Raw genomic sequence first — 57,671 nt, 5'->3', positions numbered from 1 at the left:
CTCGCCGTCGACTCACGCAACCGTCCAATGGTTGCGCGCGCACTCGACGCGCTGACGATGGAACCAGAAGGCTTCATCAACGACACAACCGTCTATCTCGGATTGCGCTCTGTCTTTCATCGCATCGAACGCCAAGGTTCGCGTGAAGCGATCGCTTCGTCCGTTGCGGAGTTGTGGCAGATCGCGCTCCGCGTGGAAGATGGCAACCTCTCGCAGGCCGAACGCAATCTGAAAGACGCGCAGGATCGTTTGTCTGATGCCCTTCAGAAAGGCGCCGACGACAAAGAGATTCAAGACGCGCTCGCTGATCTCAAAAAGAAGCTGAACGATTATCTGAGCGAGATGCAGAAGAACGCGGAGAAGGACAATCCGTCCGATCCGAACCAGCAGCAGCAGAACGAAGACATGCAGCAGCTGGGGCAGAACGACCTCGACCAGATGATGAAGGACCTGGAGAAGAACGCCCGCAACGGTTCGCGCGAAGAAGCCGAACGCATGCTGTCCGAGCTGCGCGAACTCATGGATCGCTTGCAGGCCGGGAACACGCCGGAAGCGCGCGAACAGCAGCAGCGCGCCCAGGAGATGATGAAGAAGCTCAATCAACTGAGCGACCTCACGGGCAAGCAACAGCAGCTGATGGACGATACATTCGGCAAGCAGCGCCAGCAGGACGGCCAGCGCGGCGGCTCGCAGGACGATCCCAACGGTGATGGCGAACAGCAGGGCGGCATGGAGCCCGGGCAGCAAGGCAACGAAGGACAAGGCCAGCAGGGTCAACAAGGCCAGGGACAGCAAGGGCAACAAGGACAGGACCGGCAGGGCCAAGGTCAGCAAGGCCAAGGCGGTCGTTCGGGCAGTCAGCAGCGCGGCAAGGGTAGTCTGCAGGACCGACAGGCTCAGCTTAAGAACGAGCTCGAAAAACTGAAGAAAGATCTCGAGCAGATGGGCGTTGGCGATCCGGAGAAACTCGGAAACGCGCAAGACGCCATGGGCAAAGCGGAAGAGGCGTTGCGCCAGGGCGACCTCGACGAGGCGTCCAACCAGCAGGCGCAAGCGCTCGACCAAATGCGCCAGAGCGCGCAGCAAATGGCCGAGCAGATGCAGCAGAACGCACAGCAGCGCCTCGGCCGCGGAGGCAACTCGCCGCGCGATCCGTTAGGACGGCCGCAACGTGCACAAGGCCCAGACCAAGGAACGTCTGTGAAAGTGCCAGACGCGATCGATGCACAGCGGGCACGCGAAATCCTTGAAGAACTGCGCAGGCGTTCCGGCGAGAGCCTCCGCCCACAAGATGAGCTCGACTACATCGATCGCTTGCTGAAGCGCTTCTGATCCAGACCGTCTTCTGATCCAGACCGTCTATCGTCGACGGAGCGCAAGAAGCGTCGCACACACCCGCGCGCTTCTCACCTCGGCAGTCATCGTCCAAAAAGACTTACGGTGCCGCCGTCTGCCCGGGCGTGAAGCGAACAAGGAACCCGCCGATAGCCTGATGGCTCGTCAGCTTTGCGCCCGCCCAACCGTCCTTCGGCTCTTCGCCAGACCACCAACGCGAGATCTGCCGCCACATATCGATCGGGAACCAGGTGCCGTCACGCCCGGTGAGCGGCCCCCAATAATCAGCCGTCGTAAATTTATACTCGATGAAAATCGATCCGGTCCGCAGGCGGAACTCCAACCCGAACAGAGCCTGTCCGATCGGGCCCGTGTACTGATATTCGTATGTTCGCGAGGGATCGCTCTTCAGATGAATTTCCGAATGCGGAAATGAAAGCCCCGCGCCCACTCCGGCGTAAGGCGAAATGACTCCGAGCGATGGCAGACGCACGAGACCGTTGAGCGTCAGCATGTTGTGCCCATGCGACCATTCGAGTTTGTTGAAATACGCGCCCGGCTTTGCGGTCGCGGGCACCGGCTTGCCATCGAGCGTGCCTTCGAACGGCTTGTCCTCGCCCATCGGCGCGTAGGCCTTCGAATGCGTAAAATCCAGCATCGAGCCGAACCTGCCGCCTTCGAACCAACGCTGCAGACGCGCGCCGTAATACAGCGGGTTCTCAAATGGCTTCGTATACCAATCAACGTTCTTGATCGTCAGATCGTGGACGCCGGGCTTCTTGAGATGGAAATCGCTGGGATAATGATAGGGCGCACCGAGATACGCACCGAACGTCGACTCGCGGCCAGGATGAAGGGCCGTCGAAGCTGGTGGTGGCGTAGACGCGGCAACTCCCGTGTCATCGCGATCATTCGGCATTGCGGCGGCGACAACCACCATACCCATCGTCAGAACCGTCGCGGCAACGTCCACACCACGCCGCCAGCGCGACCGGCCCGATGCCAAACCAATCGAACGTTCTGGCCAAAACCCGGTCTGCAAAATTGGGAAGTCGCGAATGAGCATCGGCCGTCTCCTCGATCGGTCACGGTGCCGCGAATTCAGATCAACCGTCACGCCGCTGCGCGTCAGGTCTCGGAAAAAAATCGCGACACGCGTTTATGCCGGTCCGCCGTCCGCGCGCAAGGCATCGAGCATCCGGTTCACTGCGTCAATCTGAGGCGCGGTGCGCGTTAGATACTCCGGGCCGGTATATCCCCACCAATCCCAGCACCCCTGCGGATTGATAGACGATGTTGCGACCTGGGGAAACAGGATGATCATCCGGTTCGTGTCGGCCCAACGGGCAAAACCCGATTCTTTGATGAACTGGTCGCCGACCATTTCCCGGTTCTGCGCACAACCATGGAAGGCGATGTGCACGCGGCACCCGGCTTGTTCGCGGCACGCCTTCGGAACATAGACGACACCCGTTTCGGCAAGTCCGCCGCTACTTCCGCTGGCGCCGAACGGACGCTGATCGAAATTGATGAAGTCCCCATCCAACCTGGCAACGCGCGGCGTCAAAGGACCGTATATTTGCGCCAACAGGCTTCCCGCCTGATCGTAATTGCAGTTGACGACATAAGGTGTACCGGACACTGAGCAGGAATTTCCCTCGCCGTCCGTCACGAAGGCATGGCCCGCCGGAAGATCGGATACGAGCTTGATGTTCTCCTCCGGCACGCCGAGCTTGGCATAGAAGAGGGCCGCATCTTTCACGATCGACGGCACGACCGTGTGATCCGCCTTGCCGGTGAAAAGATAAATCCGGTCGCGGCGAACATCATCGATAGGATCGATTTCGCCCCTGGCGGCACGCTCTTCGGCCTTGCGTGCAAGCTCGGTCGGATCGGCCACGCCCCAAACCCCGAGCAGATCCAGCATGCAGCCGTTGATAGCCTTGCTCAAGTTGAGCAGTGCCGTACCCGTTCCCGGAATAGCGCTGGCGAATATACTCTCTGAACAGCCATATGGCCCGCCCGCAATGATCGCCGCGCCGACGACGCGCTTCGCGTGCGCCATCTGAAACTGCCCGGCCATGTAGGCGCCGGACGAGATACCAGACACCGACGTCTCGTCGACATTCGCTCCAAGCTTCGGAAGCGTGCGCGCCGAATCCCCGTCGTGTTTGCCCTCGCTGCACGCCCCAAGGCTGAGCGCCAAGGCGGCGGATGCCGCAAGAGCGACCATCGATCGGCGGAAATATGAGGATGCGCGCAGCATGCGATCTCAGACGATTGTCATCGGGATAAAACCCTATCCCGGCACTCGTCGACGCGCCATCCTACACATCGTCACCGTAAACGTACGGAGACCCGGTCCGTCCGGCCGTTGGCGTCGATGACGGTCAATTTCGCGAACCCCGCGCCGCCCGGCTGCCAATCGGCCTCACGCGAATGCGCATCCGACGCAATCGGCACCCCGTCGATCAGCCACGTCAACGGCAGCGCGCCGCCGTCCGCCTTCAGCACGAGTGGATCTTCCGAATGCTCGGCCGCTTCGATTTCCGACTGATCCGGCGGGAAAGAAATCAGAACCGGCGGTTCGAGATACCGGCCTGACGCCGGATCGTCACCGGGATCGCGCCAGCGCTTCAGCGGCGCCGGAAGATCGGCGTTCTTCACCAGAAGAGCCGTAGCTGGCGCGCTGCGCAACGGCGATCGCTTTGCCGAAACACGCTGGAAGGCATCGAACAAAATCGGCGCGGCAGCCGTCCGCCCGAGAATACCCGGCACGCTCGAATTGTCCGGACGTCCCACCCACGCGGCAACGACATACCGGCCATCGTAGCCAATCGCCCATGCATCGCGATATCCGTAAGACGTGCCCGTCTTGTATGCGAAACGTCCACCTTTGGCGCTCTGCGGTGGTGGCGCATCTTTCAGAATGTCGGTCACATACCACGCAGCAAGCGGCGACATCAGGCGATGCGCATTCACGAGCGGTTTGACACGAGTGGCAGCCGCCACGCGAGCCCGCGCGTCAGTGCGATGGAAAAGCTCGATGCTGTCGCCACCGCGAGCCAGCGACGTGTAAAGCTGCGTCAGATCGAGCAGCGTCATACCTGTCCCGCCAAGCGCCATCGCGAGTGTCGGCTCGGATTTATCAGGAAAGCGTGCCGTCACACCCGCGCGGCGGAACCGCCCCGCAAGTTTCCCAGGGCCGACGCGCGACAACGCACGCACCGCCGGAATGTTCAACGACTGCGCCAGCGCCTCGCGCACCGACACCGTGCCATGATACGTCTCGTCAAAATTCTTGGGGCTATACGTGCCGAAGCGCACGGGCCTGTCGTCGATCAGCGTTTCCGGATGGGCAAGCCCGGATTCGAATGCAAGACCGAAGATAAACGGCTTCAACGTCGAACCCGGCGAACGCACCGCATTTGCCATATCGACGGCGCCTTGGCGGTCGCGATCCATGTAACCGGGAGAGCCGACCTGGGCGAGAATTTCGCCTGTCTGATGATCCGCAACGATGATCGCGGCCGATACCTTGTCGCCAATCAGCCGGGCCTGTTCACCCGCTAGCTTCTCGAGGCTCGCCTGCAAATTCCGATCGAGCGTCAGCTTGACGATGCTGTCTTGCGGACGCGCCTTCACTTCCGTTTCGGTCAGGTGCGGCGCAAACATCGGAAACGCGTACCGCGTCACCGGCATGCGCTCGGTCTTGGCCTTCGCGGCTTCCGCTTCCGTAATCGCATGAGCCGCAACCGCGCTCTCCAGAACGCGATCCCGCGCCCGCCGTGCAGCATCCGGATACCGGTCGAGACGGCGCAACTCCGGCGACTGCGGCAACGCCACCAGCAGCGCCGCTTCCCCGAACGACAATCGTCGCGGCTCCTTGCCGAAATACGCGAGCGACGCCGCACGCACGCCTTCCAGATTTCCGCCGAACGGCGCGAGGCGCAGATAGAGCTTCAAAATCTCAGTCTTCGAGAGCGTCCGTTCGAGTTCAATCGCACGCGCCATCTGCCGGAGCTTACCGAACGGCGTGCGCTCGTGCTTACCGTCGAGCAGCCGCGCAACCTGCATCGTCAACGTGGAACCACCCGACACGAGCCGAGCGTGCCGCACCATTTGCACAACCGCCCGCGCAACGGCTTTCGTATCAACGCCGTGATGCTCGTAGAAACGCCGGTCTTCGAACGCGAAAAGCAGCTTGAGATAGTTCGGATCGACATCTTTCGGATCGAGCGGCAGCCGCCACTTGCCCTCCGTCGTTGTGAAGGCGCGGAGCAACCGCTCATCGCGATCGACAACAGTCACCGAAACCGATTTCGCAGAGTCGAGCGGCAACGGTCCGGCGTCCGCAATCGCCGTTCGATACAGCGCGTACGCACCGCCGGCGGACGCAAGCATCGCCACCGCACAAGCAGCGGCCAACGCTTTCCACGCTTTCCACCCCTTCCCCCTCTCCCGTTGGGGAGAGGGTTGCGGTGAGGGGGCGGTCCCACGTCGCCGATCGAACACGCGCAGAATGCCTCGACGCACGCCGCTTACTCCTTCGCCGAAACGGTCAGCGTACCAGCAGCCGTGCGCGCGTACCGGTCAGGGCGGTACATATCTTCCACCGTCGCCGCCGGATGGACGAACGTGCCCGGATTAACGGCGCGAACGATGTAGGCCAGCGTCGTGCTGACGGGCTGCATCTTCTGCGCCGTACCGTCCGGCATCACGACGGCATCGTTCTCCGATCCGCCTTCGCCCTCCGCTTCCTCCGAAGCGTTCTCTGGATCACCACGTCCGGCGCGCACGTTCGAGAAGTTGAACGCGGCGACGAAGCGGTCATCGCGGAACTCGGTATGCTCGGGCTCCGACGTCGATTTCAGCCAATTCAATCCGGAGATCGAACCGCTATCGACAAGATGCGGGTTCTCGATCTCGAACCCGGCGGGCAGATGATCGACGACCATGACACGACCCGCTGCTTCATCCGACGTGACCTTGACGGTGATGACGAAGCGATCGTTCTGCTTCACATCGGATTTTCCGCCGCCAAGGCTCTTCAGATCGACCTTCTTTCCATCAAGCGTGTAGGCTTGACGTTCGATCTTGAAACCCTTCGATGCGGCGGGTTCCGGAGTTAGCGCTGCGCCAATGACCGAGATGACGGCATCGACCGCGGCGTCGCCGGAGTTGGTGATCGTCAACGCTCCGTCCTTCAATTCAGCAGGCTTCAGGCCTCTAAGAAGCGGACCCGTCACAGGCTTGCCGTCGACCGTCAGCTTCGTTCCCTTAACATCGTCGTTCAGCGCCTTCGCTGCGAGCAGCATCCACGCCTGTTCCTGCGTCGAGGTATAGCTGCGCGTTTCGTATGCCTTGGCGATGACATTCGCCAAACGCGGCTGCTGATCGCGGGCAATGCCGGATTCCGCAGCGAGCGCAACAAGCGCAGCGCCATCGCGCAGCGTCGAACCGTAGTCGCGGCGATAGCCCGTATCCGGCGTCGCATCGGGTAGAGCAGCCAACGCCGACTTGAAGGCACGTTCGGCCCGTTCTTTATCGCCCATCATCGCGAGAGCTGCACCCAGCTGCGCTTTGGCAAGCGGCGTAGAGAAACGTTCGATGCGCTCGTCCGCGTAATAACGCAGATCACCAACCGGCGCGCGGCCGTTACGGGCAAGAACGTAAAGCGCGTAAGCGCGATCCTCTCCGCCCTTCTCGAAGTCCGACGCATACGCAATGAAGTTCTGCAGTCGGTCCAGCGCGCGATTGAAGCCTTCACGCGGCACGGTGTAACTCGCTTCCTTCGCGCGGGTTAAAAAGTCCGTCACATACGCCGTGAGCCAGAGATCCGCATTCGACGGCCCCCAGACACCGAAGGCACCCGAAGAGTCCTGCATCTCGAAGACGCGTGCGACGGCAGTCTGCACACGCTCCTTGATTGCGCTGTCCGCCGCAATACCAACATCAGCAGCCACGGAATTCGCAACGATCAACGGCAACGCGCGCGACACCGTCTGCTCAGCGCATCCATACGGATAGCGATCGAGACGCGCGAGCAGCGTCGGCACATCAAGACGCGCCGCCGGACCAACCGAAACGTTGATGCGTGTCCGCGAGGGAATGAGATCCTGCGCCAGATCGGCCGATACGCTGAGCTTTCCACCGTTCGCCTTCAGAGACGAAACCGTGGTCCGCTTGATATCGCCCGCAGGCGGAAGAACTTCGAACGTCATTTCGCGTTTGACCGCGATGTCATTCGGACCCGTCACTGTCGCTCTGAGCGTAAGACGCCCGAGATCCTGCGGCTTGAACGGAATGCGCTTCATAGAGCGCGCACCCGCTTTGAGGTCGAGCGTCTGCTCCGAGATAGCGGTCAGCGTCTCGTTCTTGTCGTCACCATCCTTCCGGGCAAGCGACAGCTTGTAAGCCGCATCCGGTCCGTCGACGTTATGAATATCGAAGCCGAGGTTCATCTCGTCACCGAGCGTCATGAAGCGGGGAACGGCAACGGTCAGCGCCACCGCATCACGCACGATCAGATCACCCGAACCGTGACCAACCTTGTCCTTGCTCCATGCCACGGCCATCACGCGAACCGTCCCGTTGAAATCGGGAAGTTCGAAATCGACGCTCGCGGTTCCGTCCGCTTGCACGTCCACGATTCCGGAGTAGAGCGACACAACCGTCTCGACCGTCGGATTGCCCTGCATAACCGGCGCACCTGCGTCGCCGCCCGATTTCAGCTTGCCGCGATCGGCACGCATGCCATCGATCAACCGGCCGTAGAAATCGCGGATCTCGAATGCCAGTTTCTGCTGCTGATTGAACCAGGCTTCAGGCGCCGGCGTTTCGTAGCGCGTCAGATTCAGAATGCCGAGATCGACAGCCGCGACGACAACGTGCGCCGGTTCTCCCGGTGCAAGACCCTCAACCTTCAACGGCACCGTGACTTTCGCCGCTGACTTCACCTTCTCTAGCAGCGTGACGTCAACCTTGAGCTGGCGACCGCTTTGATCGACCGGCAGCCAACGAATACCGATAGCGCGGCTTGGCATACGCTTCTGCGCTTCGTCCATCGGACGATAGAGCAGCGCCGTCACATACGCGCCCGGACCCCACGCATCGGAAACCGGAACATCGACCTCGCCGCCGCCCTTCGGAATATCAACTTCCTTCGTCTCGTGCATGCCAGTGCCGAGCACTGTCACGAGCGCTCTGCCGCCAAGCTTCGAAGCAATACGCAGCTTCGCCGTGTCGCCCGACTTGTAGCTCTCCTTATCGAGCGCCACGTCAAGCTGCTCGGGACTATCGATGGCATCACCCGAAGTGTACCAGCCCGCATTGAAGATCACGCTCGACGCCGGACCGTTGGCGTCGTTCGATGCAACGTCGAGACGATACCGGCCCCAACCGATCGATTGCGAAATCTGCACCGGTCCGTCCGCAGTGGTCGAAAGCGATCCGCTGCCAACTTTGCGTTTCACCGTCACGGCATCGTACGTCCACGATCCATCGCGGCGATACCACTGCCAGTTCGTATCAAGACGCGTCAGCGTCCAGGTGAGATTGCTGGCCGCCTCCGGTTTGTTGTCCTTGTTCAGCATCACAACATCGAAGCCCGCGTTCTGGTCTTCGGGCGCCGTCATGTTTTCAAACAGCGGCTTGATGCCGATACGTTCGATTTTCAAATCCACTGGAAGCGTGAGGTTGCGCTCGATGGTACGCCCGCCAGCTTCGCGAAGCTTGACGCTAATCGCAGCTTCCAGCGGCTTCGGCGTACGCGCCATCTGCGGCAGCACGATCGGGATCGATGCTTTGCCGTCCTTGTCCATCGCGAGATTGGCTTCGAGCGGCTGGCGCGCCGGATTAACAAACTCATCCGCCTGCCCGAACACGTACCCGGCGTATCCAGGCACTTGCTTGTTCGACGCACGAACGACGACTTCACCTTCAAGGCCAAGTGCGGCAGCCGGTGGACCGTAAAGATACCGGCCATCCGCTTTGATCGAACGGCTTTCCTCCGGCGTGAGCGCCGGAACGTCGGCAGACAGCTTCATGTCGAGGCGTTCAGGCACGAAATCTTCGACCAGGAACGAACGCTGCGCGATAGCGGGCGCCTTGGGATCAGTATGCAGCCACAAGCGCCAGGTGCCGGTCATCGCCGTCTTTGCCAGCGGCAGGGTGAGCGAACGCCCGCCGAGCCCTTGGTCGTTCATGACGACGCGCGTCTGCTCGACGCCATCGGGCCGCGACACGATCAGCGTTGTCGGTACGGTTGAGGCCTTGCCAAACTGATCGCGAACGAGGCCAGTGATGTTCACCTCTTCGCCGCCACGATAGACACCGCGCTCGGTATAAACGAAAGCGTCAACAGGGCCCGCAGGATCGCGGCCACTGACGCCCCGATCCGACAGATCGAAAGCATTGAGCGTCAGATCGAGAAACGCAAATTCGCCTTCACCCTTTTCCGCAATGAGGATCGCAGGCGCCGCTCCGCCGTCGCCCTTGGTGATGGCCGCATCGAACTTCGCGTGCCCGTGCTCATCGGTTTTCGCCGTGGCGAGCAGCTCGTTATTCCGAGCGACCAGCTTGACGGTCGTGCCAGGCGTCGCGGTGGCATCGCTGAGCGAGCGAACGAAGGCATGCACGCCATCTCCGCCTGTGAACGCCGTCAGCCCGAGATCGGAAACGATGAACCACTGCGTCGCGCGCTCGTAGCTATCGGTCTTCGTTTTTTCGGTGGGCTTCGCAACGACAACATAAACGCCGGGTTCGAGCTTGCCGGTTGCCTCGGTGACAGGCACGGCCGTCGTCACGTCCTCATTGAGCTTCGAGGCAATGTCCATCTCGCCCGCGTAGACTTTGACGCCGGTGCGATCGCGAATGTTCTCGACGTCGTAGCTCGAAAGCTGCCGCTGCATGTCGCCAGACTGCAACGTCGTCGCAAGGCTGCGATCACCGATCCGATAAACTTCAACCTCGATCTTGGACGTATTGGTCGTAACGACCGGAATGCCCTGCTGGCCGCGCGACGGCAAAACGTAAGCCTTGCCCGAGAAGCGCACGAACGGCGAACGGTCCGGCACATAGACCGCCATGTCGGACGTCTTGAGCAGCGTCTCGCCAAGATCGGATGGCAATCCTGCGCGCACCTGAACGACATAACGATCGCCGTGCTTCAGCCCTTCCACGCAGAGCTGCTTGCCTTCCTGCACCAGGTTCTGCGGATCCTTGCCATTGACCGAAACGAACTTCGCGACATCCGACTGCGTGCGGCTCAAGTCTTCAGAAAATTGCAGGCAGAGACGCGGCGGTGTCGCCTCGTTGTCGGTCTTATAATCCGTAACGCGGAACCCGTATTCGGCACGGAGCTTATCGTAGGTCTCGCGGGTTTTCTGATTGTCGGCGAGTTCGAGGCTGAGCTTCAGCGCGTCGATCGCCGGACGCCAATAGGAACGGCCCTTCAGAGCGTCACCCAGTACAGACAATGCGTGTGCCTTATCGGCGGTATTCGCGGCCCGCTCGTAGCCACGATATGCAGCGCCCGACGCATAGATCTGCAAATCATAGCGCTCGCTGGTATTCTGCGGATCAGGCTTGATGGCAAGAAGGGCTTCAGCGAGACGCGTCCACGCTGCGCCATCCTGCCCGTTGAGGGCAACGGCATTTGCGAGATTGCGCGAAGCCGCGCGCGGATCGGTGACAAACGTCTTTTCAGCCTCGGCCTTGAGCGCCGCCGGCGTCCGGCCGTCAGATTTCCAATTGGCCTTCAAGAACGTTTCATAACGCTTCGCATCGGCAGCGATGCCTTGATGCGCGAACGTTTTATCGGCTGCACTGGCCGCGAATGTCGGCGCAATCAGCAGCAGCGACGTAGCGAGGACAAAGCGCGCGAGAAAGAGCATGAGAGCTATCCTGTTTGAGTGCGTAGGTAGCGGGCATGGCATCAGCCAAGAGGAGAGCAGTATTCCCCCGGGAACTGCCAAGCGATACCCAACAGAGGCGAACGGCCGAAGCGCGGCGATAACAAGGGATTTGCTGGTCGTTGCGCGTTCTTGCGCTCTTTTTCCCCAACGCCTTCAAGGACGCGAACTTTATCACGCCCTTAAAGGGCGGGGATAAGATCAGGGAAAAAATCGCTCCCAGTCCGACACCAAGGCCGTCGCGGCAGTCTCAGTCGCCTCACAGCGCACCCGGAAAGGCCCAGCCAAAAAGAAAAGAGACGGGTCGCATCCGCGCCCGCCTCTTCGAATGTCTCAATTGTTCAGCCTAGTCGCCGCTCAGTTGCGATGCGGCCGCGGCATCCCTTCGGCGTCGTCCGATTGTCCAGCCGCGATGATCTCAGGTGCAAGCCGGTCGCTCTTAAGCGCCTTCACGGGCGTCGCCATAGCCCACATGCGTTCGAACGAGATATTCGCCAACCGCTGCGTAGCGGGATCTGCGCGGTGATAGAGTTCGAAGGCATCGCGCTTGTTGGGGTCGCGGCGCAGGCAATCGCCCATCCAGACGTGCGCAGATCCGATAACAAGCTGCTCGTGAGCCGCACCAAAACGCGGATCCTTCAGAACGCGGCACGCGGCCAGCGGAAAATCGCGCAGCGACGGCGTATGCATATCTTCAACGTGAGTATCGCTGATAATAACGCGGACAAGGTGCGGATCGAGTGTGCCGTCCGCCATTGCAGCAGCAAGAACGTGAGCCACGGGGCTGTCACCATTGCGCACAATCAGCGTCGCGCCGCGGTGAGTACCCGGAAGTGCCGCAAGGCTCTCCGCCACAAAGTTCTTGAGCCGCGTTTCCTTATCCGTCCGAGCCATCGTCATGAGACTAGACGGCGAAGAAATGCGCATGTGATAAACCCCAATTCCTGCCGATCTCGTTCATTCATCGAACTACCCTCACGGGTCCGGCTTACTCATTAAGCCGGGAAGACGTTAAACAAGCGTTGCCGCTCGGTTCGTTTTATGGCGGACGCTCTTATCTCTTTTTCTGTCCAAGCGTTTTTCATTCGCCAGCGGGCGGAGCAATGCGCCGTATGAAGGCGCGATCGGCTGCCGAAAGCCGCGTATCCAGAGGCTTCGAAAGCTCCTCGTCGCCCGGAAAATCGGGGTTCTGAAACTCGGCATCTATCTCAACAGCCGCGTCCGCTTGCGTATGCAGTGCCCGGACATCCGCCTCGCCTGCTGCAGCCGCAAGCGCCGCCCTGAGACTGTCGGGAATCCGCGCCTCGCTCACCGGAACCGTGAACGTCGCGGTTTCCCGCTCAAGCACAACACGGCTCATACCTTCTTCGCGAACGGCGGCCCGAGGGATCGTGAACACGGTCGCCGGGCGGATCTCTGGAATGGGCGGCGGCACGCTGGCCGCGGGGGTCGCCGTATTGCTGTTTGCTGCGCGCACGGAAACGTCGGCCTCCGGTGCCGGAGGCGGCGGCGGTCGGCGCACACGTGGCGCTTGCGGCGGCGCGAACTCCCGCTCGGCGTCTCCCGGATGATAAACCGCCGCATACGGACCGAAGCGGGCGGCATGATCTGGATCAATCGTGAGGCTCTGTGCGGCGACATTGGCGGAAGCGGCCGCAGCAGGACGACGTTCAAAGCGCGGTTCCGGTCGGCCCGCGTTCGCAGGCGGCTCAGGAATAGAAAGCGGCTCCGTTCGCACGGACTTCGGCGCATCCGTTACGGCGCGTTCCGGAAGCATTGGTCCAGCGTCGTTCGCAGCCATATTGCGGCGGCTCGCTTCAGCCCGCCGGGCCGCCCCCATGACCGCACCAAGAATGATGTCCGACCACGCCCCGTTCGTGAACTTGTAGACGCGAAATGATTCCGATCCGGCAAATTTCGACCCCTGCCGCCGCAAGCGCTTCTGAATGCTCGCGGTGGTCGGCAAAAGCGTGCGTTTGAAGATTTTCTCTTTCTCAAAGCTCGCAAACAGATTGGCGAGTAGCTGCGCTTCAACGCGCAGATTTTCGCGTTCAGCCGGGTTGAGCCGCGGTGGCGCATCCAACGGCACGGCCACGTAGTAGTCGCCATTCATGTCGAACACGACATGGCGAAACAGTTCGAAATTCTCGCGAATTTCCGCGTCACGATGAATGTCGTTGAAGCGCGACAGGATCTCGATCACCGGTCCGCGCTCCGCCGACTGCATCTTTGGCATCAGCCCATCGAGGCGTCCGCCCGGCCGCTGCCCCATCGACACCAGAAACAGGCAAAGATCGACGAAGACCGCCACGGCCAATGGAATGTAATCGCGTTTCGAAAGCCCCGCGGCCTCGCGATCGTTCAACGCGCGAACGCTCTGTTGCGTCTTGTCGCCCGCATTCTCGACCGACTGAATTGCCTTCTTCTGCAGCTCGCGAAGCTCATCCGCAGACGGCGGCATTTGAAATGAGAGCAGACCATAGAACGTCGTCGTCAACCGACGGAAGGCTTCGATGGTCGCTTCCGAACCCTCAACCGCATCGATCGCGGGCTTCGTCAGTTCAGGAAGCTGATCGATCGCCTTAACGACACCACGCAACGCCATCTGTAGCTGCGGATCGGGGCACGAGACGTTTCCGGTCTTGCCATCGCCGAACATCGTCCGCTCTGCCCGGTCGCCAAGATCGGCTCGGATCTGGCGAAGCTGCGGATCGGTGCGGAACGCGTTGAACCCGGTCACTGTCAGATCCAGCTTACGGCCCAGCGCCCGCATGAAATCGTTACGCGTTCCCGTCTTTGCATCGAACGTCGAGGCATCGCCCGAAACGACTTTGGCCAGATCGCCGTTCAACGCCGCCATATCGCTTTTGACGGAACCGATGCGCCCTTTCACGAACTCGGACGCAAACGAAAAGCGCTGCGCGTCCTCTTCCCGCATCTTGCGGCGCGGACCGTCGCCCGGACGCGAATTCGGGCACGACGTTCCCTTCGTGCGTTCGAGCTCGGCCTTCTCCGTTGAAACCGCCGTGAGTTGCGTCAACGTCCCCTGAAGCTGCTCCAGCCGGGTCGACGCGCCATGAAGCGCATTTTCGACCTGCGAGACTGCGCTTTCGGCCGATCGCGAAGCCTCACCCCGGCTCTCCAGAACCTTCCAATAAAAACCGAAGCCAAAGCCGATCGAGATCAGCGACAGAAAGATGTATCCGAAAGCGTAGAAGACCTTGGTCGAGAACGGATGCGGGCGGAACAACTGGTCGAGCAGCCAGATGATCATCGTCATCAGCATGGCGACCGAGAACCCGGTGATCACGCGATGCACGAGCGGTAGGTCGCCCATGTTCGCTTCGATCAGCTCAAGCATACCGACGTACGTCGCGACCCACGACAACGCGCCCAACCCGACGATAAGAATGAGACGCTTGAAATCGCGCGGCGGCTTTTGAGGAGCCTCGTCGAAACGATCGCTCACCGCGCCCAGGGTGCGCCCTGTCCGGTCGCGATCGCGCCGAAAATCTGAAGCCTCGAAGGTCATCGCCGCCAACCCGCTCGTCGGTGAAGCGGCACACTCGTCTTTCAGTCTGCGTTTTTCATGTCGCAACTGCGGCTGACGGGTGTCGAATGCCCGGCGGGATTTGGCTCAGCACGCTGATCGAAACGCGACGGCCGCTGACAGTTGCACCTGCCGACGTCCGCAGCCGGCTCCCGCAGGGGAGTCGCCGGGCGCAAACCAACCGTCATCCTCGGCCAAGTGAGCGAAGCGATAGCTCTCTACTTAAAGTGCTTCGAGAGCTTCAGCCCCTGCCCCTGATAGTTTGACTTCAGCCCTTGGCCATAGATCGTCTCGGGCGTTTCCGTCATGCGCTCGTAGATCAGCCGGCCGATGATCTGCCCATCTTCGAGAATGAACGGCACCTTGTGCGATCGAACTTCGAGGACGACGCGCGAGCCGTTTCCGCCTGCGGGCGCGTGTCCGAAGCCGGGATCCATAAAGCCCGCATAGTGCACGCGAAATTCCCCGACCAGCGGATTGAACGGCACCATTTCCGCCGCATGGGTCGGCGGCACATGCACCGCTTCCTTTGACGCGAGAATGTAAAACTCATCCGGATCGAGGATCAGCCTGTTCCGTCCGCGAACAGAAATCGGATCCCAATAGTCTTCGAGCGGATACGCCCCGACCTTATCGACATCGACAACACCGGTATGGCGCCGTGCACGAAACCCGACGAGACCGTTCGCATCGCCCGCCAGATCGACTGTCAGCGCGATACCGCCGGAAATATCCGCATCCTCAGCCGAGACGAGACGCTCGCGCTTATGCAGATCCTTGAGATCGTCGTCGTTGTCCGCAGCGGTGCCGATACGGAAACGGATCTGCGACAGGCGCGAGCCTTTCCGGACCACGATCGGAAATGTCTGCGGACAGATTTCCGCGAACAACGGACCCTTGTACCCATGCGGGATCTGATCGAACGCGCCGACACCGTCAGCGATAACGCGGGTGAACACATCAAGCCGACCCGTCGAACTCTTGGGATTGGCCGAGGCTTCGACATCAGCCGGAAGCGCCAAGCTCTCGAGCAGCGGCACAATGTAGACGCAGCCTGTCTCCAGAACAGCGCCTTGGCTGAGGCTGATGGTATGCAGTCCGAGATCGTCGAGCTTCGACTGAACGCGCCCGCCTGGGCGCGGTAGAAAGCTCGCCCGCACGCGATAGGCAACGGGACCGAGCCTCAAGTCGAGGCTTGCGGGTTGAACCTGAGTTTCAGCAACGGGCTCCGCCAGAGCAATCTCGCCTGCGGCAATCATGCGCGTGATACCCTGCGCCGGCACGATACCTGCCTTGCGCGCGCTCCCTGCGGCTTTCACCGCTGATTTATCTGCTTTGGCCATGGATCCGTCTTCGTCGTTTGGTCCGGTCTAGTTCAGTGCCGCCCCAGCGCCAAGTGCCGTATCGCTTTCACCCCCTACCCCTTGACGTTCTAAGGCTCGAAGCGTAAGCCGCGAGCGTTCGTGGTCCTTTGGCCGGCCGGCTTGCAGCCACGTTAAACAAGTCGCTAAAGAGGCCGTGTGCGCTCCCGGTATCCCGCGCCCGGCCCCGTGACGGCCGACGCATTTTATGGACCGGGATTTTTATTGCGCGAAAGGCGGTCACGATGGCGAACAATCAGAATTCAGAACCCAAATCCTCCTGGCGTCCCGAGACCGCCCTGGTTCACGCTGGTACCAACCGCTCGCAGTGGAGCGAAACGTCCGAAGCGCTGTATCTGACCCAGGGCTTCGTCTACAACAGCGCCGAGCAGGCCGAGGCGCGCTTCAAGCAGGAAGACCCGGGCTATCAGTACACCCGCTTCGGCAATCCGACGATCTCGATGTTCGAAGATCGCTTGCGGATTTTCGAGGGCGCTGAGGATTGCCGCGCCACGGCTACGGGCATGGCGGCCGTCACAGCCGCAATTCTTTCGTTCGTCAAAGCTGGCGACCATATCGTCGCCGCCCGCGCCATGTTCGGTTCGTGTCGCAACGTCATCGAGACGATCTGCGCTCGTTTCGGCGTCACCTCGACGCTGATCGACGGCAAGGATCTGAACGCTTGGAAAAGCGCGATCCAGCCAAACACCAAATTGTTTTTCTTCGAAACCCCTTCGAACCCGAACCTCGAACTCGTCGATATCCAGGGCGTGTGCAAAATCGCTCGCGACAATGGCATCGTCAGCATCGTCGATAACGTCTTCGCGACGCCGCTCCTGCAGCGCCCGCTCGCCCTCGGCGCGGATCTCGTTGTGTATTCCGCAACCAAGCATATCGACGGCCAGGGACGCTGCCTCGGCGGCGCCGTCCTCGGTTCGAAGGAACTGATCGAAAAGTACGTGCAGGAATGGATACGCCAGACTGGTCCGTCCCTCGCTCCGTTTAACGCATGGGTATTGGTGAAAAGCCTGGAAACCATGCCGGTCCGCATCCGCGCCCAATGTGCGACCGCTGCAAAAATCGCCGATCTGCTTACCACGCTTCCAAACGTTACTCGGGTTCTTTACCCTGGCCGGGCCGATCACCCTCAGGCAGCCCTGGCGGCGAAACAAATGCCCGGAGGCGGGCAGATGATCGCGTTCGAGGTGGACGGCGGCAAACCGGCTGCGTTTCGCGTCTTGAACGCGCTTCGGCTCATCCTGCTATCCAACAACCTGGGCGACGCCAAAAGTATCGTTACCCACCCGGCGACAACCACCCATTTCAAGCTGACCACGGCACAACGCGAAGAGCTTGGCATATCCGATGGCATGATCCGTCTTTCGATCGGGCTTGAAGCATTCGAGGATTTAGCCGACGATCTGTCGACGGCACTAGAAGCGGCCAAGGGCTGATCACCCCAATGACCAAAAGCACACCTCGCACGCCAGCAGACCAGCCCGGCAACACCCGCTACCCATACGAGGCGGTGACCAGGGGAATCCGCATTCGCGTTGAACCGCGTTACATGGAAGACCAGTCCTCCCCGGAGGAAAGCCACTTCGTCTGGTCTTACGATGTCGAGATCAGCAACGACGGCGCGGAAACCGTTCAGCTGAAATCACGCATCTGGCGCATCACCGATGCCCTCGGCCGTACCGAAGAGGTTCGCGGCCGTGGCGTCGTCGGGCAAACGCCGGTAATCGAGCCGGGCTCCTCGTTCCAATACACCTCCGGCTGTCCGCTGAAGACACCGCAGGGCATCATGGTCGGCAGCTATCAGATGACGGACGAGGCCGGACAGCTGTTCGATGTCGCCATTCCGGCGTTCTCGCTCGACAGCCCCTACACCCGCCGCAGCATGAATTGATTATCGGCGGCAATTACTCATGAACACGTCCCGAGGCCCGATTTACACGCCGGTTGAGTTGCTCGCCCGACTTATCGCGTTCGACACGACAAGCCACCGCAACAATCTCGGCATCGTTGCATTCATCGAGGACTATCTGCTTCAGCACGGCGTAACATCGCGCCGTGTCGTCAGCGCCGACGGTGAAAAAGCATCGCTATTCGCAACCATCGGCCCGGCGGTCGAAGGCGGCGTGGCGCTCTCCGGCCATACAGACGTTGTCCCTGTCGTCGGACAGACATGGACCAGCGACCCGTTCACGATGCGCGCGGCGGACGGGCGTCTCTACGGGCGCGGTACAGCCGATATGAAGGGCTTCATTGCAGCCGTTCTTGCCGCCGTGCCGGATTTCAACGCCCGCAACTTGAAAACGCCGATCCACCTCGCCTTTTCGTATGACGAAGAGATCGGCTGCATTGGCGTGCGGCCGATGCTCGCCGAATTTTCGCGAACACTGCCGAAGCCACGCATGGTGATCGTTGGCGAACCCACATCGATGCAAGTCGTCGATGCCCATAAGGGTCCGGTCCGCTGGCAGGTCGACATCAAGGGACGCGCTGCGCATTCCAGCATGGCGCCGCTCGGCGTCAATGCCATCACATACGCGGCCCGCTTGATTACCGAACTCGAACGCATCGAAGCGAAGCTGAAACGCGATCCGCGCGACACGCGCTTCGATCCACCGTACGCCACGCTGCAGGTCACCAAGCTCGAAGGTGGCACCGCATCGAACATCATTCCGATCAATGCCGTCTTCGGCTTTGAAATCCGCGCGCTGCCGGGCCTCGATCCCGACGTGATCGAACGCGAGCTGCGCGCCTTCGCCGAAAACGTATGTCTGCCGGAGATGCGCGCCACCGCGCCTGAAGCCGATATCGTCATCACGAGAACCAACATGGTTCCGCCGTTCGGCGCGGATCCCGCGTCTGACGTCGTCGCGCTTGCGCTTAAGCTGTCGGGCCAGAACGAAACCTACACCGTCTCGTATGCGACCGAAGCTGGCTTGTTCCAGGACGCTGGAGCCCCCGCCGTTGTCTGCGGACCGGGCGACATCGCCCAGGCCCACACGGCCGACGAATGGATTGCCGAAAGCGAAATCGCCAAGTGCATGACGTTCCTCCGCCGCCTTGGCGAATGGGCTGAAACCGCCTGAACTGTGCATTAGCGGTGCATGGACCGCCGTGTTCTGCCTCTTTCTGTGGCAAGTGCGTGACAGCGCCGGTACATATGCTCGCAGACTCACCACTTTTTCGGCACCCGCCGCGCAATCGACAGAGTGTTGAGGTTACGAATGGGCCGCCCAACGCCCGTCAGAGGTAGAGCGAGAGATCATCTATGCCCAAGCGCCTGAAATCGACACTCGGACCTGTCTCGGCCCTCTGCGCCGGGCTTGCGCTTGCAGCATGTTCAACGGCCTCCGCACCGACGATTGGCTCGATCAACCCCTTCGGCGGCAACTCGCTTTCGGAAGTTGACCGCGCATTTCTACAGGCCGCCGGAAGCTGGGACACCAATCGCGACAACGTCGTGACGTGCAACGAGTGGAAGTCCTATCAGGAAGACCTCTTCAACGGCGCCGATGCCAATCACGATGACTCGCTCGATGCCAACGAATGGCCGAACCTCGTCAAAGTCGATCGCCTCTTCGAAACGGCGAACCTCGCGTACTACGATCAAAACAAAGACGGCAAAGTCTCGCGCGCCGAATTCGTGGAAAAGCCCAACCCGGCATTCACGCTGATCGACAAGTCGGGAGCCTGCAAGCTCGACGGCTCGCAGATCGCCAGCGCCCGCTCCAAAACCGAGTACGACGTTTCAGGCTCGAAACCTGCGAGCGGCGATCCACGCGAAGCAAGCGGTCAGGCTGGCAAGGTCGCGAACGGCGGCATGCGCTAAGCACACAAAGCGGGCGCCATCCATTATTCGGATTGGTTCCCCTGCGCCTTTAGGTCTTCAAGCGCGAACGCATACTTTGCCGTGCAAAATTCGCACGTCACGACAATCTGTCCGTTGTCGTCGCGCATGTCTGAGAGTTCACCCGCGCCAAAGGCAAGCAGCACATTCTCGACCTTATCGCGACTGCACCGGCAAAACGCCGTCAACGGGATGACGCGCTCAACACGAACGGCTTCCTCGTGAAACAGCCGCAGCAACAGCCGATCCGACGTCAAATCCGGATCGAGCAGTTCGTGGTCTTCGACCGTCGCGGCGAGCATCTCAACCCGCCGCCAGTCTTCACCAGCGGCGCTATCCGCATCGCTGTCGTTCGCAGCCAGGCTTTGCATCATCAAGCCGCCCGCACGCATATGCCAACCGGAAGGTTCCGGCGTCGCGCCGGAGCCTGCTTTCGTCGCCCCGAAGAATTGCTTGCCAACCGCGAGCCGAACGAACGTCGGCATCACCTCGCGCTGCTGAAAATATGCAGCCACCGTCTCAGCTAATGCGGTTCTCTCGAACGCCAACACACCCTGATAGCGTTCCGATCCAGGACCCGCATCGAGCGTAATCGCAAGATGTCCATCCCCGAGAATGCCGTTGTCCTTTGGACCGGGATCGATGACCCCGCCGCTCTTGCCTGATTGACCGAGCGCCTCCGCATCGTAGCGCGCGTATCCGCGCAACCGGCCCGCCGCCGCATAATCAGCGACCAGAATCGATACCGGACCATCCGATCGCGTTTGCAGATTGAGATTGCCGCCGTCGGGCAGCGCCGAACCGCACAAAGCCGCGAGAGCCAGCGCTTCCGAAAGAGCGCGTCCCGCCACCTCCGGCATAGCGTGCGGAGACACGACCGCATCAAGCGTTTTTCCGAGCCGCACGATGCGCCCGCGAACGTTCGACTTCACCGTACGAAAGACGATGACGCAGTCGTCCGCCTTGAGATCTGTCAGCGAAGTAGGGTCAGCCGCCATGCGCTGCGGACCTCGTTGTCACGCGCCGAGACACCAGGCGATGATCGCTTTTTGCGCGTGCAGCCTATTTTCCGCTTCGTCGAACACAACCGACTGCGGCCCCTCGAGAACCTCTTCGCTCACCTCATGGCCGCGATAGGCAGGCAGGCAATGCATGAAGATCGCGTTCTTCGCGGCCTTCTTCATCAGGTCCGCATCGACGGCATACGGCGCTAGCATCTTCTTGCGAGCGTCCGCTCCCGATTGCCCCATCGAAACCCACGTATCGGTGACGACGCAATCCGCGCCTTTAACCGCCGCAACGGGATCGGTGCTGAGTTCGATGTTGCCTTTCTCGCGCTTGACCCAATCCAGAGCTTCCTTTTCCGGGTAAAGCTCTTTCGGGCACGCGAGCCGCAGTTTGAAACCAAAGCGAACAGCCGCATGCATCCATGACACGGCGACATTGTTGCCATCGCCAACCCAGGCGACCGTGCGTCCCTCGATCGGTCCGAGGTGTTCCTCGAATGTCTGGATGTCAGCCATGATCTGGCACGGATGACTTTTCTCCGTCAGACCATTGATGACGGGGATCGTCGCATTCTGCGCGAGATCGAGAAGCGTCGCGTGCTTGTTGGCGCGGATCATGATGCCGTCGGCGTAACGCGAAAGAACGCGCGCCGTATCGGCAACGGACTCGCCCCGCCCAAGCTGCAGATCGGTGTGATTGAGCGTCAGCGCGCCGCCACCAAGCTGGCGCATCGCAATGTCGAACGATACGCGCGTCCGCGTCGAAGGCTTCTCGAAGATCAGCACCAGCACCGCATCCTCGACGCCGGCTGGACGCAGCTTGGCCGGAACCCGCTTGCCCGCGCGCTTCATCGCATGTGCATTGTCGATGATCTTGCGCAACGTCGCAGAGTCGAGGTCGGCAATATCGAGGAAATGCCGGGGAGACTGCTGAGACTTGTTCTTCAGTATGGGAGACTTCTCCAGCATCAGCTGCCCTCACCCGAAACGTGCGCCAACGCACGCGATAGTAGTTGGATGCCTTCCGAAATTTCCGTGTCGGACGCGATCAGCGGCGGCAGAACCCGCACACTGTTGTCGCCCGCACCAACGAGCAGAAGGCCCTGCGCCGCGGCGGCTCCCACCACTTGCGCTGGCGCAACATGGCTTTTGAGTTTGAAGCCCATGAGCAGACCTTCGCCGCGCACGTCCTCAATCAAATCTGAATGGCTGTCCTTGAGACCGACAAGGCCTTGCTTCAATCGCAGTGCCTTCAGCCGAACGGCCTCGAGAAACTCTGGTTCCGACACGATATCGATGACCGTCGAAGCGACAGCCATCGCAAGCGGATTGCCACCGAACGTCGAACCGTGCGTGCCCGGCGTCATACCCTTGGCCGCTTCCGCCGTCGCCAGCACGGCGCCGACCGGAAACCCGCCGCCGAAACCTTTGGCAATGGCCATGACGTCCGGAACGACGTCCGCCCATTCGTGTGCGAAAAGTTTGCCGGTCCGCCCGACGCCGGTCTGAACTTCATCGAGGACCAGCAGCAGGCCATGGGCGTCGCATAGCGCACGGATCGCCGCGATGCGCTCAGGCGGAAATGCCCTGACGCCGCCCTCGCCCTGGATCGGCTCCAGCATGATGGCCGCCGTCTCGGGTCCGATCATCGCTTCAAGCGCTTCATGATCGTCAGGTTCGACATGATCGAAGCCTGCAGCCTCAGGCGCAAAGCCTTCGAGGTATTTGGGATTTCCGGCCGCCGCGAGCGTTGCCAGCGTCCGCCCGTGGAACGCGCCCCGGAACGTGATGATCCGCGTCCGCTCAGGCTGACCGGATACATAATGATAGCGGCGCGCCACTTTGATCGCGCCTTCGCAGGCCTCTGCGCCGGAATTACAAAAGAAGACGGTATCGGCAAACGTCAGGCGGATGAGCTTTTCCGCAACCGACTCCTGCCCCTCGACCCTGTAGAGGTTGGAGGTATGCCACAGCTTCTCAGCCTGTGCTTTGAGGGCCGCCACGAGTTGCGGATGCGCATGACCGAGCGCATTGACGGCAACTCCAGACCCGAAATCGAGATAACGCTGCCCGTCCTCGGCGATGAGCCAGCACCCCTCGCCGCGCTCGAACACAATGTTCTGACGCCCGTAAGTGCCCATGACGGCAGCCGAAGGCCCGCCGGTCGGTGAAGGAGCCGGTGAAGAAAAGCCGGGTGTTTTCCCCAGCGCTGCGGGGGAATTAGCCATGTGCGTGGATAACCCTAGGCGCAAAATCAAAAAGCCGCCCGGATTCGGCGGCTCGAACACAACCAGTGATAAGCTGTGACCTTTCGGCTGTCAACGAAAGCCACGCTTCCCGCAGGAGTTGGGGTAAAGAGCGCCCCGGCCACAGTCCTGTGGTTGCATTTTAGCACTCCGAACAGGGAAGTCGGACATATCCCCCGTGGCGAATCGTTCTGTGGCCTCGTCGCAACTCATACCCTGTCAATCCCCCCTTCTTTCATCTCCGGCTTGTAGACGGGATTCAGCATGTTGTAACTTGCTCTTGCTGGGCCACGAGATGTGGCGGCGTTTAAAAGCGCCACTCTTCGTTTGTGTATCGGTCCCAGCCGCGCTCTTGGTCAGACGCTTGTTAGCTCTGACCGCTTTCTAGTGCGTCCGTAATGCGTCTCCTTAAGTTTTTGCGTTTGTAGCCGGTCGGGACCGTCGTCCCATGTCGCGTGCTGTCTTGTTGGACTGCGCGTGCGTGGACGTCTCCGCGATCGTCGTTTTTCTGCGGGCACCGGGGGGTGTTCCGCCGCCGCTGCGGCTTGATGAGGGAGTACGACGCATGTCTTGGACGGACGAGCGCGTTGATCTATTGAAAAGACTCTGGTCCGAGGGCCTGAGCGCCAGCCAAATCGCGGGCCGTCTCGGCAACGTGACGCGCAATGCCGTCATCGGCAAGGTGCACCGGCTTGGGCTTTCCGGCCGCGCCACAACATCGCGCATGAAGACACACCGCCCGCGCACACGCATGGCAAATACCAAGCGCCCGGTGAAGACACGTTTCCAACAGGCGGGCAATCCAGCCGTTCGCGCGCTCTATATGGATCCCGAGGCTTACGTTCCGCCTGCCGAAGAGATCGAAATTCCGCTCGCCGAGCGCAAATCCATCCAAACTCTGGAAGAATGCAGCTGCCGCTGGCCGATCGGCGATCCGCAGCTTGGCGACTTCCATTTTTGTGGCAAGACCAAAGTGCCGCTGCTGCCGTATTGCGAGGTGCATGCGCGCCGGGCATTCCAGCCGGTGGCTCCGCGCCGCCGCGAGCGCACGGAAGTCGAAACTCCGGCTCTCGCCGCTCCAGCCTTGGCAGTTGCAGGCACCAAACAACGAGCTTGAACCGAGGGAATTCGGTTCCACCACGGGCATGTCGGGGGGCAAGCCCGTGGTCTATAGAAAGCCGGCGATCCGCGGGGGCGATCGCCGGCTTTTTTCTTTTGTTTGCCAGGAACGAAGGTCGTTTGTCTGAAGGGGCAGCTTCCTCACAGCGCTGTGCTACGCTTCAGTCTCGACGCATCCCGGCCGGAGGTCTCTGATGGCGAAAGAAAAGCAGAAATCGAAAGCCAAATCGGAAACGCCAAAAGGCGGCGCGAAGCCTGATGAAGCCGCGACCACTTCCCCTTCAGCCGGAAACGAGGCGGCCAACGCCGTCGCAGCACGCGAAAACGAAGCGGCCGCAATGTCGTCGGTCAGCTTGCCCGGCATCTCCGGCACGATTTCGCTCGATGCACCGAAACTTCCAAAAGCCATCGCAGACGCAGCAATGCGTTCGGGTGGCTACCCGTATGACAAACGCCTGCAGCGTGAAGCCTACGAAGAGCAGCTCCTCGCGCTACAGATCGAACTCATCAAACTTCAGAAGCACAACCTGAACACCGGCGGACGCATCCTCGCCCTTTACGAGGGTCGAGACGGCTCAGGCAAAGGATCCTGCATCAAGGCGTTCGCGGCACACATGAATCCGCGCAACACGTACGTCGTCGCCCTCACCAAACCGAGCGAAAGCGAACGCGGACAGCTCTACTTCCAGCGTTACGCCGTCGAGCTTCCCTCTGCGGGCGAAATCGTGCTCTTCGATCGCTCCTGGTACAATCGCGCGGGCGTCGAACGCGTCATGGGTTTCTGCACCCCAGCGCAAGTCGCAAAATTTCTGCAAGAGGCGCCCGCCTTCGAGGGCCTTCTTGTCCGCGACGGCATACGCCTTTTCAAATTCTACCTGACGATCGGCCGCGAAATGCAGCTTCAGCGATTTCACGAACGCCGCCAGGATCCGCTGAAGCAATGGAAATTGTCTACCGTCGATCTCGCCGCGCTGTCGAAATACGACGACTACACGGCCGCAGAAGTCGAGATGTTTCGCTTTACAGATTCAACGATTGCGCCTTGGACCGTCGTCCGCGCGAACGACCAACGTCGCGCCCGCCTCGAAACGATCCGTCATATCCTGCTCGCTATTGACTACGAGGGCCGCGACTTGAAAGCCATTGGCAACGCGGACCCTGAAATCATCGGTCCCCCAAACCGCCTGCTGCCGAACGGCCTCGACGGATAATCGCTACAGTCGTTATCTAACCAGAAGGATCGGCGCTCGCGTTGAGGCAGAAGCTCGCGCGAGTTCGCGGCCGTCCGCCAGCGCCGAGCCGCCAAACCGCGCAACGACAAAACTCGGCTTCAGGCGCGCAATCGCCTCTGTCAGAGCACCGGGAATACCGAATGTCGGCCCGGCCGTTTCGAACACAACACGATCGGAAGCCACGGCCATCAAGCGAGCTTGCGCTTCGATTTCTGCATAATCGACCGACGTTTCCGCGCCGATGAGGACGTGAATGACACCTGCAGCGCCGCTCAATCGTTCTGCAGCTCGCAACATCGACGGCAACCGATCGACATCTTCAAAAATGACGACAACGTGCGGAATATCATCCGCAGGCTTGTCACCGCAGAGAAGGAAACCGGTCGCGCCGCTCACGTTTGCAAGCAGCGAACCGATGACCGAATGTCCGCCCAAAGCCGGCATCCGCGCCAGCGCCACGATGTTCCACGGCCCAATCACGGCGCACATCTCCGAGATGCGGTCGATGGCATCTCCATGCGCGTTGCGATGACGAATGTTGACGCGATGAATAGCGCCAACGCTCTCCGTAAGACGTCGGCAACGCTCGGCGAGAAGCTGAAACCGCCGCGAAATGACGACAGCTTCTTCGCTTGATCCCGCAATGCTTCGCACGCGCCGAACCGGCACGCCGCCCCGATCGTCAGGCTCTTGGTCTACGATGATCGTCTCGATATCCGCATCAAACGCCGCGGCCAGACGCACGGGCGCGTCCAGCAGCGTTGGCGAACACTTCGATTCCGGATCGAGCCACAGCACGACGCGGCCGCTGTCTTCATATGCGGCGGCGACGTGAGCGATCATGACGAAGCGCCATCCGCGCGCTGTGCCAACGCTTCATTGACGTCGGATGCTCTGATCTCAGCGGCGCCCGTAACGTCGCCAATCTCCGCAGCTTCATGCAACAGGTTCACGAGTGGAATACCTGCAAGCGATACGCGCCCGCCACCACGCCGCACAGCATCCTTGTAGAGGATCGGAGCAACGTCTTGCGCAATGGGCTTCAACGACTGCGCTTCCGCAAGCCGAGCCACGCCTTGTGCAAATTCGCGCTCACTCATATCGGCAACGGCAGCCGTCGTCGCGAGCGTTGCAATATGCGGAAAATACCGCCGCATGCCGGGCTCTAACGCTTCAAGCTTCGCCAGCGATTGATCGTCTGCGATGAGAATGACAGTTGCAGCAAGCGGTACAGGGTCAACGCTCATCGCAATACCCGGCGCACTTACTGGCACAATTTCCTTCGCCGCAAGCGCAGAGCTGAGTGCCGCCCACGCTGCAGGCTCCGCCACCAAGCGCCATGCTTCGATGATGAGAAAACCTGATCCCGCGCGCATCAAATATCCGGGAACATGCGTCGGACGACCGCGCGCATCGCGTCCGATCTCTCCGAGCAGTGAAGCTGCAGAAATGCGCCGCGCCGTCATGACCGGGCGAGCAGCTTCCCGTTTGTCTGCACCGCAATCCAACAGCGTTGCTGGCAGAAATGCCCCAGACCCACCGATCGCCGCCGACGTCGCCGCAACGAACGTTTCTTCAACCGCCTCGATCGCCGCCGCCGCCGAAGGCACATCTGCGCAAAGTCGCTTCAACGGCTGCAGGCTCGGACGGATCGCACGCAGCGCCGTCTGCCGCATCAACATTTCGAATTTCTCGCCCGCCTCGAATTCAACATCGGGCAGCGTCGAGACGATCGACTGCAATTCTCCTTCAAGCGTCGTAATTTTCGCTTCGACGTTGCGCTTCAACGCCTCAGGCAGAGCGCGAAAAACATCCGAGCGCACGACGCGGCCTTCATGCATCGGCGCGAGCACGTACCCATCAAGCGACTTCACGACCGCGATATTCTGAGACTCAGCCCGCTGGCGAACCTGATCGACAGCCTTCTCCGAAAGATAACGCGTCTCTTCATCGAGAAGGTCGAGGCTGATGCGATGCTCATCGCTCTTGATCTGACGTTCGAACGCAGCACTCGCCTTATCAAGCGCGACGTGAATCTCATGCGCGACCCGTCCGCCTTCGCCCGATGGCACAGAGAACGCCCGCGCGCGGCTAGGCGCCTGGCGATCGACCACATAAATCCAATCGGCTGCGGGCTCACGAATGACTTCGGCCGCAAGCGTCTCCGCCAGCGCCAGCCGCCCCGTGCCCGCTTCACCCATGATGACAAGGTGACCACCACGGCTCGAGGCCAACGCCGAACGAATTTTCGCAACGGCGCGCCGCTGTCCGAAATGATGCGGCTCCGTCACCGGATCGACGGCAACGAGACCCTGCGGCACGCTCGGCGGTTTCACCGGTTTGAGATCTTGCCCACCAACAGCGTCGGCATCTGTCGGCGCACCGACACCCGCAAGGCGATCAGCAAGACGATTGGTGACAAGCGTTACGACGTTTGTTTCCGCGGCCGGAACCGCGCTTTGCGCTTGCGTGAGAGCTGGCGGCTTTGCATCAGCCGTGACTTCAGCGCGCTCTTCCTCGACGATAACCGGCGTCTCGGCTTTTTTCTCCGATCTGTTGCGCCAGAATACCATGCAACCTTCCCCCCGGAGTGGTACGTGATCGAGCCTTCGATGGCTCTATTTGCGATGCGTTGCCCCGCCGCTCGCTTGCACCTAACAGTCGCATGTCCATAATGGCGGGACCATGACCGACACCCCATCCTCCCTAACGAATAGTTTCGCTTTGGATCGGGCTAAAGCAATCCGCGACGATGCGCGCGCTCGCGCCATCCTGCGTGGAACGCAGCGTTTGCTGCGCTCTTTGAACTTCGAAAGCTTGAGCGAAGTCGTTCTGGCGAGCGGACGACGCGCCGACATTCTGGCCATCGGCCATAACGGCGAGATCTGGATCATAGAAATCAAGTCGAGCATTGCCGACCTGCGCGCCGACAGGAAATGGCCGGAATACCGCGACTACTGCGATGCGCTGTTGTTCGCCGTCGCGCCTGAATTCCCGGCTGGCGAGCTGCCGGAAGAAACCGGATTGATCCTGGCCGACGCTTATGGCGGCGAGTTGGTTCGCAATGCCCCGCGTCATCCCTTAGTAGCACCGCGACGAAAGGCGGTGACACTCGCGTTCGCGCGCTGCGCCGCTGGACGTCTGTTGACGCACATCGACCCAACACCGGGATCCATTACGGACTGAACGGGGATTACTTTTAGACGTTCACTTCGGAGCGCGCTTGGCGAGAATACGCTGCAGCGTGCGCCGATGCATATTGAGCCGCCGCGCCGTCTCGGAGACGTTACGGTTGCAAAGCTCATAAACGCGCTGAATGTGTTCCCAGCGAACACGATCGGCCGACATCGGATTCTCAGGCGGCGGTGCCTTGGAATCTGACGGCGCCAACAGTGCGTCGGTCACGTCGTCGGCATCTGCGGGCTTCGCGAGATAATCGACCGCGCCAAGCTTCACAGCCGTAACCGCGGTCGCGATGTTGCCATATCCGGTCAGCACAATAGCGCGAGAGTCCGGACGGACCCGGGCAAGTTCGGCGATCACGTCGAGACCCGATCCGTCTTCAAGACGCATATCGACCACGGCGAACGCTGGCGCTTTCTCGCGAATGAGATCAACGCCCTCGGCCACCGAATGGCCAAAGCGAACCTCAAATCCGCGCAGCTCCATGGCGCGCGCGAGGCGCTGCAGGAACGCCCGGTCGTCATCGACGATCACCAGCGAACGATCAGCTGGCAATTCATCCTGCTTAAATGACAGGTCTTCGGTAACCAAGGAGTCCTCCCGTTTGCGGCACACCCGCTAAGAATTCTTCGCGCGCATAATCCAACGCCGACCGTCGCGCCGCAACCCCAAATGGTAGGAATTTCAGGCTGACAAGGTTACCAGACCGTCGCTGGGCTGCCCTTTTAGACAGGAAACGCCTTCCGGCCACGCCGTCCGGGCCAGTTGAAGGCCGACGGATGCAATTCGAACGCCTCCCTGGCCCACGTCACCTGCACGATAGCCCCCCGCCGGGGCGGGGCCTGGTTATTGAATGTGACAACCGCGCCGGACCGTTCGAGGAGCGTTTTGGCGATAAAGAGCCCAAGCCCAAGCCCGCTATGGGACTTCTCTTTCTTCTCGTCGTACCGCCGCGACGTGATGTAGGGCTCACCGATGCTGTCCATCATCTCCGGCGCAAACCCCAGCCCGTCGTCTGCGACGCTGAAAACGACATGGGTAGCATTCCAGCGCGCGGTAAGTTCGACCTCTGAGGCCGCAAAGCTCACCGCGTTCTCGATCAGGTTGCCGAGACCATAGATAACGCCCGGCCGCCGGTGGCCCACAGGATCTTCGCGCGCTTCATCGCTCTCCAGCCCGGGAAACGCGGCCGTCGAGATCATGATCCTCTTGCCACGATCGCGGTAAGCCGCCGCGGCTTCCTCAAACAGCTCGAACGGGCTGACCGTGGCGTGCATCGGGTCCTGCTCGTCCGGCTTCTTCGTCAGCTTTTGTAGAATTTCGCGGCAGCGTTTCGCCTGCCCGTGCAGAAGCTGCAAGTCTTCGATGTACCGGCTGTCGGGACCGAGTTCGTGCTCGAGTTCCTTGGCGACGAGAACGATCGTCGAAAGCGGCGTTCCGAGTTCATGCGCAGCTGCCGCAGCAAGACCGTCCAATGCGTGCAAACGCTGCTCGCTCGCCAGCACCATGTCGGTCGCCGCGAGCGCCGCCGACATCTGACGCGCTTCCTTGTTGAGTCGCCACGTGTAGAACGCCATAAACACCATCGACGCAACCAGCGCCAAGAGTGCTCCAATCTTATAGTCGCGCGGAAGCTCGAACCGCAGGCCCTCGTACCACGGGAGCGGCGCATGCTGACTGATGAGAACCATGCCAGCCGCAACAACCAGCGCACCAAGCATGATCGTATAACGCGACGGCAAAGTCGCAGCCGAAACGGTTACCGGCGCAACAAGGAGCACTGAGAACGGATTTTGTATGCCCCCCGTGAAGTACAATAGTCCCGCAAGCTGCAACACGTCGTAAGCAAGAAGACCGAACGCAGATGGCGTGCTGAGACGGTGCCGTGCAGGAAACCGGATCGACAGGTAGACATTAAGCCACGCCGACATCGCGATCAGGATCAGGCAGCTTCCGATATTGAACGGAAAGCCGTAGAACAGGGCGATGACCGCCACTGCCGCGAGCTGGCCAAGCACCGCCATCCAACGCAACCGCACGCTCGTCACGAGGCGCAGTTGACTTTCTCGGTCATTGACGATGCCCTTCAACATCGGCTGACGGACGGGCGGGGTTTCAGGAGACGTGCTCATGGCACTGCGATCCAGGTTTTGACGTGCGAAGCAAGCGCACATAATCGTGACACTTGCACCGTATCGAGATTATTCGCGACGTGAAATGTTTGCACTTGTACTCAAAGCCTACTGGAGACTTCAAGCGAATGACCCGCACAAACTTAGGATTGGTGATCGCCGGGCTTCTGATCGGAGCAGGGCTCGGCGCAGTCGCATTTCTTTCAACCGGACAGCCGAACTACGGCCAAACGCAGGTTTCCGGCGTCGCCTCGGTTGGCGGGCCATTTAGCCTCGTAGACCAGACCGGCAAGCGCGTCACGGAGAAGGATTTCCTCGGTCGCGATATGCTGGTCTTCTTCGGCTACACGAATTGTCCGGATGTTTGTCCGGCTGGCCTGCAGGTCATGACTGCGGCACTCGAAAAACTCGGCAACCGCGCTGACAATGTCGTTCCGGTCTTCATCACACTCGATCCCGGACACGACACACCGGAAATGCTCGCAACATACATCGCGAGCTTCCATCCCCGTCTCGTCGGACTGACTGGTACTGAAAGCGAAATCTCCGCAGTAGCAAAAGCCTACCGCGTCTATTATCAGAAGGTTGCCGACGAAAAGCATCCGGAGCGGTACACAGTCGATCACTCGGCAATTTTCTACTTCATGGGCAAGGATGGAAAGCTGCGCACGCCCATCCCGCACACGACAGATGTTGCCGAACTCGCAGCTTCAATCGACAAGGCCATCGAATAACAAGACGAATCACCGCTGAGACCGTGTAGCCACATGTGCACACCGCGGCGGCGCTATTTGAGATTGATGCTGGAGCACAACCTCGAACCTTGTTAGGTCTTTTTCGTGTTGCAAAGGTTCTGCAAACGCAAGCAGAGGCCGTTGCATCGATGTCGATGCGCATCGGCTTTGGGGGCAAGCGCATGAAGATTATCAACGGACGGCGCTCGATTGAGCTCTCGTCTAAACCAAAATCCATGCAGCTCGATGACATTGGCGCGCAACTCGAAGTTCGCCGTCATCCAGGCGCACGGCGTTTGACGTTGCGTGTTAGCAGAACGCGTCGTGCTGTTATCGTAACGCTGCCGCTTCAATGCGATCTCGACGAAGCTGGAACCTTCCTGCATCGCCATATCGATTGGGTGCGCGCGCGCCTTGATAGCCTGCCGAACCAAGTGCCGTTCGAAAATGGCGCCGCGATTCCTCTGCGCGGTGAACCGCACACGATCTCTTTTTCTGGCGGAATACGCGCGAGAGATGCTGGCATTGCGATACGCAACACCCGCAGCACTCTTCCCGCAATCGTTGTTGCCGGTCCGACGGATTTGGCCCCGAGCCGCCTCACACGCTGGCTTTGGAAAGAAGCGCAGAGCGATCTCGAAGCGAGTGTCGCGCATCACGCCAATTTGCTTTCGCTTGAGGCCAAACGCGTTGTCGTGCGCGATCAGACGAGCCGGTGGGGCTCATGTTCAACGACCGGCGCGCTTTCTTTTTCCTGGCGCTTAGTTCTGGCACCGGGCTTCGTTCTCGACTACGTCGCCGCGCATGAAGTCGCTCATCTCGCCGAGATGAACCACGGTCCGCGCTTCTGGAAACTCGTCAATAAGATCTGCCCCGAGTTCGAGACCGCTAAGCAATGGCTGCAGGTTCTCGGCCCCGATTTGCACCGCTACGGCCCGTCGCACGCGCGCGCCCGTTAGACGGATCATTCACCACCAGTTAGCAAACAATCCGCCGTTCGGCCGCCGCGAGCCCTCATCGTCCGCGGCGACGTTCTCGGGCGTTTGCGAAGACGAACCTCCCGAGAGCACGCGCCGGATAAAGTCTTCACCGATATTGCTTGCCGGATGCGGCCGTTCTTGACGGCTTGCATCAGCCGTATCCCGCTCGCGCATCCTTGAACGCATCTGCGCTTCAGCCGACCAAGGCAAAATCTCTCTCGCTTGCACAACGCGCGGCGCGTGCGCAGGCGCCGCGTCACCCACCGGCATGATCCAAGATACATCTGGGAATGTTGCGTCGGCGCGGCTGTATGTTGTGCCCGGCAGCGGCGCGGGCCTCATCCCGTTATGAGCAACCCGCATGACGCGGTTCCAGATTTCCGCGGGCAGGCTGCCACCCGTCGCGCGGTTCATCGACTTCCCGTTGTCATTGCCAACCCAGACGCCAGCCGTCAGCTTGCTCGTGAATCCGACAAACCAAGCATCGCGAAAATCTTGCGTCGTTCCCGTCTTGCCCGCCGCGGGATGATCGGGAAGCGCGGCACGCCGCCCCGTGCCGTAAACGACTGCCGCATTCAGCATATCGTTCAACGCACCGATCTCGGTCTCTCCCACAACACGATCCGTCCGCGCTGGCGGACTGACATAGATCACGCGGCCGGAACTCAGTCGCACACGCGAAACGACATGCGGATCGATCGCTTCGCCGCCGTTGGAGAACACTGTGTAAGCGCCCGTCATCTCGAGCAAACTGACTTCGGACGTTCCGAGCGGTAGCGACGGCCCCTCGTGCAACTCCGACCGGATGCCAAGCCGCCGCGCCATCTCGATCGTTTTGCCCTGCCCTACATCCTGATTGAGACGCACCGCGACCGTGTTGATCGATTGCGCAAGCGCCTGCCGCAACGTGATCGCACCGGCGTATTGCTGATTATCGTTCTTGGGAGACCATCCGCCAATCGTCACCGGCCGGTCGACGACCGGACTGTCGGGCGTCATGCCTGCCTCGATAGCCGCGAGATAAACCACCGGCTTGAACGCCGAACCCGGCTGCCGCCGCGCCTTCACGGCCCTGTCAAACTGACTGTCGCCATAGTCGCGACCGCCCACCAGCGCGCGAATTCCGCCCTCGCCATCAAGCACCACCAGCGCCGCTTGGCTGGCACCGAAAGTCTCACCTTTGCGCGCCAAAACGTCTTTGACGATTTCCTGCGCCTTCTGCTGCAACGTCTTATCGAGCGTCGTCTCGACGATCAGATCGCCATTCTCAACGCTTGCGAGCGGCGGCAGCTGCTCAAGAATGTAATCGATGACGTAGCCCGCATCCGCCGCCGTCTTGGTGATTTGCGGATCTCTGAACGTAATCGGCTCGCTAAGCGCCCGCTGCTCCTGGTCTTCGGAAATGAAACCGGCATCCCGCATTTTCGAGAGAACCACGCGACCACGCGCGCGCGCTGCACCCGGATTGTTCGCAGGCGAATACTTCGTCGGTGCCTTGAGCAGGCCAGCAATGATTGCCGCTTCACCAAGCGTCAGATCGCCCACGGGCTTGCCGAAGTACCGCTGGCTCGCCGCCCCGACACCATAGGCACCACCGCCGAGATACACCTGGTTCAGATAGAGTTCGAGAATATCGGATTTCGACAGCCGGACTTCGAGCCAAAGCGCCAGACCGAGTTCCGCCAGCTTGCGCGTCAGCGTCCGCTCTTGCGTCAGGAAAAGGTTCTTCGCGAGCTGCTGCGTCAGCGTCGAACCACCCTGCGCAAACCGCCCGGCACGAAGGTTCGCAAACACCGCCCGAAAAAATCCAGCCGGATCGACCCCGTAATGATCGAAGAAGCGGCGGTCCTCCGTGGCAACCACCGCAGCGGGAACAATCTTCGGAATGTTTTCGAGCTGCAGATAGTCATGCGCGGTGCCGCGCTCGGCTAAAATCGAACCGTCCCGCGCCAATATTCGAACGAGCGGCGACCGCTCATGATTTCGCACCGCGAGAGGATCGGGAAATACGACCGTGTAATAGACCAACATTCCGGCGAACGTCAGGATCACGCCGCCGCCCGCAAGCACACCCGCACCCAGCGCGACGCGATACTTGGCGTTTAGATTGCGAAAGCGCCACCGGCGACCGCCGCGCTTTCGCGGCGAACCACTCGGTTGAGCAGGTCGATCAGCCTGAAATGCACGATCCGCAACAGACTGAAACGAGCCGGGAAGCGTCGGCGACGGCTGCGCGCGCCGCTGCGGACGCCCGAACCCGAGCGCGCGCCCCAAAATCAGGAACGGCAATCGAACAATCAGCCGGATCGTCAAAAATAAGAGGCGTAGCACCCTCACACCCAAAGCCGGCAAAGTCCGCACACTGCAGATTTGATGTCTGCGGCATCGAACCGACGCGTAAGTCTAACCGGCGCTTGGCTAAAGGCGCGTTAAAGCCCGTTCCTCAGGCTCTCCGCCAAATGCGACGCATACGTGCATCGCAGCGATCAAATTCGGCTTGAAACGCGAAAATGCCCAATGGCGCCAATGAAACGGGGCGTTCATAATCTCTTAGGAATTGAAAGAGGGCTTGATGACGCCAGCGAGCGAACTGGAAATCTACCGAGATGTACTCTTGGTGCTCGGCACAGCCGGTGTCGTTGTTCCAGTCCTGCATCGCTTCAATGTCAGCCCCGTTCTCTCGTTCCTTCTTTCCGGCGCCATTCTCAGCACCGGCGGCCTCGGAGCATTCGAAGGTCAGTGGCCACTCATCCATTGGCTGACCATAACGGACCCCGAACGCCTATCTAAATTTGCGGAGTGGGGTGTCGTTTTCCTGCTCTTCCTGATCGGACTCGAATTGTCATTCGAGCGCCTATCGACAATGCGACGACTGGTATTTGGCCTCGGCGGCCTGCAGGTCGTCGTCTCAGCGGCCGTAATCGCAATTATCGCCCTCGAACTCGGCCAACCGCCATCGACGGCAATCGTCATCGGCGCGGCTCTCTGCCTCTCGTCCACGGCAATCGTCATTGAGCTTCTGGCATCGAAAAAACGTCTCTCCACTGCGGTCGGGCGCACGAGCTTCTCGATACTGCTGTTCCAGGATCTCGCCGTCGTACCGATCCTGCTGCTCGTCGGCATTCTGGAGCCAGGAAGCAAAGGCTCCCTCCTTGCCGGCATCGCAACCGCATTGATCCAAGCCTTGGGCGCGCTCGCACTCATCGTGGTCGTTGGCCGATACCTGCTGCAGCCGCTATTCCGCCTTGTCGCGACGACCAAGAACGAAGACCTCTTCATCGCCGCAACGCTTTTTGTCGCCGTCGGCACCAGCTTCGTCACCGCCGCGGCCGGGCTGTCGATGGCGCTCGGCGCTTTCGTCGCCGGGCTCTTGCTTGCGGAAACGGAATATCGGCGCGCCGTCCAAACCACGATCGAACCCATCAAGACGCTGCTGCTTGGCGTTTTCTTCTTCTCGATCGGCTCAAGCCTCGACATCAAAGTGCTGGCAACATCGCCGCTGATCATCGCCTCGATCGCTCTTGGAACGATCGTGCTGCAAGCCGGGATCATCTACGGACTGGCCCGCATCTTCGGCGTCGCCCGACCCGCCTCGATCGAGACGGCAGCCTTGCTGTCACCCTGCGGCGAGTTCGCCTTCGTCATTCTCACGATGGCGCTTGCGTCGAAGCTGATCGACCACGAAACGACGACAACTCTTTTGACGTCGGTTGCGCTGACAATGGCGCTCATTCCCGGAATGGCAAAAATCGGCCGCTGGACCGCGCAGCGCAACACCGCGCCGGTCGAAGTCGATCCGGCATTGACGCTCATGCCGACCGGCGAAACCAATGCCAAAGCGCTTGTCGTCGGATATGGCCGCGTCGGCCAGCTCATCGGTTCGCTACTGACCGAGCACGGCGTCTCCTACATCGCGGTCGATCGTGATCCGAGACTCGTGGCCGCTGCCCGCCGCGACGGAAAGCCCGTCTACTACGGCGACGTACGCGAGATTGAGTTCCTGAAAAATTGCGGGCTCGACAACGCCAAGGCTGCAATTCTGACAATCCACACGCGGCACGAAATCGATGCCATCGTCGCGGCCCTGCGCGCGAGCTATCCGAAACTCATCATCGTTGCCCGCGCCAACGACGCAGCACACGCGAGCCATCTCTATGAAGTCGGCGTCACCGATGCCGTTCCAGAAACGATTGAGGCAAGCTTGCAGTTGTCCGAGGCTGCCCTCGTTGGCCTCGGTATTCCAACGGGTCTCGTCATCGCCTCGATCCACGAACGCCGAGACGGTTTCCGAACGGAACTACAAGGCGCCGCCCGCAGAGCCGGCACCGAAACGCGCGCGCTCCCAAAACGCTCACGCATCATCCCGCAATCTCCCGGTGACACTTGATGTGAGTTTCATCGAGAAACGCGTTGCGTCTCAAGTAGGAAAACTCTGCGTCTTACTAAGCGGCGCGCGAAAGAAAATCTTCAATTCTACCGCTGTTTTCGCGCCACCATCGGTCTACATCTTGAGGGGACATATCACTGGGAAAAACAAGACCACCGCCACCGGGAATTACTGCAGGCTCAAGTTGAGAAGGCGGCGAGAACTCCGGCAGCAACCCCTCCTCAAAGCTAATCAAGACGCCTTCCACGATTTCAATCGTATGCTTTAGTGCTTGCAGAAGTTCCCACCCTGTTGGGTCTAGCGCAAGACCGCAAACGCACGGAATTTTAGTCCCTATTGGCGGGGCAATTACCGCTGTAGTCGCTATTAAAAGCTTCCCATTCCAAACCTTTATTCGAGCAGGAAACGGATCAAAGATCGGAACTTCGTCCATATGCCCACACAGGGCCGTACACTGACTATATTGCGCCCCTGTCATAATCGGTATTATCGCGCGATGCTTATCTCTGTTCCAGAGCTCATGAAGATCGAAAAGCCCCGACCTGCTGCCCGAAAACGGCTCCCAGGCTTCAACCAGCTGCTGAAGCTCATTCGAAGCGGCGGCAACTCCGGACTTCGCCATTGCCGATGGCTTTCCCTGCAAGTCTCTCCACATCGGGAAGCAAATTGTGTGAGTTTTAGAAGCCGATGCTCCAAGCTCTTCGCACATCATAATATCGAGCGCAGAGCGCAAGTTATGAACCACGTCTCCGATTATGGGAGAAAGGTCCGGGGGAATAGGGTTCCTCACATTCGCCACAAGCCCGGCTAACTGGGCATCGGGTGGATGAATACCTTCGAACCGCTCAGTCCAAGTAAGCCGACTCCAAACCAGTTCGAGCGGTTCATCCGCTATATATTGTGCAACTCGCGCTTCCAGTTCCGCGTAGTGACGGGCCGCTCTTGCGAGTTTCAGATAAGAAGCTTCGTACTTCTCCGCCATAGCCGCCTCGTTTCGCACAGTCAGACGCTGGTCAAAACGCACGGATTTCAATCCGCTTAGCCTACTACTACCAATCCAAAAGCAATTTTGATAATGCCGCCCGCATCACACGTCGAGGTTCGAGACGTTCAGCGCGTTTTCCTGAATGAAGTCGCGGCGCGGTTCGACGAGTTCGCCCATCAGCTTCGAGAAAATCTCGTCAGCTTCCGAAAGATCGCCGACCTTCACCTGCAGCAGTGTACGGACATCCGGATCGAGCGTCGTTTCCCAAAGCTGCTCCGGATTCATTTCGCCGAGACCTTTGTAGCGCTGAAGATCGATGCCCTTGCGGCCCGTCTCATAGACAGCGTCGAGCAACGCACGCGGTCCCGAAATGTTGTCGACCTTATCCTTGCGCCGCAGCTTCGACGGCTTGTCGTAGACTTCGCTGAGATGCGCATGACGCTCGTTCAAGCGGCGCGCATCGAGCGAGGCCAGAAGCGCACGGTCTAGGAAATGCACTTCCGTGACGCCGCGAACTTCGCGCTTGAATACGAAGCCGTCGTTGCCGTAACGGCCTTCCCAGCCCTGCTCCATTTCTTCCGAAACGCCATCCAGCCGCTGCGCAATCGCCTCCGCGGCGGCATTCGCGCGCTCCGCCGACTGCAACAGCGCCGGATCGAAAATCCCACCAATCGCACCCTGTTCGACGACGTTCCGATTGTAACGCGAATGCAATCCGTTGATGCCGCCGCTGATCTGGCGCGCCTGCTCGACGATATCGCGAAGATCGCGCCCGCCACGCTCTGCGCCGCCGCCGGTCATCAACACCGCGTCCACAAGACCTTGATCGATCAGATAATCTTCGAGCGCACGCTGGTCTTTCAGATACTGATGCGATTTCCCGCGCGCCACTTTGTAAAGCGGCGGCTGCGCGATGTAGACGTGCCCCTTGTCCACGAGATCCGGCATCTGACGATAGAAGAACGTCAGCAGCAGCGTACGAATATGCGCGCCGTCGACGTCGGCGTCGGTCATGATAATGACCTTGTGATACCGAAGCTTCTCGAGCTTGAACTCATCGCGGCCGATGCCGGTGCCCAGCGCGCCGATGATATTCGTCACCTGCTCACTCGAAAGCATCTTGTCGGTGCGTGCACGCTCCACGTTCAAGATTTTACCTCGAATGGGAAGCACGGCCTGAAACTCGCGCTTGCGTCCCTGCTTCGCGGAGCCGCCTGCAGAGTCGCCTTCGACGATGAAGAGTTCGGTCTTCGACGCATCGCGATCTTGGCACTCGGCAAGCCCACCCGGCAGCCGCAGCCCATCCAGCGCACCCTTGCGCCGCGTCAGATCGCGAGCTTTACGCGCCGCCTCGCGAGCAAGCGCCGCTTCGACGATCTTGCCAACGATGACCTTGGCTTCCTTCGGATGTTCCTCGAACCACGCGCCAAGCTGATCGCCAACGGTCGATTCAACGATCGGCTTCACTTCAGACGAGACGAGCTTGTCTTTCGTCTGCGACGAGAATTTCGGATCGGGCACTTTCACGGAAAGAACGCACGTCAAACCTTCGCGCGCGTCATCGCCCGAAAGAGCCACCTTTTCTTTCTTCGCGATGCCGGACTCTTCCGCGTACTTGTTGACGATACGCGTCAACGCTCCGCGAAAACCAGCGAGATGCGTGCCGCCGTCACGCTGCGGAATGTTGTTCGTAAAGCAGAGCACCGTCTCGCGGTAACTGTCGTTCCACCAGAGGGCCGCCTCAACGGTGATGCCGTCTTTCTCGCCCCGGATCATGATCGGCTCGGGAATCGACGCCACGCGAGCCTTGTCGAGGTAGCGTACGAATGCGGCAGTGCCGCCGTCGTAGTTGAATTCCTCGCGCTTGACGTCGGCATGCCGCGCATCGGTCAAAATGATCCTTGCGCCCGAATTCAGAAACGCCAGCTCGCGCAAGCGATGTTCGAGCGTGGCAAAGTCAAACTCGATGACGTTGTGAAACGTCTCCGTGCTCGGCAGAAACGAAACTTCCGTGCCGCGTTCGCCGTTGGCATCGCCGACGACGCGCAAAGGCGCAACGGCATTGCCGTTGTTGAATTCGATGATGTGTTCTTTGCCATCACGCCAGACGCGGCACTTGAGCCAAGTCGACAGCGCGTTGACGACAGACACGCCGACGCCGTGCAGACCGCCCGAAACCTTGTACGAGTTCTGGTCGAATTTGCCGCCCGCGTGCAGCTCCGTGAACACGATCTCCGTAGCAGACCGCTTCGGCTCATGATCGTCGTCGCGTTTGATGCCCGTCGGAATACCGCGGCCATCGTCGCGCACCGTGCACGATCCGTCGGCGTTCAGCGTCACCTGGCACATCTGCGCGTGCCCGGCCAAAACCTCGTCGATGCCGTTGTCGACGACCTCGTAAATCATGTGGTGCAAACCCGACCCGTCGTCGGTATCGCCGATGTACATGCCCGGGCGTTTGCGAACCGCATCGAGGCCCTTGAGCATCTTGATGCTGTCTTCGCCGTAGTCATCTGCCTGCGGCGTTTTTTTCAGCGGCTGAGCTGTCATTTAGGGCTTTCTCGAAGACGGATTCTGAGGCCCTTTTTATACCACAGAACGCGCCCGCACACGCCATGAAATCGCTGCCCAAAGGCGCAAAAAAATTATGATTTTTCAGAGCTTTGCATGTGACCGTTTGTCCCCCGATGAAACGTCAGGTCCGGGAAGCGATTTTGCCCTCTTCCACGCGCCAAAATCCCGCCCTTCCGGCGAGCGCATCGAAGGCATTTTCGTCCGTTCCGGTCATCCACGCTTGTGCCCCAAGCCGCAGAATTTCGTCGAACAACGCCGCGCGTCTGGCGGCGTCCAGATGCGCCGTAATTTCATCGAGCAGCAGGATCGGCGCAGCACCTTCCTGTCTCTCCGTCAAAAGCTCCGCATGCGCCAGCACGAGGCCGAGCAGCAGCGCCTTCTGTTCCCCGGTTGAGGAATGCCGCGCAGCCACCGCCTTCGGCCCGTGCTCCACGATCAGATCCGATCGATGCGGACCATCAAGCGTGCGCCCAGCGCCCCGATCGCGGTCGCGCGTCTCGGACAAAACCCGCGCGTAGTCGTCTTCCGCCTCGATCGCGGAAACGCGTCTCAAACTGTCTTCAAGGCTGCCTTCGAGCCGGAATGCGGCCCACGGAAACGCCGAATTCGGATCGCGCTCCCGCCGCCGTTCGACGATCTCCACCATCGCCGCCACCGCTTCGAGACGCGCCGCCGCGACGGCAACGCCATTCTCCGCCATGACGCGCTCAAACCCGGCGAGCTGCGCGTTCTCTCGAACGCCATCCGCCAGCAGCCGATTGCGGCTAGTCATCGCTCGCTCGAAACGTCCAGCGATCGTCCGGTAGCCCGGATCGAAACATAGGATTAGCCGATCGAGGAAGCGCCGCCGCTCCGAAGCCGGACCAGTGAAGAGCCCATCCATCGCTGGCGTCACCCACACGATCTCAAGATAGTCGGCAAGCACACCGGAGCCCGATTGCGTCGTACCGTCGATGCGCACAATGCGCCCGCGCTCCGAGGTCCGCGAATTTCTTTCGGAGAAATCCCCATCCGCCTGCTGCGAGGTGGGCCGCCCTTGCAATCCGGTGCCGATGCTGGCCATGCCCGACAGCGTGTGCGCACGCGCCGAAATCGCAAAATTTCCGTCGCCTTGGGCACGCACCAAATCAACGAACGGAACGCGCCGCATCCCCTGACCCGGCGACAGCAGCGACAACGCTTCGAGAAGATTGGTCTTGCCTGACCCGTTTGATCCCGCAATCACCTGCGGCCGCGCGTCGGCCTCAACTGTCGCCGCCGCATAGCTACGAAAATTCGTCAGCCCCAACCGCTCGACCCAAAGGGAATTCGCGCCGTCACTACCCAAGCTCAATTCGTCCGAACCAGTTCTATCGCCCTCCCCATCGAGAGGAGGGCAACCCTTCAATGCAAATGATCAAACCCGCATCGGCATCAGAACGTAGATCGCACTGCCGTCGCCGCCGTCGCGCACCATGGTCGGCGAGCCGGGATCGGCCAGAAGAAACCGCGCATCTTCGCTTTCGAGCTGTTCGGAGATGTCGAGCAGATACCGCGCATTGAAACCGATTTCGAGCGGGCCTGCCGAATAGCCGACCGGGATCTCTTCGGTAGCGCTGCCGCCTTCCGGATTGTTCACTGTGAGGATCAGTTTGTCCTTGCCGACATTCAGCTTCACTGCGCGCCCGCGTTCGCTCGCAATCGTCGACACCCGGTCGACGGCGCTCTTGAACGAGGCGTTCGGCACCTTCATTTCTTTATCGTTGTTATGCGGAATAACGCGCCCATAGTCCGGAAACGTTCCGTCGATCAACTTCGACGTCAACACCACCGAGCCGATCTCGAACCGCACCTTCGTCTGCGAAACGCCAACCTTCACCTTCGCACTGGAGTCTTCGAGCAACCGCGTCACCTCGTGCACGGTCTTTCTCGGCACAATGACGCCCGGCATACCGTCAGCACCCTGCGGCAGCGGAAGCTCCACCTGCGCCAGACGATGCCCGTCCGTCGCCACCGCGCGCAGCGTCTTCTTACCCGTTGTCTCGGCCGGATGCAGATAGATGCCGTTGAGGTAGTAACGCGTTTCCTCAGTCGAAATCGCAAACCGTGTCTTATCGATCAACCGCTTGAGGTCGCCCGCCTCGATCGTGAACTCGTGTCCGATTTCACCAACTGCGAGATCCGGAAAATCGTCTGCCGCGAGCGTCTGCAAGCTGAACCGCGAATGCCCGGACGTCAGCATCAACCGATCCTTGTCGGCGTCACGCTTGATTTCGATCTGCGCGCCGTCGGGCAATTTCCGAACGATGTCGTGCAGCACATGCGCCGGAACCGTCAGCGTGCCGGGCGTCGTCACCTTCGCCGCAACGCTCTCGCTGACTTCGCGCTCAAGGTCCGTCGCCTTGAACATCAGCGTCTCGCCGGCCGCCTTGAGCATGACGTTCGAAAGAATAGGGATCGTCGTCCGTCGCTCGACCACGCTCGTCACATGGCTCAGCGCCTTCAAGAGTTCCCCACGTTCAATCTCGAGACGCATGTGTTTCCTCAGTTCTGATTTCGGAGAGCGCGCGGCAGGCGGCGACGCCAGTCTACGCGTCGCATGCCCTAAAGTTAGCCCACTGCCGGCCTGATGCTGATCCACGAACGGAATCGTCCGCCGAGCCAATCTGAGCCGAATAGGGCACACTTTTCAAGGAGAGATGTATCGCGAATACGGCATTTACGCCACTTCGCCGTTAGCAGCCCCAGATAAGGCAAGGCCGGTCTCCCGAGGGCTCAGGAGGCCGGCCAAGCATCGCATCAGGTCGCAGCTTGGGGAAGCCGCGATCAGTGGTTCAGGAGACGTTTCAGTTCCTCAAGCTCGTCGCCGAGGTGAGGATTCTTGGTGATTTCGCCTTCGATCTTGCGGATCGCGTGCAGAACCGTGGTGTGGTCACGTCCGCCGAAGCGCCGACCGATCTCCGGCAACGACCGCGCCGTCAGGTGCTTCGCGAGGTACATGCCGATCTGCCGCGGCCAGACGACCGAGCGATGGCGCCGCTGCGAGAGGAGATCACCCTTCGAGACACCGTAGTGGCGCGAGATGATGCGCAGAATGTCTTCGATCTTGATGCGCCGCGGTTCAAGGTTCTGAACCAAATCGCGGATCACCGTCTCTGCGATATCGAGCGTGATCGGCGTGCGCATGTACTGCCATGTCGCATAGAGCCGGGTGATCGCACCTTCGAGTTCGCGGCCGTTCTCCGTCAGGCGAAGGGCCAGGAGGTCGACGACATCCCGCGACAGCGTGAACGAAGGATCGACTGCGCGCTTCTCGCCGAGGCGACGCTCCAGAACCTTGAGACGCAGTTCATGGTCGAGCGGAACGAGTTCCGTCACGAGACCGCGCTGCAAGCGCGAGCGCATGCGCTCATTCAAACGTTCGATCTGGTTCGGCGCCCGAGCCGACGCGACGACAACCTGTTTGCCGCCATCAAGCAGCGCATTGATGATGTGATCGAACTCTTGCTCGGTACGTTCGCCCTGCAGGAATTCGAGATCGTCGATCAACAGCATGTGGATGCTACGAAACCGCTCCTTGAATGCCAACGGATCGGACGAACGCAGCGCCTCAACGAACTGATAGCGGAAGCGCTCAGCCGTCAGATACAGAACCTGCGCAGTCGGAGCGCGCCGCTTCACTTCCCAGGCGATCGCCTGCAAAAGATGGCTTTTTCCAAGGCCGACGGCCGAGTGGATATAGAGCGGATTGTATCCTGGAGCGTCAGTCAGCACGGTTTCCGCAACCTGCGTGGCGCCAGCATGGGCCATGCGGTTCGAGGCGCCGACAACGAAGCTGTCAAACGTGTAGCGCGGGTCGAGCGGAGAGCCTTCAAGGCCTCCAGCGGACGTACGCTGTGCCGGAAGAACGGGTGCGCGCAGAACCGAGGTCCGCGGCGGCTCAGCCGGTGTCAACGCCGGAGCGAGAGCCTTTCCAGCCTGCGCCTCTGCCGGGCGCACTTCGCCCGCGCGCTGCATGGTCTGACCGGGCTGACGCCAGATCACTTCGACGCGCTCGGCCGTTGCGAACTCGACGAGCGAACAGCGCAGAAGATGTTCGGAATAATGTTCTTGAATCCAGTTGCGGACGAACTTCACAGGCACCGAAACTTTAACGATGCGACCGTCGAAGCCCTCGAATTCCAGGCTCTTGAACCAGCTCGAATAAATTTCCTCACCGAGCTGCGCGCGAAGCATCGCGCGAACTTTCTGGCCGCGCCCATCGACGGCTCCGCTTGTCGTTACGGCGCTCGTGCCCGTGGTCTCGCCGCCGACGCCATGCGTCTCTGCCGTTTTTGCTGCCTGCATCGTTTGTACTCCCGCTGATTTACGCAGAACGTTCGCATGCGAACGTCCCCCCCCATGGCGCGCGCTGCTGTCAAAAGCCCTCTGACAGCAATGGCGCTTCGTGCTCCGTTCTCGCCTCGTGCTATCCTTGCACCCAGGCGAGACCGGCAAACTTCCAACCGGCTATCCGGCCTCTGTGATGCTCCTCGTCGTTTGGTCCTTCAAAACCCTCCGCCACATTGCGACACCGGCCGTAACCAGCCGACGCCAAGGCTTCCGCGGCCATCCGGCTGCGAGCGCCTGAGCGGCAAATGAAAAAAATTTCGTCGTCCGTGCTGACGCCCCGCGCCTTCAACGTGGCATCGAGACGGCCTGCGAAGTCGGCATCGACCCGGCTGTCCGGAAACGACTGCCATTCGGCCAGCAACACCTCACGCCCGAGAACGCTCAGATCTGGCACGCCCACGAACGCCCATTCGGCGCGCGTACGCACATCGACCAGAACCGCTTTCCGGTCGTCCTTGAGACGGTCCCATGTGTCGAGGACAGGAACGTCCTCGACACCGGATGTCGCAAAGTTTTCCACTGGCCCCTCTTACGCATGACTTCGAACCGAAAAGATCAAAGATCGGCACCTTCGAATAGAATTCGAAGATTCCAAGTCTTCGGAGTTCATTGCCGCAACAACGTCCGAAGATTAACCTCGATCTTTGCAGCTTTGACGATGTGCCCGTCATATCGACAACTAGCCGATTACCAGACACCACGCTCGTCGACTTACCCTAGCGAACGATTGCGCTACCCCGCTGCCATCCACTGGATAATTAACTAACCGGTAACCAATTTTTGGACAAGCGCATCTAAGTCGCAAAAAGCCGGTTCGGCGCTCCAGAAAGTTATCCACAGCCGCGCGGGATAGGCGTTATCCACTCACCGCTCCTGTGCATAACCCATATGACTCTGAAGCCATTTTTTACACTCGCGAAGCCGTTCCCTCCGACGTCTGACAGGTGTCACCCGAGCGTCATTTTATTCTTGCCTGCTTCCCCTTCGCGCAGGCCGCCGAGTCTCCCGCCGGCAATTATTCTCCCTCAAGAGACGCGATTCCATGGGCTTATTGCGCACAAAAAAAGAGCGGGCCCTTGCTGGGCCCGCCCTTTACTGTCGCGAATATGCAACAAACCTGAAATATGCCGCCGATGACCGAAATCGGTTTTAGGCAGACATGGCCTTGACACGCTTTGCGAGCCTAGAAACCTTCCGAGAAGCCGCCTTCTTATGAAGCAGGCCCTTCTGCGCGGTGCGAACCAGAATCGGCTCAGCAGCAGCGAGTGCAGCAGCAGCCTTGGTCTGGTCGCCAGCCTTGATTGCCTCTTCGACGCCGCGCACCTCAGACTTGACGCGCGTCCGACGAGCCTTGTTGACTGCCGAACGGCGGATCATTTGGCGCTCGGCCTTTTTTGCCGACGAGGTGTTAGCCATGAAAAACGAGTCCTTGCTACTGGTTCGAAAGCGCCGTCGCCGACCAGATGGGTCAGGGCGCGGCCGCCGGTTGAGATAAGATGGATCGGCCCGGACGAATGTCCGCCAGGCACGGTTTGCCGGGATATACCCGTAGCCCGCGCATCGGTCAACGAAACGACGCGCCTGGAATCGATTATTGAGACAATAGCGACCGGTCAGTGTGTCGCGGCCGCGTTTGCATTGCGCGGCTGGAACCCCCATTTGCTCGGCACTGGGGATGAGAAGGGGGCGAATTACGCATGCAATCCAATATGACGCCAATCATGGGATTGGCCGTTGCCGTCGCCGCAACCGTTTTTGCGGCTTCGTTCGGCCAGCCACCACTCCATGCGATCGTGACCGGCGTCGTGAGCCTGGGTCTGGCAGCGCTCGCCATTCTGGCCCACCGGCGCTTAACAGCCAACGGCGCCTCTGCGAGCGAGATCGCGGGTTCGGCCGCGCGCCATTTCGGCATCGTCTGGGCCTGGGGCGGCCTTTCGATCCTCCTCATTTATACAGCCGTCATCGATCGGCCCTGGCCGGAATGGTGGCAGTTCATTCTCGGGTTCGCCGTCGCCGCCGCGCTGAGCTTCGGTTACGCCGCGATGCTCGCCCGCGATCGCGCTGCCGGACGCGACGATGCTGTCCTCGTTAAAGCCGGACGCGGCCTGGTGCTTGTTCAGGTCATCGGTATGGCGGCCGGACTGATCAGCATGTTCATCGACGGCAAATTCCCGCGCGGGATCGAGCACGCCGACTGGGCCGGATGTAATCTCTTCTTCTTTGGTGCACTTGCGATAGCTCTCATCAGCATCGACGCTTTACGCGCGCCAGCGCCCGTGTGATGGAGGGGCGAATTCATCGTCTTAAGCAAGAGCACCCCATGCCACTGCGTCCGTCGCTTCCTTTGCTCCTGCTGGCACTCTTGTCCGCGCTGGCCGCTATGGTCATCGCAACCAGCGCAACCCGAAAAGCTGAAGCCGCGACTGCTGCCGCCATCTTTGCCGTCATTTTGATATCGGCCGCATTGCGCACGAACGCACCGATATGGCGTCGAGCTGCGTCCACTCTCGGCATAACGCAACGCGATGCGCTGATGCAGACGACGCAGATCACGATGATCGCGTATCTTTGGTGCGCGCTCGCGTTCTATGCGATCTATCTCGGCACCCCAATTCGCTGGCAACACGGTTGGGAATACGGCACAGCCATGCTCGCGGTGGCGGCAGGTTACGCGTTCTATCTCTGGCGCTTGTCAGATCCCGCGGACGCCGTATCGAAACCGCGCGCCATCGAACGCGCGGTACGTTTCGCGTCCGTTCAAGCGATTCTGATCGGCATCGGCTTGGTCTGGCTGATCTCTTCGGGAAAACTCTCGTCGCTGCGGGGCGATTGGCCAGCAAACCAGCTCTTTATCGCAGGCGGCTTCACGGTGATGGTTCTGAGTGTCATCGTCATCAAGACGCATGCGAGTCTCAACGACCGCTCAACGCGATGATCGCCGCACTGTCGAGACACGGAACATGACCCAGCGCATTCAACGCTGACAGCGGGGGCAGTGAAAGTTCGCGCGTCCGCCGCTCACCGTTCTTCGTATGGTACCGCTGCACCCCGGCGTCCGGCACGCTTCGCCTTCGCGATTGTAAACCCGAAACGCCGCCTGAAATCCGCCCGACCCTCCGCTTGGATCGCGATAGTCTCGCAACGTTGACCCCCGTGCTTCGATCGCGCGACCAAGCACGTCCTTGATCGCAACGGTAAGGCGATCCGCTTTGTCATTCGCCTTGCCGCTTCTGTCGGCGAGAGTACGCGCTGCACGGTCGGGCGCGAGATGCGCCTGATAGAGCGCTTCCGCCACGTAGATGTTTCCGAGCCCAGCCACGACCCGCTGATCCATCAGAAACGATTTCAGATTGACCTTCTTTGTGCGCGCACGCGCTGCAAGATAATCCGGAGACAACGCAACGCTCAGCGGCTCGACGCCAAGCCCGCGCAGAAACGGATGCATGTCGCGCTCATCATGCGCCACCATCACCATGAAACCGAACCGCCGAGCATCGTTGTAGATGACGCGAGAACCGTCCGAGAGATGAAACACGACATGGTCATGCGTGCCGTCGGCCCCGGCCGGGTGCGCATACTCACCGGGCGTTGTCCGCAACCCATCCTGCGCCACGGTAAACCGCCCCGTCATACCGAGATGCATGACAAGATCTTCGCCGCTGGCGAGCTGCGCGATCAGATACTTCGCACGGCGTTCGAGGGCCGTGATCTCCTGACCACGAAGCCGGTCCGCAAAGTGATCAGGAAACGGAAATCTGAGGTCAGCCCGGCGTGTCTCTACTTTCTTAATGCGATTGCCGACCAGCACCGGCGCCAGTCCCCGCCGCACCGTTTCGACCTCTGGAAGCTCAGGCATGAATGTCCGTAAGGCATGATTGACGCTGTCGCGACGGGACGATAGCGCGGGACGCTCCCGGCCGCTATTCTACCGCCATGAGCAATATCGACACCGCCACGACCACCCAATCCGGCAGCCCGGAAGCGGCCGCCCAAGCCACCGCCTCGTTCGGCTTCGAAACGGTGCCCGAATCCGAGCGCCAAGGCCGCGTCAATCGCGTCTTCGCATCCGTCGCCGAGCGCTACGACCTGATGAACGACCTGATGTCGGGCGGCCTGCATCGGCTTTGGAAGCGCGACTTCATTACGATGCTCAATCCTCCGCGCGGCGAAACGCCGTTTCGCTTGCTCGATGTTGCGGGTGGCACTGGCGACATTGCGCTTCGCTATGCGGACGAAAGCGGGCCGAACGCCACCGCGGTCGTCTGTGACATCAGCCCCGAAATGCTCGACGTCGGCCGACGCCGTATTGCTGAGCGCGGGTTCGCCGAGCGCATTTCCTGCATCGAAGGCAATGCCGAAACGCTACCGTTCGAATCGAGCAGTTTCGACGCCTATACGATCGCCTTCGGCATTCGCAACGTCACTCACATCGATAGGGCTCTCGCTGAGGCTTTCCGCGTCTTGAAACCGGGCGGCCGGTTTCTCTGCCTCGAGTTCTCCGAATGCCAGGTCCCAATTCTCGACCGCCTCTACGATTTTCACTCCTTCGAAGTGATCCCACGTCTTGGAAAAGTCGCGGCGGGCGACTCCGAATCATACCGCTATCTTGTTGAGAGCATTCGTCGCTTTCCCAATCAGGAAGCCTTTGCGAAACAGATCCGCGAGGCCGGATTCGCCCGCGTGACCTACCGTAATTTGACGGGCGGAATCGCTGCAATCCACGGCGGCTGGAAGATCTAATCGGCCACACATCCCCTACGAATTAATTGCCGGTCATCGACTTTAATTGACCGTGTCAAAACACGCCCATAGCCTCCGCACTCAAGGGAAGAAGGCATGTTTGAGACGAGGAGATGGGACCTATGAAGAAGATTGTGATGTGTGCAGCGGTTGCGGCCGCGATGACTCTCGGCGCTGGCGTTGCCAACGCTGCATGCGTAACGAAGGGCGCCGTCGCAACGTCGGGCTCTGCCGATTCCGCAAAGTGGTTTGCAATGGAAACGATGGTTCAGTCGGTTAGCTGGGGTCTCTGGCCGGGCTTCCTCGCCAACGGCAAGGTTGAAGGCTATCGCGTCTCCAACAAGCAGTACCGCTGCAAGCCCGACGGTGGCTCGGTCACGTGCCACGGCCGCGCGACGTTCTGCAAAATGTAAGATAGCCGCTTCAGCGAGCATTCAATTCGAACGGCGCTTGGGATCTCACCCGGCGCCGTTTTTGTTTTTGCCCCCGCCTATCCCCTCAAGGGGTCAGGGTGCACTTCGCGTCTCTCTCGGGAAGAATCTGGCCGAAGGCCTGACAAGGGGGACGTTCGGCCTCACACGCCGCCGCTTTAAGACTCGAGCAAGAGTTGTAGCTCGAATCCGCCAATTACCGCCTCGCTATGGTGCACGTGATTTAACCGTCTTTACCGCGGCGACCGACCTCGCTTGACCTCAAGGCTGGGTCACGCAATCTGCCAAAGCAAATGTATCGGCGGCTTGCCGCGAACGTGGACGGCAAAACTCGCGGCTATGCCCGGCGCCTTTTTCAATACCCTGAGACTAGCCCGCGCCGGATTCGTTCTGGCGCAACATGGCGTGCGCTTCGTGCCGAAAGGCATGACCGTACCGCTGCCGCTGAAGATTGCCCGCGCGCTGACAGCCCCTATTGTCTGGATGGCAGCCCCGTTCCGCCGCGTTGAACCGCGCGCCGCCCGCGTTTCGACAGCACTGGCCGAACTCGGTCCGAGCTACGTTAAACTCGGACAGTTTCTGGCCACCCGTGCCGACGTCATCGGTCCCGAACTCTCGGCTGACCTTCGCAATCTGCAAGACAAGGCGGCGCCATTTTCGATGGCGGAAGCACGCGACGCTGTCGAGCGCGCACTCGGTGGCAAACTCGAAGATCACTTCGTTGAATTCGGTCCGCCTGTTGCCGCGGCTTCAATCGCGCAGGTCCACAAGGCATACGTCATCGAAGGCGGCGTAAAGAAGCCGGTGGCGGTCAAGATCCTCCGGCCCAATATCGAGAAGCGGTTCTATCGCGATCTCGACAGCTACTATTTCGCAGCGCGCCTGATCGAGCGCTTCTATCCGCCCGCACGCCGCTTGAAGCCGCTCGCCGTCGTCGACAACCTGAAGCACACGACGGATCTCGAAATGGATCTGCGGCTCGAAGCCGCCGCGATATCCGAAATGGCGGGCAACATCGCGAACGATCCAGGCTTCCGCGTTCCGGAGGTGGATTGGCGGCGCACGGCCAAGCGCGTCCTCACGGTCGAATGGATCGACGGAACGCCAATCTCGCATCGCGACACGTTGATAGCCAAAGGCTTCGATACCAACGCCCTCGGCCTCACCGTGCTGCGCACATTCTTGCGTCACGCCATGCGCGACGGCTTCTTTCACGCCGACATGCACCAGGGCAATTTATTCGTCGATGACAGCGGCATGGTAGTCGCCGTCGATTTCGGCATCATGGGCCGCCTCGGCCAACGCGAACGCCGCTTCCTCGCCGAGATTCTGCACGGCCTCATCACACGCGACTATCATCGCGCCGCCGCCATTCACTTCGAAGCGGGCTACGTTCCGCCCCACCACACCGTCGAGGAATTCGCGCAGGCCATGCGCGCCATCGGCGAACCGATCCACGGCCGCACGGCCGAAGAGATTTCCATGGCCGATCTGCTCGGGCAGCTCTTCGCCTACACCGACGTCTTCGACATGCAGACGCGACCGGAATTGATCCTGCTCCAGAAGAGCATGGTGATCATAGAAGGCGTCGCGCGCGATCTCGATCCTGGCTTGAATGTCTGGGTGGCCGCTGAACCCGTCGCACGCGAATGGGTAGAGTCGAACTTGTCGCTTCTCGGTCGCCTGCAAAAAGCAGGTCGCGGTGTCGAGACACTCGGCGGCGTCCTCATGCAGGCCCCGACGGTTCTGCGTCAGGCAGCCGATGCTGCGAATGGCCTCTCCGAAATGGCGCGCTCAGGTCTGCGCCTCAGCGATGCCGATCTCGAACAACTTGCCGCGCGATCCAGGCGAAGCCGCGCCGCCGACGTTGCACTTTGGATCGCAGCACTCGGCATCGCGGCAATCGCGCTCAAGCTGTGGGGCGCGCTCTAAATCGTCGCTCTTTCACCGCTTCGGCTTGCGCTGACCGGCCAGATGCGTGCCGTGCGCTATCGCAGACGTTGCACGCATCGTCGCCGCAATGAACACGACTTCCGCGATCTCGGCTTCCGTCACACCGGCGTTCTCCGCATTCGTGCGATGAACTTCGAGGCTGTAGGGACACTGCGTGGCAAGCGCCACGCCGAGTGCAATCAATTCTTTGTAGCGTCTCGGAATCGTACCAGGCGCCATCGCGGCCCGGTCGAAATTCTCAAATGCCGCCATCGTTGCAGGCGACAGGTGCCGCAACTGCTGCAGGTTCGCAAGATTGGCAATGTCATACATGGTTGAGTTCCCCTCGCTCAGCGTCCGACGACGCGCCGGGATACGTTGCGACGTTTACGGCGAGGGTCAAGCGGCCACGTCAATCACGAAGAGCGAAGTCGAACCGTGGCAAGAGGGTACGAGCAGCCGAAACCGCTCGCACCAATCCGAACTAAGCGCGAGCGGGAACGTTCGCGTTATCGCGGCGAAGATAGATCAGACCGAAAATGGTCGCTGCCGTCGTCACATAGGCGATCACCTGCATGCCCGTCGGACGCTCCATGTAACCGATCAGAATGTGCAAGACGCTGCCGACCCAGCTCGATTCCGACAGCAGCCAGGACGTGTTCCAAAGGGGTCGATCGAACACATTCAGCAATCCAGCGTTCGAGAGCTGGAGCACGGCCGTTGACGCAAGGCCTGCAGCAAGAAGCGTGATCAAAACGCCCGTCACCGAGAACAGCCGCTTCAACGGAATAGCGGCCAGACCGAAATAGAGAACGATCGAAACCACGCCACCGAGCGCCAGGCCCGCGAGCGAACCCAACATCAGGTCCATCGCGGTGTCTTTACCACCCGCGATGATACCCATCATGAACAGCACGACCTCGGACCCTTCGCGCATCACTGCCGCCGCCACCGCCGCGCCGAGCGCGTAAAGTGACTGCTTGCCGAGCGCAACGTCGGTGCCGAGCTGCCGCAACTGCGCAGTCATTTCCCGCGCGTGCTGAGACATCCAGACGACGTGCCACGCCAGCATGACAACTGCGAACAGCAAAACGCCGGCAACAAAGATCTCCTGTCCGCGCCCATCGAACGCATTCGAAATTTGCGCTGCAAAGAGCGCAACGACGATTGAGCCCAAAAGCCCGACCAGAACGCCAAGCGATACGGTTCTAACGCGACCAGGAATGCCGCGCGAAGCGGCCAGCACGACGCCGATAATAAGACCGGCCTCAAGAACTTCCCGGAAGACGATAACGAGTGCAGCTAACATTCGGTCTCACTCCACGATGATGTGGCCCTTGGCCGTCGCTTCGTTGAATTCGCCGAAGAAAATGTAGACGCCCGGATCGATCGGCTTGATGCGGATGATGGCTTCCGTATTTCCCGGAATGATCTTCTCGATGTTGAGATCATTGCTCTCGAATTCCTCAGGCGTCGGATCGAGGTTTTTGACGATGAGCTTGATCCGCTTTCCCGCCGGGAACGTCAGCTTCGAGGGTTCGAACTTATGATCCTTGATCGAAATCTCGAACGTTTCCTCGTCTGATGCCTGCGCAGAAGAACTCAACAAAAAGCCCGACGAAGCCGCAAAAACGAGCGCGCAGACCGCGAGAAACGCTCCGCGTAACGCAGAAGCAACGTGCACAAACGAATGAGAGGACATACCGGCTCCTGATTGCGGGGATTCAAGGCGTGGGGCTCACGTAGGGATTCGAGAGCGCAAGTGCCATATTGAATGTCGAAATTATTCCAAGTCTGGAACGATTTCAATGAGATGGGCTCGTGAGCCCTGCGCCCGAGTATATGCAATGAGATTGCGCGAACACCAAGCGCCAATCGGCAAATGGTCAGCGTGGAAGGCAAACTTAACCAGCCTCGCGCCGCCAGCTTGCCCGTCCCACGCAAAGCACGCATTGCGATTGTAAGAGCTATGCTCGTCTGCAATCGAAAGTATCAGGCGTCGCTTCAGGAGAAAAAACAATGAGCCAAGCTGTTTCTCGCCGCCTCGCACTAACAATCGCCCTCGTCGCCGTTGCCGGTGCGCCGCTGGCGATGACTGCAGCTGAAGCCTGCACCCGCATTCTCTGGAATAATAGTAAACTCGCGGTCGTCGCGAGCCGCACGATGGATTGGCCTGAGTCGACCGAGCCGATCCTCACCGTATTTCCGCGCGGCATTTCCCGAACCGCCAGTCACGTCGGACCGGTCGAGTTCGTGAAGGACAACCCTGCGAAATGGACATCGGATTACGGTAGCATCGTCACATCGATCTATGGGCTCGGCGCGGTCGATGGCCTCAACGAGAAGGGCCTCGCGATGCACCTTCTCTATCTCAACAGTTCGGACTTCGGTACGCGCGACACGTCGAAACCCGGCCTGATTGCCACGCTTTGGGGCCAATACGTTCTCGACAAAGCGACGAACGTCGCCGAAGCGCTGAAACTTCTCGAAGGCGTTCAAGTCATCAAGGCCGAGGCGCGCGGCCATCAATCAAACGTGCATCTAGCGTTGGAGGATGCGAGCGGCGATTCCGCAATCATTGAATATATCGACGGCAAACCTGTCGTTCATCACGGCCGCGAATACACGATCATGACCAACGACCCGCCGTACGATCAGCAAATCGCGCTTCTCAAAAAGCAGGATTATTCCAAGCCGAGCAGCGAAATGTCGCTACCTGGAAACGTGAATGCGACGGATCGCTTCCAGCGCGCAGCCTATTATTCGGCGCTCTTACCTGAACCGCGCAACGAACGCGAAGCCATTGCAGGCGTTTTGGCGATCGCGCGCAATGTGTCCGTGCCGTTCGGCGCGCCTTACAAAGGCTTCGGAATTTACAACACCGAGTATCGCACCGCGATCGACCTCACGAAGCGACTCTACTTTTTTGAATTGACCACCACCCCAAGCGTAATCTGGACAGATCTTTTGTCGTTCGATCTTTCCGCCGGCGCCCCAGTCCAAGAACTCAACCCGGACAACATCAACTTGTCGGGTAACGTCACCGACAAATTCAAAAAAGTCGTCAAAGCTCCGTTCTAAGGATCGCTGGCTTTTCGACATCTCGGTGTTTTTTGCCGCAGTGTTGCCAGCCGGATGGCGGCCGCGTGAGTTGATCAACAGATCCACGTCAACTACGTGGGCTTCTGCTGCAGAATAATTGTAGTCTCCTTGAACTCGATACGAACGGCATAATCCCGCGCGGATTCGCATGCATCTATCGTCGTCGGTATATCCGGGTTAGCTCCTGCAGCTGCCAAAATCTCCAATGCAACGAGATCGCCACGTGCAATTGCGGCATGCATCGGCGTCCAATCATCCCGGCCTTTTAAATTTACATCAGCGCCTGCGGATATTAGGGCGCGCATGATGTCGTGAAGCGCACAATTTTTCCGTTCATGGAACACATCGATACATTCGTGCAAAACAGTAAGTCCCTCGTCATCCCGGAAAACGAGCTCCACCTGTTTGCCTATCATCCACTGGATAGTTGCAGCAGATTCACTTTGGACCGCCGTTATAATCCAGCGCCTTCCTAGCCAAGAGTCAGCTCCATTCGGAAAAGTCGCAACGGACGCGCAAAAGCGCTCCAACGCATCAATATCTCCAGCCTGCATAGCCAGGAAAACTTGGTGATATTCCTCAAAAGGCTGGATCATAAGATCGCCGATAAAACAAAAACGCGCCGCTGGCACTAGGCACAGCGGCGCGTTTTGATTTGATCGATAGAGTTGATTGACTTCGTTTGTTTGAAATTCACATGACGTCTCGGCAGACCTGGCAACGACCTACTCTCCCGCGTCTTAAGACGAAGTACCATCGGCGCAGGGGCGTTTCACGGCCGAGTTCGGAATGGGATCGGGTGCAGCCACCCCGCCATAATCACCAGGTCAGCGGAGACGTCATATGACTTCTGATCTTTGGTCTATTCTGAATACCTACGCTCATCGAGCTCGCGTTTTCACCCAAAGGTCAACGCAAAGCATGCAAATTGAAAATTTCGGATCGCGCTTCGCAGCGCGTCGCTGTTTTCGTAAGCAGTTTCGATGAGCATTGCTAAATGAGAGCAATCAAGCCAATCGAGTTATTAGTACCGGTAAGCTACACGCCTTGCAGCGCTTCCACACCCGGCCTATCAACGTGGTGGTCTTCCACGACTCTCGAGGGAGAACTCGTTTTGAGGTGGGTTTCCCGCTTAGATGCTTTCAGCGGTTATCCCGTCCACACATAGCTACCCTGCTGTGCCGTTGGCACGACAACAGGTCCACCAGAGGTGTGTCCATCCCGGTCCTCTCGTACTAAGGACAGATCCTCTCAATTCTCCTACACCTACGGCAGATAGGGACCGAACTGTCTCGCGACGTTCTGAACCCAGCTCACGTACCTCTTTAAATGGCGAACAGCCATACCCTTGGGACCTGCTCCAGCCCCAGGATGAGATGAGCCGACATCGAGGTGCCAAACGATTCCGTCGATATGGACTCTTGGGAATCATCAGCCTGTTATCCCCGGCGTACCTTTTATCCGTTGAGCGATGGCCCTCTCACAAAGAACCACCGGATCACTATGGCCGTCTTTCGACTCTGCTCGACTTGTCAGTCTCGCAGTCAGGCGGGCTTATGCCATTGCACTCGACGGTTGATTTCCGACCAACCTGAGCCCACCTTCGCACGCCTCCGTTACAATTTAGGAGGCGACCGCCCCAGTCAAACTGCCCACCATGCGCTGTCTCGGATCCGGATAACGGACCGCGGTTAGACAACCATAATCACTAGGGTGGTATTTCACATTGCGGCTCCACTCGAGCTAGCGCCCAAGTTTCAAAGCCTACCACCTATTCTACACAAGCAGTCACGATTGCCAGCGCAAAGTTGCAGTAAAGGTGCACGGGGTCTTTCCGTCTAACCGCAGGAACCCCGCATCTTCACGGGGAATTCAATTTCACTGAGTGTGTGCTGGAGACAGTGGGGAAGTCGTTACGCCATTCGTGCAGGTCGGAACTTACCCGACAAGGAATTTCGCTACCTTAGGACCGTTATAGTTACGGCCGCCGTTTACTGGGGCTTCGATTCAAGGCGTGAACCTCTCCTCTTAACCTTCCAGCACCGGGCAGGCGTCAGGCCATATACGTCGTCGTTGGACTTAGCATAGCCCTGTGTTTTAGGTAAACAGTCGCCACCCCCTAGTTTGTGCCCTACCCTTCCGGTTGCCCGAAAAGATAGCCTGCTTCTCCCGAAGTTACGCAGGTAATTTGCCGAGTTCCTTCAGCACACTTCGCTCAAGCTCCTTGGTATACTCTACCAGTCCACCTGTGTCGGTTTCGGGTACGGTCTATGTGGGGGCTATTTCCAGGGACACATTCGCTGCCTCGGCAATCCAATAAGCCTCAACAACTTGCTGCATCCGTCACACACCCACTGGCCCACGAATATTAACGTGGTTCCCATCGACTACGGCTTTCGCCCTCGCCTTAGGGGCCGGCTAACCCTGCGCAGATTAACTTTACGCAGGAACCCTTGGACTTTCGGAGGGAGTGTTTCTCACACTCCTTTCGTTA

Annotated in this window: 44 protein-coding genes, 2 rRNA genes and 1 riboswitch (2 of these 47 cut by a window edge); of the genes, 17 read left to right on the top strand and 29 right to left on the bottom strand. The window is 60.0% G+C overall.

Annotation, left to right across the window (positions count from 1 at the left end; translation table 11 throughout):
• Nucleotides 1-1,332, top strand: partial view of a TIGR02302 family protein gene (locus DLM45_RS09500; protein ID WP_246317268.1) — the 3' portion only. Its footprint begins 1,338 nt before the window's first position; the window shows 1,332 of its 2,670 coding nt (coding positions 1,339-2,670); its start codon lies beyond the left edge, outside the window; it ends in the stop codon at nucleotides 1,330-1,332.
• Nucleotides 1,333-1,435: 103 nt separating this feature from the next.
• On the opposite strand, the gene DLM45_RS09495 is transcribed toward DLM45_RS09500, so the two are convergent.
• The 7 genes from DLM45_RS09495 to DLM45_RS09465 form a co-directional block, all read right to left on the bottom strand.
• Nucleotides 1,436-2,401: a hypothetical protein gene (locus DLM45_RS09495; RefSeq protein ID WP_246317266.1), complete on the bottom strand. Its 966-nt coding sequence runs from the start codon at nucleotides 2,399-2,401 to the stop codon at nucleotides 1,436-1,438.
• A gap of 93 nt (nucleotides 2,402-2,494) precedes the next feature.
• Nucleotides 2,495-3,601, bottom strand: a complete 1,107-nt coding sequence (locus tag DLM45_RS09490; RefSeq protein ID WP_246317265.1) for an extracellular catalytic domain type 2 short-chain-length polyhydroxyalkanoate depolymerase — start codon at nucleotides 3,599-3,601, stop codon at nucleotides 2,495-2,497.
• A 71-nt stretch (nucleotides 3,602-3,672) separates the two neighbouring features.
• Nucleotides 3,673-5,739 (bottom strand): penicillin-binding protein 1C, encoded by a 2,067-nt coding sequence (gene pbpC, locus DLM45_RS09485; protein ID WP_181336884.1) that lies wholly within the window; start codon nucleotides 5,737-5,739, stop codon nucleotides 3,673-3,675.
• Nucleotides 5,740-5,876: 137 nt separating this feature from the next.
• Nucleotides 5,877-11,231, bottom strand: coding sequence for an alpha-2-macroglobulin family protein (locus tag DLM45_RS09480; protein ID WP_181336883.1), 5,355 nt, complete (start codon nucleotides 11,229-11,231; stop codon nucleotides 5,877-5,879).
• Nucleotides 11,232-11,606: 375 nt separating this feature from the next.
• Nucleotides 11,607-12,176 carry a hypothetical protein gene (locus DLM45_RS09475; RefSeq protein ID WP_181336882.1) on the bottom strand — a complete coding sequence of 190 codons (570 nt, stop codon included), beginning with the start codon at nucleotides 12,174-12,176 and terminating at the stop codon, nucleotides 11,607-11,609.
• A 154-nt stretch (nucleotides 12,177-12,330) separates the two neighbouring features.
• Nucleotides 12,331-14,781, bottom strand: coding sequence for a hypothetical protein (locus tag DLM45_RS09470; protein ID WP_246317263.1), 2,451 nt, complete (start codon nucleotides 14,779-14,781; stop codon nucleotides 12,331-12,333).
• A gap of 236 nt (nucleotides 14,782-15,017) precedes the next feature.
• Entirely contained in the window at nucleotides 15,018-16,142 is a 1,125-nt protein-coding gene (locus tag DLM45_RS09465; RefSeq protein ID WP_181336881.1) for a 2'-deoxycytidine 5'-triphosphate deaminase, read from the bottom strand.
• A gap of 110 nt (nucleotides 16,143-16,252) precedes the next feature.
• Nucleotides 16,253-16,331, top strand: a riboswitch (SAM riboswitch).
• A 74-nt stretch (nucleotides 16,332-16,405) separates the two neighbouring features.
• Between DLM45_RS09465 and metZ the strand changes: the two genes are divergently transcribed.
• The 4 genes from metZ (at nucleotide 16,406) to DLM45_RS09445 (ending at nucleotide 20,004) form a co-directional block, all read left to right on the top strand.
• The gene (metZ, locus tag DLM45_RS09460; RefSeq protein ID WP_181336880.1) at nucleotides 16,406-17,614 is read left to right on the top strand and encodes an O-succinylhomoserine sulfhydrylase; all 1,209 of its coding nucleotides are present in this window, start codon (nucleotides 16,406-16,408) and stop codon (nucleotides 17,612-17,614) included.
• A gap of 8 nt (nucleotides 17,615-17,622) precedes the next feature.
• Nucleotides 17,623-18,069 carry a Co2+/Mg2+ efflux protein ApaG gene (gene apaG / locus DLM45_RS09455; RefSeq protein WP_181336879.1) on the top strand — a complete coding sequence of 149 codons (447 nt, stop codon included), beginning with the start codon at nucleotides 17,623-17,625 and terminating at the stop codon, nucleotides 18,067-18,069.
• Between the two features lie 19 nt (nucleotides 18,070-18,088).
• Nucleotides 18,089-19,261, top strand: coding sequence for an acetylornithine deacetylase (gene argE, locus DLM45_RS09450; RefSeq protein WP_181336878.1), 1,173 nt, complete (start codon nucleotides 18,089-18,091; stop codon nucleotides 19,259-19,261).
• Between the two features lie 182 nt (nucleotides 19,262-19,443).
• Nucleotides 19,444-20,004 carry an EF-hand domain-containing protein gene (locus tag DLM45_RS09445; RefSeq protein WP_181336877.1) on the top strand — a complete coding sequence of 187 codons (561 nt, stop codon included), beginning with the start codon at nucleotides 19,444-19,446 and terminating at the stop codon, nucleotides 20,002-20,004.
• A gap of 23 nt (nucleotides 20,005-20,027) precedes the next feature.
• On the opposite strand, the gene DLM45_RS09440 is transcribed toward DLM45_RS09445, so the two are convergent.
• From DLM45_RS09440 to DLM45_RS09430, 3 genes are read right to left on the bottom strand one after another with little or no spacing between them, the layout of a single operon-like run.
• A complete protein-coding gene (locus DLM45_RS09440) occupies nucleotides 20,028-21,020 on the bottom strand; it encodes an Hsp33 family molecular chaperone HslO (protein WP_181336876.1) in 993 nt (330 codons plus the stop codon).
• 18 nt (nucleotides 21,021-21,038) lie between these two features.
• Entirely contained in the window at nucleotides 21,039-21,998 is a 960-nt protein-coding gene (gene argF / locus DLM45_RS09435) for an ornithine carbamoyltransferase (protein WP_181336875.1), read from the bottom strand.
• Nucleotides 21,998-23,170, bottom strand: coding sequence for an aspartate aminotransferase family protein (locus tag DLM45_RS09430; protein WP_246317593.1), 1,173 nt, complete (start codon nucleotides 23,168-23,170; stop codon nucleotides 21,998-22,000). Before DLM45_RS09430 ends, argF begins: the two co-directional genes overlap by 1 nt.
• Nucleotides 23,171-23,840: 670 nt before the next feature.
• Between DLM45_RS09430 and DLM45_RS09425 the strand changes: the two genes are divergently transcribed.
• Entirely contained in the window at nucleotides 23,841-24,392 is a 552-nt protein-coding gene (locus DLM45_RS09425; protein WP_181336873.1) for a GcrA family cell cycle regulator, read from the top strand.
• A 340-nt stretch (nucleotides 24,393-24,732) separates the two neighbouring features.
• Nucleotides 24,733-25,605, top strand: coding sequence for a polyphosphate kinase 2 (ppk2, locus tag DLM45_RS09420; RefSeq protein WP_181338266.1), 873 nt, complete (start codon nucleotides 24,733-24,735; stop codon nucleotides 25,603-25,605).
• A 12-nt stretch (nucleotides 25,606-25,617) separates the two neighbouring features.
• On the opposite strand, the gene DLM45_RS09415 is transcribed toward ppk2, so the two are convergent.
• Nucleotides 25,618-26,469, bottom strand: a complete 852-nt coding sequence (locus DLM45_RS09415; RefSeq protein WP_181336872.1) for a hypothetical protein — start codon at nucleotides 26,467-26,469, stop codon at nucleotides 25,618-25,620.
• Entirely contained in the window at nucleotides 26,466-28,199 is a 1,734-nt protein-coding gene (locus tag DLM45_RS09410; protein ID WP_181336871.1) for an AAA family ATPase, read from the bottom strand. The genes DLM45_RS09415 and DLM45_RS09410 overlap by 4 nt, the downstream gene beginning before the upstream one ends.
• A 112-nt stretch (nucleotides 28,200-28,311) precedes the next feature.
• Here DLM45_RS09410 and DLM45_RS09405 point away from each other — a divergent pair, with 112 nt between their 5' ends.
• Nucleotides 28,312-28,812, top strand: coding sequence for an MmcB family DNA repair protein (locus DLM45_RS09405; RefSeq protein WP_181336870.1), 501 nt, complete (start codon nucleotides 28,312-28,314; stop codon nucleotides 28,810-28,812).
• A gap of 21 nt (nucleotides 28,813-28,833) precedes the next feature.
• On the opposite strand, the gene DLM45_RS09400 is transcribed toward DLM45_RS09405, so the two are convergent.
• Together DLM45_RS09400 and DLM45_RS09395 are read right to left on the bottom strand one after the other, a co-directional pair.
• Entirely contained in the window at nucleotides 28,834-29,400 is a 567-nt protein-coding gene (locus DLM45_RS09400; RefSeq protein WP_181336869.1) for an ActR/PrrA/RegA family redox response regulator transcription factor, read from the bottom strand.
• 134 nt (nucleotides 29,401-29,534) lie between these two features.
• Nucleotides 29,535-30,941, bottom strand: a complete 1,407-nt coding sequence (locus tag DLM45_RS09395; RefSeq protein WP_181336868.1) for an ActS/PrrB/RegB family redox-sensitive histidine kinase — start codon at nucleotides 30,939-30,941, stop codon at nucleotides 29,535-29,537.
• Between the two features lie 128 nt (nucleotides 30,942-31,069).
• On the opposite strand from DLM45_RS09395, the gene DLM45_RS09390 reads away from it, so the two are divergent.
• On the top strand, nucleotides 31,070-31,675 hold the full coding sequence (locus DLM45_RS09390; protein WP_181336867.1) for an SCO family protein: 606 nt from the start codon (nucleotides 31,070-31,072) through the stop codon (nucleotides 31,673-31,675).
• 149 nt (nucleotides 31,676-31,824) lie between these two features.
• Nucleotides 31,825-32,634, top strand: coding sequence for a M48 family metallopeptidase (locus tag DLM45_RS09385; protein WP_343062280.1), 810 nt, complete (start codon nucleotides 31,825-31,827; stop codon nucleotides 32,632-32,634).
• A gap of 9 nt (nucleotides 32,635-32,643) precedes the next feature.
• On the opposite strand, the gene DLM45_RS09380 is transcribed toward DLM45_RS09385, so the two are convergent.
• Nucleotides 32,644-34,992: a transglycosylase domain-containing protein gene (locus tag DLM45_RS09380; RefSeq protein WP_343062278.1), complete on the bottom strand. Its 2,349-nt coding sequence runs from the start codon at nucleotides 34,990-34,992 to the stop codon at nucleotides 32,644-32,646.
• A gap of 235 nt (nucleotides 34,993-35,227) precedes the next feature.
• Between DLM45_RS09380 and DLM45_RS09375 the strand changes: the two genes are divergently transcribed.
• Nucleotides 35,228-37,042: a cation:proton antiporter domain-containing protein gene (locus tag DLM45_RS09375; protein ID WP_181336866.1), complete on the top strand. Its 1,815-nt coding sequence runs from the start codon at nucleotides 35,228-35,230 to the stop codon at nucleotides 37,040-37,042.
• A 55-nt stretch (nucleotides 37,043-37,097) separates the two neighbouring features.
• Here the strand turns inward: DLM45_RS09375 and DLM45_RS09370 are convergent, their stop codons facing one another.
• The 7 genes from DLM45_RS09370 to rpsT form a co-directional block, all read right to left on the bottom strand.
• Nucleotides 37,098-38,024, bottom strand: coding sequence for a hypothetical protein (locus DLM45_RS09370; protein ID WP_181336865.1), 927 nt, complete (start codon nucleotides 38,022-38,024; stop codon nucleotides 37,098-37,100).
• Between the two features lie 105 nt (nucleotides 38,025-38,129).
• On the bottom strand, nucleotides 38,130-40,577 hold the full coding sequence (gene gyrB / locus DLM45_RS09365; protein ID WP_181336864.1) for a DNA topoisomerase (ATP-hydrolyzing) subunit B: 2,448 nt from the start codon (nucleotides 40,575-40,577) through the stop codon (nucleotides 38,130-38,132).
• Between the two features lie 145 nt (nucleotides 40,578-40,722).
• Nucleotides 40,723-41,928 (bottom strand): DNA replication/repair protein RecF, encoded by a 1,206-nt coding sequence (recF, locus tag DLM45_RS09360; protein ID WP_246317259.1) that lies wholly within the window; start codon nucleotides 41,926-41,928, stop codon nucleotides 40,723-40,725.
• Between the two features lie 69 nt (nucleotides 41,929-41,997).
• Nucleotides 41,998-43,116 carry a DNA polymerase III subunit beta gene (gene dnaN, locus DLM45_RS09355; RefSeq protein ID WP_181336862.1) on the bottom strand — a complete coding sequence of 373 codons (1,119 nt, stop codon included), beginning with the start codon at nucleotides 43,114-43,116 and terminating at the stop codon, nucleotides 41,998-42,000.
• Between the two features lie 290 nt (nucleotides 43,117-43,406).
• Nucleotides 43,407-44,927: a chromosomal replication initiator protein DnaA gene (gene dnaA / locus DLM45_RS09350; RefSeq protein WP_181336861.1), complete on the bottom strand. Its 1,521-nt coding sequence runs from the start codon at nucleotides 44,925-44,927 to the stop codon at nucleotides 43,407-43,409.
• Between the two features lie 121 nt (nucleotides 44,928-45,048).
• Nucleotides 45,049-45,492 (bottom strand): rhodanese-like domain-containing protein, encoded by a 444-nt coding sequence (locus DLM45_RS09345; RefSeq protein WP_181336860.1) that lies wholly within the window; start codon nucleotides 45,490-45,492, stop codon nucleotides 45,049-45,051.
• A gap of 629 nt (nucleotides 45,493-46,121) precedes the next feature.
• Entirely contained in the window at nucleotides 46,122-46,388 is a 267-nt protein-coding gene (rpsT, locus tag DLM45_RS09340; protein WP_181336859.1) for a 30S ribosomal protein S20, read from the bottom strand.
• A 281-nt stretch (nucleotides 46,389-46,669) separates the two neighbouring features.
• Here rpsT and DLM45_RS09335 point away from each other — a divergent pair, with 281 nt between their 5' ends.
• Together DLM45_RS09335 and DLM45_RS09330 are read left to right on the top strand one after the other, a co-directional pair.
• On the top strand, nucleotides 46,670-47,254 hold the full coding sequence (locus DLM45_RS09335) for a hypothetical protein (protein ID WP_181336858.1): 585 nt from the start codon (nucleotides 46,670-46,672) through the stop codon (nucleotides 47,252-47,254).
• 38 nt (nucleotides 47,255-47,292) lie between these two features.
• Nucleotides 47,293-47,907: a hypothetical protein gene (locus DLM45_RS09330; RefSeq protein WP_181336857.1), complete on the top strand. Its 615-nt coding sequence runs from the start codon at nucleotides 47,293-47,295 to the stop codon at nucleotides 47,905-47,907.
• A gap of 39 nt (nucleotides 47,908-47,946) precedes the next feature.
• Here DLM45_RS09330 and mutM read toward each other — a convergent pair whose 3' ends face one another.
• Nucleotides 47,947-48,828, bottom strand: a complete 882-nt coding sequence (mutM, locus tag DLM45_RS09325; protein WP_181336856.1) for a bifunctional DNA-formamidopyrimidine glycosylase/DNA-(apurinic or apyrimidinic site) lyase — start codon at nucleotides 48,826-48,828, stop codon at nucleotides 47,947-47,949.
• Nucleotides 48,829-48,905: 77 nt separating this feature from the next.
• On the opposite strand from mutM, the gene ubiE reads away from it, so the two are divergent.
• The 3 genes from ubiE (at nucleotide 48,906) to ubiB (ending at nucleotide 52,075) form a co-directional block, all read left to right on the top strand.
• A complete protein-coding gene (ubiE, locus tag DLM45_RS09320; RefSeq protein ID WP_181336855.1) occupies nucleotides 48,906-49,712 on the top strand; it encodes a bifunctional demethylmenaquinone methyltransferase/2-methoxy-6-polyprenyl-1,4-benzoquinol methylase UbiE in 807 nt (268 codons plus the stop codon).
• A gap of 122 nt (nucleotides 49,713-49,834) precedes the next feature.
• Entirely contained in the window at nucleotides 49,835-50,125 is a 291-nt protein-coding gene (locus DLM45_RS09315) for a hypothetical protein (protein WP_181336854.1), read from the top strand.
• A 357-nt stretch (nucleotides 50,126-50,482) separates the two neighbouring features.
• On the top strand, nucleotides 50,483-52,075 hold the full coding sequence (gene ubiB / locus DLM45_RS09310) for a 2-polyprenylphenol 6-hydroxylase (RefSeq protein ID WP_181336853.1): 1,593 nt from the start codon (nucleotides 50,483-50,485) through the stop codon (nucleotides 52,073-52,075).
• Nucleotides 52,076-52,087: 12 nt separating this feature from the next.
• Here ubiB and DLM45_RS09305 read toward each other — a convergent pair whose 3' ends face one another.
• The 3 genes from DLM45_RS09305 to DLM45_RS09295 form a co-directional block, all read right to left on the bottom strand.
• The gene (locus DLM45_RS09305) at nucleotides 52,088-52,408 is read right to left on the bottom strand and encodes a carboxymuconolactone decarboxylase family protein (protein ID WP_181336852.1); all 321 of its coding nucleotides are present in this window, start codon (nucleotides 52,406-52,408) and stop codon (nucleotides 52,088-52,090) included.
• A 151-nt stretch (nucleotides 52,409-52,559) separates the two neighbouring features.
• Nucleotides 52,560-53,384 carry an FTR1 family iron permease gene (locus DLM45_RS09300; protein WP_181336851.1) on the bottom strand — a complete coding sequence of 275 codons (825 nt, stop codon included), beginning with the start codon at nucleotides 53,382-53,384 and terminating at the stop codon, nucleotides 52,560-52,562.
• Between the two features lie 6 nt (nucleotides 53,385-53,390).
• Complete coding sequence (locus DLM45_RS09295) at nucleotides 53,391-53,777, bottom strand: cupredoxin domain-containing protein (RefSeq protein WP_181336850.1); 387 nt, start codon at nucleotides 53,775-53,777, stop codon at nucleotides 53,391-53,393.
• Between the two features lie 317 nt (nucleotides 53,778-54,094).
• Here DLM45_RS09295 and DLM45_RS09290 point away from each other — a divergent pair, with 317 nt between their 5' ends.
• Nucleotides 54,095-55,156 carry a linear amide C-N hydrolase gene (locus tag DLM45_RS09290; RefSeq protein ID WP_181336849.1) on the top strand — a complete coding sequence of 354 codons (1,062 nt, stop codon included), beginning with the start codon at nucleotides 54,095-54,097 and terminating at the stop codon, nucleotides 55,154-55,156.
• A 92-nt stretch (nucleotides 55,157-55,248) separates the two neighbouring features.
• On the opposite strand, the gene DLM45_RS09285 is transcribed toward DLM45_RS09290, so the two are convergent.
• From DLM45_RS09285 to DLM45_RS09275, 3 genes are all read right to left on the bottom strand, one after another.
• On the bottom strand, nucleotides 55,249-55,773 hold the full coding sequence (locus DLM45_RS09285) for an ankyrin repeat domain-containing protein (protein WP_181336848.1): 525 nt from the start codon (nucleotides 55,771-55,773) through the stop codon (nucleotides 55,249-55,251).
• 116 nt (nucleotides 55,774-55,889) lie between these two features.
• A 5S ribosomal RNA gene (rrf, locus tag DLM45_RS09280) occupies nucleotides 55,890-56,004 on the bottom strand.
• Between the two features lie 176 nt (nucleotides 56,005-56,180).
• Nucleotides 56,181-57,671 (bottom strand): 23S ribosomal RNA (locus tag DLM45_RS09275) (it continues 1,252 nt past the right edge of the window).

This window comes from Hyphomicrobium methylovorum, from assembly GCF_013626205.1.
GTDB classification, from domain to species: domain Bacteria; phylum Pseudomonadota; class Alphaproteobacteria; order Rhizobiales; family Hyphomicrobiaceae; genus Hyphomicrobium_B; species Hyphomicrobium_B methylovorum.
This window is presented reverse-complemented; position numbering and strand designations above follow the sequence as displayed.

Coding starts and splice junctions, on each gene's coding strand:
- DLM45_RS09495 (WP_246317266.1), bottom strand. CDS start 2,401: ATGCTCATTCGCGACTTCCCAATTTTGCAGACCGGGTTTTGGCCAGAA.
- DLM45_RS09490 (WP_246317265.1), bottom strand. CDS start 3,601: ATGCTGCGCGCATCCTCATATTTCCGCCGATCGATGGTCGCTCTTGCG.
- pbpC (WP_181336884.1), bottom strand. CDS start 5,739: ATGCTTGCGTCCGCCGGCGGTGCGTACGCGCTGTATCGAACGGCGATT.
- DLM45_RS09480 (WP_181336883.1), bottom strand. CDS start 11,231: ATGCTCTTTCTCGCGCGCTTTGTCCTCGCTACGTCGCTGCTGCTGATT.
- DLM45_RS09475 (WP_181336882.1), bottom strand. CDS start 12,176: ATGCGCATTTCTTCGCCGTCTAGTCTCATGACGATGGCTCGGACGGAT.
- DLM45_RS09470 (WP_246317263.1), bottom strand. CDS start 14,781: ATGACCTTCGAGGCTTCAGATTTTCGGCGCGATCGCGACCGGACAGGG.
- DLM45_RS09465 (WP_181336881.1), bottom strand. CDS start 16,142: ATGGCCAAAGCAGATAAATCAGCGGTGAAAGCCGCAGGGAGCGCGCGC.
- metZ (WP_181336880.1), top strand. CDS start 16,406: ATGGCGAACAATCAGAATTCAGAACCCAAATCCTCCTGGCGTCCCGAG.
- apaG (WP_181336879.1), top strand. CDS start 17,623: ATGACCAAAAGCACACCTCGCACGCCAGCAGACCAGCCCGGCAACACC.
- argE (WP_181336878.1), top strand. CDS start 18,089: ATGAACACGTCCCGAGGCCCGATTTACACGCCGGTTGAGTTGCTCGCC.
- DLM45_RS09445 (WP_181336877.1), top strand. CDS start 19,444: ATGCCCAAGCGCCTGAAATCGACACTCGGACCTGTCTCGGCCCTCTGC.
- DLM45_RS09440 (WP_181336876.1), bottom strand. CDS start 21,020: ATGGCGGCTGACCCTACTTCGCTGACAGATCTCAAGGCGGACGACTGC.
- argF (WP_181336875.1), bottom strand. CDS start 21,998: ATGCTGGAGAAGTCTCCCATACTGAAGAACAAGTCTCAGCAGTCTCCC.
- DLM45_RS09430 (WP_246317593.1), bottom strand. CDS start 23,170: ATGGGCACTTACGGGCGTCAGAACATTGTGTTCGAGCGCGGCGAGGGG.
- DLM45_RS09425 (WP_181336873.1), top strand. CDS start 23,841: ATGTCTTGGACGGACGAGCGCGTTGATCTATTGAAAAGACTCTGGTCC.
- ppk2 (WP_181338266.1), top strand. CDS start 24,733: ATGTCGTCGGTCAGCTTGCCCGGCATCTCCGGCACGATTTCGCTCGAT.
- DLM45_RS09415 (WP_181336872.1), bottom strand. CDS start 26,469: ATGATCGCTCACGTCGCCGCCGCATATGAAGACAGCGGCCGCGTCGTG.
- DLM45_RS09410 (WP_181336871.1), bottom strand. CDS start 28,199: ATGGTATTCTGGCGCAACAGATCGGAGAAAAAAGCCGAGACGCCGGTT.
- DLM45_RS09405 (WP_181336870.1), top strand. CDS start 28,312: ATGACCGACACCCCATCCTCCCTAACGAATAGTTTCGCTTTGGATCGG.
- DLM45_RS09395 (WP_181336868.1), bottom strand. CDS start 30,941: ATGAGCACGTCTCCTGAAACCCCGCCCGTCCGTCAGCCGATGTTGAAG.
- DLM45_RS09390 (WP_181336867.1), top strand. CDS start 31,070: ATGACCCGCACAAACTTAGGATTGGTGATCGCCGGGCTTCTGATCGGA.
- DLM45_RS09385 (WP_343062280.1), top strand. CDS start 31,825: ATGTCGATGCGCATCGGCTTTGGGGGCAAGCGCATGAAGATTATCAAC.
- DLM45_RS09375 (WP_181336866.1), top strand. CDS start 35,228: ATGACGCCAGCGAGCGAACTGGAAATCTACCGAGATGTACTCTTGGTG.
- DLM45_RS09370 (WP_181336865.1), bottom strand. CDS start 38,024: ATGGCGGAGAAGTACGAAGCTTCTTATCTGAAACTCGCAAGAGCGGCC.
- gyrB (WP_181336864.1), bottom strand. CDS start 40,577: ATGACAGCTCAGCCGCTGAAAAAAACGCCGCAGGCAGATGACTACGGC.
- dnaN (WP_181336862.1), bottom strand. CDS start 43,116: ATGCGTCTCGAGATTGAACGTGGGGAACTCTTGAAGGCGCTGAGCCAT.
- dnaA (WP_181336861.1), bottom strand. CDS start 44,927: ATGCAGGCAGCAAAAACGGCAGAGACGCATGGCGTCGGCGGCGAGACC.
- rpsT (WP_181336859.1), bottom strand. CDS start 46,388: ATGGCTAACACCTCGTCGGCAAAAAAGGCCGAGCGCCAAATGATCCGC.
- DLM45_RS09335 (WP_181336858.1), top strand. CDS start 46,670: ATGCAATCCAATATGACGCCAATCATGGGATTGGCCGTTGCCGTCGCC.
- DLM45_RS09330 (WP_181336857.1), top strand. CDS start 47,293: ATGCCACTGCGTCCGTCGCTTCCTTTGCTCCTGCTGGCACTCTTGTCC.
- mutM (WP_181336856.1), bottom strand. CDS start 48,828: ATGCCTGAGCTTCCAGAGGTCGAAACGGTGCGGCGGGGACTGGCGCCG.
- ubiE (WP_181336855.1), top strand. CDS start 48,906: ATGAGCAATATCGACACCGCCACGACCACCCAATCCGGCAGCCCGGAA.
- DLM45_RS09315 (WP_181336854.1), top strand. CDS start 49,835: ATGAAGAAGATTGTGATGTGTGCAGCGGTTGCGGCCGCGATGACTCTC.
- ubiB (WP_181336853.1), top strand. CDS start 50,483: ATGCCCGGCGCCTTTTTCAATACCCTGAGACTAGCCCGCGCCGGATTC.
- DLM45_RS09305 (WP_181336852.1), bottom strand. CDS start 52,408: ATGTATGACATTGCCAATCTTGCGAACCTGCAGCAGTTGCGGCACCTG.
- DLM45_RS09300 (WP_181336851.1), bottom strand. CDS start 53,384: ATGTTAGCTGCACTCGTTATCGTCTTCCGGGAAGTTCTTGAGGCCGGT.
- DLM45_RS09295 (WP_181336850.1), bottom strand. CDS start 53,777: ATGTCCTCTCATTCGTTTGTGCACGTTGCTTCTGCGTTACGCGGAGCG.
- DLM45_RS09290 (WP_181336849.1), top strand. CDS start 54,095: ATGAGCCAAGCTGTTTCTCGCCGCCTCGCACTAACAATCGCCCTCGTC.
- DLM45_RS09285 (WP_181336848.1), bottom strand. CDS start 55,773: ATGATCCAGCCTTTTGAGGAATATCACCAAGTTTTCCTGGCTATGCAG.